The sequence below is a fragment of the Thermosporothrix sp. COM3 genome (assembly GCF_059696735.1).
The window spans coordinates 2,883,582-2,941,252 of the sequence record NZ_AP019376.1 but is presented as its reverse complement, the minus strand read 5'-3'; the positions used below and the strand labels follow the sequence as shown (position 1 = coordinate 2,941,252).

General features: G+C 52.6%; 57 protein-coding genes. 23 read left to right on the top strand and 34 right to left on the bottom strand.

The window, feature by feature from the left end; translation table 11 throughout:
• Positions 1-228 precede the first annotated feature (228 nt).
• The 3 genes from KTH_RS12700 to KTH_RS12690 form a co-directional block, all read right to left on the bottom strand.
• Positions 229-1,002 (bottom strand): SDR family NAD(P)-dependent oxidoreductase, encoded by a 774-nt coding sequence (locus KTH_RS12700; protein ID WP_111325029.1) that lies wholly within the window; start codon positions 1,000-1,002, stop codon positions 229-231.
• 384 nt (positions 1,003-1,386) lie between these two features.
• Positions 1,387-1,950: a protein-tyrosine phosphatase family protein gene (locus KTH_RS12695; RefSeq protein ID WP_111325028.1), complete on the bottom strand. Its 564-nt coding sequence runs from the start codon at positions 1,948-1,950 to the stop codon at positions 1,387-1,389.
• A gap of 4 nt (positions 1,951-1,954) precedes the next feature.
• The gene (locus KTH_RS12690) at positions 1,955-2,956 is read right to left on the bottom strand and encodes a phosphotransferase family protein (RefSeq protein WP_497619046.1); all 1,002 of its coding nucleotides are present in this window, start codon (positions 2,954-2,956) and stop codon (positions 1,955-1,957) included.
• Positions 2,957-3,360: 404 nt separating this feature from the next.
• Here KTH_RS12690 and KTH_RS12685 point away from each other — a divergent pair, with 404 nt between their 5' ends.
• On the top strand, positions 3,361-4,194 hold the full coding sequence (locus KTH_RS12685; RefSeq protein ID WP_111325026.1) for an alpha/beta fold hydrolase: 834 nt from the start codon (positions 3,361-3,363) through the stop codon (positions 4,192-4,194).
• Between the two features lie 71 nt (positions 4,195-4,265).
• On the opposite strand, the gene KTH_RS12680 is transcribed toward KTH_RS12685, so the two are convergent.
• The 3 genes from KTH_RS12680 to KTH_RS12670 form a co-directional block, all read right to left on the bottom strand.
• Positions 4,266-5,324 carry a LacI family DNA-binding transcriptional regulator gene (locus tag KTH_RS12680; protein WP_170142847.1) on the bottom strand — a complete coding sequence of 353 codons (1,059 nt, stop codon included), beginning with the start codon at positions 5,322-5,324 and terminating at the stop codon, positions 4,266-4,268.
• Positions 5,325-5,880: 556 nt separating this feature from the next.
• Entirely contained in the window at positions 5,881-6,462 is a 582-nt protein-coding gene (locus KTH_RS12675) for a hypothetical protein (RefSeq protein WP_497619042.1), read from the bottom strand.
• A 378-nt stretch (positions 6,463-6,840) separates the two neighbouring features.
• Positions 6,841-7,971, bottom strand: coding sequence for a hypothetical protein (locus tag KTH_RS12670; protein WP_111325023.1), 1,131 nt, complete (start codon positions 7,969-7,971; stop codon positions 6,841-6,843).
• 145 nt (positions 7,972-8,116) lie between these two features.
• Here KTH_RS12670 and chrA point away from each other — a divergent pair, with 145 nt between their 5' ends.
• A complete protein-coding gene (chrA, locus tag KTH_RS12665; protein WP_497619040.1) occupies positions 8,117-9,262 on the top strand; it encodes a chromate efflux transporter in 1,146 nt (381 codons plus the stop codon).
• On the opposite strand, the gene KTH_RS12660 is transcribed toward chrA, so the two are convergent.
• A complete protein-coding gene (locus KTH_RS12660; protein WP_497619038.1) occupies positions 9,247-10,011 on the bottom strand; it encodes a TetR/AcrR family transcriptional regulator in 765 nt (254 codons plus the stop codon). The genes chrA and KTH_RS12660 overlap by 16 nt on opposite strands.
• Positions 10,012-10,094: 83 nt before the next feature.
• Between KTH_RS12660 and KTH_RS12655 the strand changes: the two genes are divergently transcribed.
• A complete protein-coding gene (locus KTH_RS12655; RefSeq protein ID WP_497619036.1) occupies positions 10,095-11,222 on the top strand; it encodes an FAD-dependent oxidoreductase in 1,128 nt (375 codons plus the stop codon).
• Between the two features lie 121 nt (positions 11,223-11,343).
• Here KTH_RS12655 and KTH_RS12650 read toward each other — a convergent pair whose 3' ends face one another.
• On the bottom strand, positions 11,344-11,550 hold the full coding sequence (locus KTH_RS12650) for a hypothetical protein (RefSeq protein WP_497619034.1): 207 nt from the start codon (positions 11,548-11,550) through the stop codon (positions 11,344-11,346).
• Positions 11,551-12,060: 510 nt separating this feature from the next.
• Between KTH_RS12650 and KTH_RS12645 the strand changes: the two genes are divergently transcribed.
• Positions 12,061-12,537 (top strand): histidine phosphatase family protein, encoded by a 477-nt coding sequence (locus tag KTH_RS12645; protein ID WP_497619032.1) that lies wholly within the window; start codon positions 12,061-12,063, stop codon positions 12,535-12,537.
• On the opposite strand, the gene KTH_RS12640 is transcribed toward KTH_RS12645, so the two are convergent.
• Together KTH_RS12640 and KTH_RS12635 are read right to left on the bottom strand one after the other, a co-directional pair.
• The gene (locus tag KTH_RS12640; protein WP_497619030.1) at positions 12,500-13,069 is read right to left on the bottom strand and encodes a hypothetical protein; all 570 of its coding nucleotides are present in this window, start codon (positions 13,067-13,069) and stop codon (positions 12,500-12,502) included. The two genes, KTH_RS12645 and KTH_RS12640, sit on opposite strands and share 38 nt — an antisense overlap.
• Before the next feature lie 250 nt (positions 13,070-13,319).
• Positions 13,320-13,817 carry an NUDIX hydrolase gene (locus KTH_RS12635; RefSeq protein ID WP_497619028.1) on the bottom strand — a complete coding sequence of 166 codons (498 nt, stop codon included), beginning with the start codon at positions 13,815-13,817 and terminating at the stop codon, positions 13,320-13,322.
• Positions 13,818-14,367: 550 nt separating this feature from the next.
• On the opposite strand from KTH_RS12635, the gene KTH_RS12630 reads away from it, so the two are divergent.
• A complete protein-coding gene (locus KTH_RS12630; protein ID WP_497619026.1) occupies positions 14,368-14,856 on the top strand; it encodes an anthrone oxygenase family protein in 489 nt (162 codons plus the stop codon).
• A gap of 128 nt (positions 14,857-14,984) precedes the next feature.
• Here KTH_RS12630 and KTH_RS12625 read toward each other — a convergent pair whose 3' ends face one another.
• A complete protein-coding gene (locus KTH_RS12625) occupies positions 14,985-16,502 on the bottom strand; it encodes an MDR family MFS transporter (RefSeq protein ID WP_497619024.1) in 1,518 nt (505 codons plus the stop codon).
• Between the two features lie 500 nt (positions 16,503-17,002).
• On the opposite strand from KTH_RS12625, the gene KTH_RS12620 reads away from it, so the two are divergent.
• The gene (locus tag KTH_RS12620) at positions 17,003-17,596 is read left to right on the top strand and encodes an NUDIX hydrolase (protein WP_497619022.1); all 594 of its coding nucleotides are present in this window, start codon (positions 17,003-17,005) and stop codon (positions 17,594-17,596) included.
• A 140-nt stretch (positions 17,597-17,736) separates the two neighbouring features.
• On the opposite strand, the gene KTH_RS12615 is transcribed toward KTH_RS12620, so the two are convergent.
• Positions 17,737-18,153 carry a MerR family transcriptional regulator gene (locus tag KTH_RS12615; protein ID WP_497619020.1) on the bottom strand — a complete coding sequence of 139 codons (417 nt, stop codon included), beginning with the start codon at positions 18,151-18,153 and terminating at the stop codon, positions 17,737-17,739.
• 74 nt (positions 18,154-18,227) lie between these two features.
• Positions 18,228-19,316, bottom strand: a complete 1,089-nt coding sequence (locus KTH_RS12610) for a metallophosphoesterase (RefSeq protein WP_497619018.1) — start codon at positions 19,314-19,316, stop codon at positions 18,228-18,230.
• A 415-nt stretch (positions 19,317-19,731) separates the two neighbouring features.
• Here KTH_RS12610 and KTH_RS12605 point away from each other — a divergent pair, with 415 nt between their 5' ends.
• Entirely contained in the window at positions 19,732-20,541 is an 810-nt protein-coding gene (locus KTH_RS12605; protein ID WP_497619016.1) for a hypothetical protein, read from the top strand.
• A gap of 15 nt (positions 20,542-20,556) precedes the next feature.
• Positions 20,557-20,727 carry a hypothetical protein gene (locus KTH_RS12600; RefSeq protein ID WP_497619014.1) on the top strand — a complete coding sequence of 57 codons (171 nt, stop codon included), beginning with the start codon at positions 20,557-20,559 and terminating at the stop codon, positions 20,725-20,727.
• Positions 20,728-21,451: 724 nt separating this feature from the next.
• Here the strand turns inward: KTH_RS12600 and KTH_RS12595 are convergent.
• Complete coding sequence (locus KTH_RS12595; protein ID WP_497619012.1) at positions 21,452-21,784, bottom strand: hypothetical protein; 333 nt, start codon at positions 21,782-21,784, stop codon at positions 21,452-21,454.
• 511 nt (positions 21,785-22,295) lie between these two features.
• Between KTH_RS12595 and KTH_RS12590 the strand changes: the two genes are divergently transcribed.
• The 3 genes from KTH_RS12590 (at position 22,296) to KTH_RS12580 (ending at position 26,493) form a co-directional block, all read left to right on the top strand.
• Positions 22,296-22,808 carry a helix-turn-helix domain-containing protein gene (locus tag KTH_RS12590; RefSeq protein WP_170142934.1) on the top strand — a complete coding sequence of 171 codons (513 nt, stop codon included), beginning with the start codon at positions 22,296-22,298 and terminating at the stop codon, positions 22,806-22,808.
• Positions 22,809-23,319: 511 nt separating this feature from the next.
• A complete protein-coding gene (locus KTH_RS12585; RefSeq protein ID WP_497619010.1) occupies positions 23,320-24,972 on the top strand; it encodes an ArnT family glycosyltransferase in 1,653 nt (550 codons plus the stop codon).
• Between the two features lie 30 nt (positions 24,973-25,002).
• Complete coding sequence (locus tag KTH_RS12580; RefSeq protein WP_497619008.1) at positions 25,003-26,493, top strand: tetratricopeptide repeat protein; 1,491 nt, start codon at positions 25,003-25,005, stop codon at positions 26,491-26,493.
• A gap of 48 nt (positions 26,494-26,541) precedes the next feature.
• Here KTH_RS12580 and KTH_RS12575 read toward each other — a convergent pair whose 3' ends face one another.
• The 7 genes from KTH_RS12575 to KTH_RS12545 all read right to left on the bottom strand — a co-directional run bounded on the left by KTH_RS12575 (position 26,542) and on the right by KTH_RS12545 (position 36,114).
• Positions 26,542-26,946 (bottom strand): hypothetical protein, encoded by a 405-nt coding sequence (locus KTH_RS12575; RefSeq protein ID WP_497619007.1) that lies wholly within the window; start codon positions 26,944-26,946, stop codon positions 26,542-26,544.
• A 273-nt stretch (positions 26,947-27,219) separates the two neighbouring features.
• Positions 27,220-28,383: an MFS transporter gene (locus KTH_RS12570; RefSeq protein WP_497619005.1), complete on the bottom strand. Its 1,164-nt coding sequence runs from the start codon at positions 28,381-28,383 to the stop codon at positions 27,220-27,222.
• 504 nt (positions 28,384-28,887) lie between these two features.
• Positions 28,888-29,457, bottom strand: coding sequence for a prephenate dehydratase domain-containing protein (locus tag KTH_RS12565; RefSeq protein ID WP_497619003.1), 570 nt, complete (start codon positions 29,455-29,457; stop codon positions 28,888-28,890).
• 175 nt (positions 29,458-29,632) lie between these two features.
• Positions 29,633-30,631, bottom strand: coding sequence for a 3-oxoacyl-ACP synthase III family protein (locus KTH_RS12560; RefSeq protein ID WP_111325692.1), 999 nt, complete (start codon positions 30,629-30,631; stop codon positions 29,633-29,635).
• Positions 30,632-30,721: 90 nt separating this feature from the next.
• Positions 30,722-32,461, bottom strand: coding sequence for a thiamine pyrophosphate-binding protein (locus tag KTH_RS12555; RefSeq protein WP_497619001.1), 1,740 nt, complete (start codon positions 32,459-32,461; stop codon positions 30,722-30,724).
• Between the two features lie 51 nt (positions 32,462-32,512).
• Positions 32,513-33,625, bottom strand: coding sequence for a hypothetical protein (locus KTH_RS12550; RefSeq protein WP_497618999.1), 1,113 nt, complete (start codon positions 33,623-33,625; stop codon positions 32,513-32,515).
• A 1,136-nt stretch (positions 33,626-34,761) separates the two neighbouring features.
• The gene (locus KTH_RS12545; RefSeq protein ID WP_497618997.1) at positions 34,762-36,114 is read right to left on the bottom strand and encodes a GNAT family N-acetyltransferase; all 1,353 of its coding nucleotides are present in this window, start codon (positions 36,112-36,114) and stop codon (positions 34,762-34,764) included.
• A gap of 379 nt (positions 36,115-36,493) precedes the next feature.
• Here KTH_RS12545 and KTH_RS12540 point away from each other — a divergent pair, with 379 nt between their 5' ends.
• A complete protein-coding gene (locus KTH_RS12540; protein ID WP_111325688.1) occupies positions 36,494-37,039 on the top strand; it encodes a non-canonical purine NTP pyrophosphatase in 546 nt (181 codons plus the stop codon).
• A 104-nt stretch (positions 37,040-37,143) separates the two neighbouring features.
• On the opposite strand, the gene KTH_RS12535 is transcribed toward KTH_RS12540, so the two are convergent.
• From KTH_RS12535 to KTH_RS12525, 3 genes are all read right to left on the bottom strand, one after another.
• Positions 37,144-37,380: a glycine zipper domain-containing protein gene (locus KTH_RS12535; protein ID WP_497618995.1), complete on the bottom strand. Its 237-nt coding sequence runs from the start codon at positions 37,378-37,380 to the stop codon at positions 37,144-37,146.
• Between the two features lie 51 nt (positions 37,381-37,431).
• On the bottom strand, positions 37,432-37,650 hold the full coding sequence (locus KTH_RS12530; protein WP_497618993.1) for a hypothetical protein: 219 nt from the start codon (positions 37,648-37,650) through the stop codon (positions 37,432-37,434).
• A 290-nt stretch (positions 37,651-37,940) separates the two neighbouring features.
• On the bottom strand, positions 37,941-38,486 hold the full coding sequence (locus KTH_RS12525; protein ID WP_497618991.1) for a GNAT family N-acetyltransferase: 546 nt from the start codon (positions 38,484-38,486) through the stop codon (positions 37,941-37,943).
• Between the two features lie 160 nt (positions 38,487-38,646).
• Here KTH_RS12525 and KTH_RS12520 point away from each other — a divergent pair, with 160 nt between their 5' ends.
• Positions 38,647-38,889 (top strand): hypothetical protein, encoded by a 243-nt coding sequence (locus KTH_RS12520; RefSeq protein WP_497618989.1) that lies wholly within the window; start codon positions 38,647-38,649, stop codon positions 38,887-38,889.
• Positions 38,890-38,927: 38 nt separating this feature from the next.
• Here the strand turns inward: KTH_RS12520 and KTH_RS12515 are convergent, their stop codons facing one another.
• Complete coding sequence (locus KTH_RS12515) at positions 38,928-39,152, bottom strand: hypothetical protein (RefSeq protein WP_497618987.1); 225 nt, start codon at positions 39,150-39,152, stop codon at positions 38,928-38,930.
• Positions 39,153-39,920: 768 nt separating this feature from the next.
• Here KTH_RS12515 and KTH_RS12510 point away from each other — a divergent pair.
• Both KTH_RS12510 and KTH_RS12505 read left to right on the top strand, forming a co-directional pair.
• Positions 39,921-40,568: a TetR/AcrR family transcriptional regulator gene (locus tag KTH_RS12510; protein ID WP_497618985.1), complete on the top strand. Its 648-nt coding sequence runs from the start codon at positions 39,921-39,923 to the stop codon at positions 40,566-40,568.
• Between the two features lie 12 nt (positions 40,569-40,580).
• Positions 40,581-41,789: an FAD-dependent monooxygenase gene (locus KTH_RS12505; RefSeq protein ID WP_497618982.1), complete on the top strand. Its 1,209-nt coding sequence runs from the start codon at positions 40,581-40,583 to the stop codon at positions 41,787-41,789.
• 91 nt (positions 41,790-41,880) lie between these two features.
• Here KTH_RS12505 and KTH_RS12500 read toward each other — a convergent pair whose 3' ends face one another.
• Positions 41,881-42,096 carry an alpha/beta fold hydrolase gene (locus tag KTH_RS12500; RefSeq protein WP_497618980.1) on the bottom strand — a complete coding sequence of 72 codons (216 nt, stop codon included), beginning with the start codon at positions 42,094-42,096 and terminating at the stop codon, positions 41,881-41,883.
• Between the two features lie 326 nt (positions 42,097-42,422).
• Here KTH_RS12500 and KTH_RS12495 point away from each other — a divergent pair, with 326 nt between their 5' ends.
• Complete coding sequence (locus KTH_RS12495) at positions 42,423-42,896, top strand: MOSC domain-containing protein (RefSeq protein WP_211326355.1); 474 nt, start codon at positions 42,423-42,425, stop codon at positions 42,894-42,896.
• A gap of 108 nt (positions 42,897-43,004) precedes the next feature.
• Here KTH_RS12495 and KTH_RS12490 read toward each other — a convergent pair whose 3' ends face one another.
• The 5 genes from KTH_RS12490 to KTH_RS12470 all read right to left on the bottom strand — a co-directional run bounded on the left by KTH_RS12490 (position 43,005) and on the right by KTH_RS12470 (position 45,657).
• Positions 43,005-43,484, bottom strand: a complete 480-nt coding sequence (locus tag KTH_RS12490; RefSeq protein ID WP_497618978.1) for an SRPBCC family protein — start codon at positions 43,482-43,484, stop codon at positions 43,005-43,007.
• 143 nt (positions 43,485-43,627) lie between these two features.
• A complete protein-coding gene (locus tag KTH_RS12485) occupies positions 43,628-44,662 on the bottom strand; it encodes an ABC transporter substrate-binding protein (RefSeq protein WP_497618976.1) in 1,035 nt (344 codons plus the stop codon).
• A 108-nt stretch (positions 44,663-44,770) separates the two neighbouring features.
• A complete protein-coding gene (locus tag KTH_RS12480) occupies positions 44,771-44,995 on the bottom strand; it encodes a hypothetical protein (protein WP_497618974.1) in 225 nt (74 codons plus the stop codon).
• Positions 44,958-45,392 carry a hypothetical protein gene (locus KTH_RS12475; RefSeq protein WP_497618972.1) on the bottom strand — a complete coding sequence of 145 codons (435 nt, stop codon included), beginning with the start codon at positions 45,390-45,392 and terminating at the stop codon, positions 44,958-44,960. Before KTH_RS12475 ends, KTH_RS12480 begins: the two co-directional genes overlap by 38 nt.
• Before the next feature lies 1 nt (position 45,393).
• Positions 45,394-45,657 carry a hypothetical protein gene (locus KTH_RS12470; protein ID WP_111325681.1) on the bottom strand — a complete coding sequence of 88 codons (264 nt, stop codon included), beginning with the start codon at positions 45,655-45,657 and terminating at the stop codon, positions 45,394-45,396.
• A 204-nt stretch (positions 45,658-45,861) separates the two neighbouring features.
• On the opposite strand from KTH_RS12470, the gene KTH_RS12465 reads away from it, so the two are divergent.
• Positions 45,862-46,986 (top strand): helix-turn-helix domain-containing protein, encoded by a 1,125-nt coding sequence (locus KTH_RS12465; RefSeq protein WP_497618970.1) that lies wholly within the window; start codon positions 45,862-45,864, stop codon positions 46,984-46,986.
• A 62-nt stretch (positions 46,987-47,048) separates the two neighbouring features.
• A complete protein-coding gene (locus KTH_RS12460; RefSeq protein WP_211326354.1) occupies positions 47,049-48,170 on the top strand; it encodes a hypothetical protein in 1,122 nt (373 codons plus the stop codon).
• A gap of 103 nt (positions 48,171-48,273) precedes the next feature.
• On the opposite strand, the gene KTH_RS12455 is transcribed toward KTH_RS12460, so the two are convergent.
• The gene (locus KTH_RS12455; RefSeq protein ID WP_111325678.1) at positions 48,274-49,185 is read right to left on the bottom strand and encodes a peptidoglycan-binding domain-containing protein; all 912 of its coding nucleotides are present in this window, start codon (positions 49,183-49,185) and stop codon (positions 48,274-48,276) included.
• A 356-nt stretch (positions 49,186-49,541) separates the two neighbouring features.
• On the bottom strand, positions 49,542-50,666 hold the full coding sequence (locus KTH_RS12450) for a DUF262 domain-containing protein (protein WP_111325677.1): 1,125 nt from the start codon (positions 50,664-50,666) through the stop codon (positions 49,542-49,544).
• A gap of 431 nt (positions 50,667-51,097) precedes the next feature.
• Between KTH_RS12450 and KTH_RS12445 the strand changes: the two genes are divergently transcribed.
• A complete protein-coding gene (locus KTH_RS12445) occupies positions 51,098-51,922 on the top strand; it encodes an alpha/beta fold hydrolase (RefSeq protein ID WP_111325676.1) in 825 nt (274 codons plus the stop codon).
• A gap of 160 nt (positions 51,923-52,082) precedes the next feature.
• Entirely contained in the window at positions 52,083-52,808 is a 726-nt protein-coding gene (locus KTH_RS12440) for an SDR family oxidoreductase (RefSeq protein ID WP_111325675.1), read from the top strand.
• 125 nt (positions 52,809-52,933) lie between these two features.
• Here the strand turns inward: KTH_RS12440 and KTH_RS12435 are convergent, their stop codons facing one another.
• Complete coding sequence (locus tag KTH_RS12435) at positions 52,934-53,983, bottom strand: LLM class flavin-dependent oxidoreductase (protein ID WP_111325674.1); 1,050 nt, start codon at positions 53,981-53,983, stop codon at positions 52,934-52,936.
• Positions 53,984-54,399: 416 nt separating this feature from the next.
• Between KTH_RS12435 and KTH_RS12430 the strand changes: the two genes are divergently transcribed.
• The 3 genes from KTH_RS12430 (at position 54,400) to KTH_RS12420 (ending at position 57,306) form a co-directional block, all read left to right on the top strand.
• Positions 54,400-54,828, top strand: coding sequence for a response regulator (locus KTH_RS12430; RefSeq protein ID WP_497618966.1), 429 nt, complete (start codon positions 54,400-54,402; stop codon positions 54,826-54,828).
• Between the two features lie 122 nt (positions 54,829-54,950).
• Positions 54,951-55,820, top strand: a complete 870-nt coding sequence (locus tag KTH_RS12425) for a helix-turn-helix transcriptional regulator (protein WP_497618964.1) — start codon at positions 54,951-54,953, stop codon at positions 55,818-55,820.
• A 169-nt stretch (positions 55,821-55,989) separates the two neighbouring features.
• Positions 55,990-57,306, top strand: a complete 1,317-nt coding sequence (locus KTH_RS12420; protein ID WP_497618962.1) for a hypothetical protein — start codon at positions 55,990-55,992, stop codon at positions 57,304-57,306.
• Positions 57,307-57,671: the final 365 nt, after the last annotated feature.

Below are 57,671 nucleotides of genomic sequence, written 5' to 3'. Positions count from 1 at the left end.
AGACAAAGAGAAACCATAATGTCAAGAGGTCACGCTTCAAAATTACCCTCTCACTTCGCATAGTGGCGCGTACGCGCCATAGCAGGCAGCCAGACCTATTCAAGTTTGAGAACTCTCTTTAAGCTTACCCATTACGACTGCAAGCCGAGGGCACTTTCATTGTGAATAGGCAGACATTGAAGAAGGTTGCTGTTCTCGCTTTGGCACACTTGAGCAGCCCGGGCCGCTTTAATTGTGAACGCCCCCGTCAATTTTCACTACTTCGCCGGTCATAAAGCCGCCATCCGCTGAGGCAAGCATAGCAACAACATCGGCTACTTGCTCAGGCTGTCCGAAGAGCTGATCAGGCCGCGTCATGTGCATGAACAGGGATTGATCCAGCCCATCCATGCGCTGATTCTGGGCAGCAGCCAGCGGAGTGGCGATACCGCCGGGGGCAATTGCGTTCACCCGCACCCCCTGCCGAATATACTCCCACGCCAGCGAACGCGTCATTGACATAATGCCTCCCTTGCTCGCAGAGTACGCCGCCATGTAGGGATGACCGAAATAGACGGACGTGGATGCCGCGTTGACAATATTGCCCTTCGTTTTGACCAGGTGTGGCAGCGCCTCCCGACAGCACAGGAAGGTACCGACCAGGTTGGTATTGATGACCTCCATAAATTGCGCCAGCGACGTTTCTGTTGTCTGAGACGAGCGCAGAATACCCGCCATATTCACCAGCACATCAAGGCGTCCTTCCTTTTCTACCACCTGCTGGAAGAAACGCTTCACCTCTTGCTCATCCGAAATAGAGGCTGCGATAAAGCTGGCACGTCCTCCAGCAGCCGCCTGTTTCTCCGCCAGCTCAACCGTTTCCTTCAAGCCAGCCTCATTGACATCAATCCCATAGGCAATAGCGCCTTCCGAAACCAGACGCACCAGAACAGCCCGGCCAATACCGGAAGCCGCTCCCGTCACAATGACAACTTTGTCAGCAAAACGAGCAAGCTGAGACATAGTCTTTCTCCTTTGTTCCATGTCCATTGGAACATGTTCATCTTCCCGACCGCTCTCTGTCGGGGAATACACATACCATCATCGAAAAGAGTAGATGACGCGTGCCGCTCTTCCTGATAGAGAGTTCGATCACCACCGCAGCATGAACGCTCGTGATGGTCGGTCACCATCATAAATCGATACATCTCAATAGAACGGGCAAGTTCTCCGAGTAAGCCAGGTAAACCTCAGGGATTCGATCGGCTTTACAGACGAGGTTGAAGCGATACAGGAGACTCGCTATAAATCGATTTATGTTCCTGACAGAGTATACCCCGCACTGTTCTGCTTGTCAACGGAGCTTGTTAGCAGGCGGGTTGCTGAGGCGCGTCAGCCTCGCATTCTTTAACCAGGAATATTGGCGCTCCGACAGCGATCGAGCAGCGTATCAAGGCGCGGATCTCGGGACTCGCGTGCGTTCCGCCCCTGCTTTTTCACGGCAGCAATGGCCTCCTCATTCGACATCCCGCGATAACTGACCAGCCAGGCAGCAAGCACGTGGCCCGTTCGCCCGACTCCACCAGAACAATGCACCACGGCTTTTGTCTGCTGGCGGTCCGCTTCAGCAAGGAAGGGCAAAATCTGATCTATAAGCTGCGTTTCCTCCGCAAGATGAAAATCGTCAATGGGAACCCAGAGCACGTTCTGGTCTCCGAAGGCGCGGCGATAGGCTCCAGGCAGATCATCGTAGGCTGCAAGCTGCTTCTCAGGCAACAGGCAGACAACGCGTGCGATTCCCTGCCCGCGCATAAAGGAAATCCAGGTATCGACGAGCGTGGCGGAAACACGCTTGAACGGGAAACCCGGGCGACGCGCACCAAAGATAAACGGTTCCTCTTCAGAGGCGGCACTAAAGCCATGCTCCGGACGGCTCATCCATTGCACCAGATTCTGAAAGATATGCTGCATCGATCTATCCTTTCTGCATAACCTTTTTGCTCATATGACCAAAGGAGGAGAGGGCTCTTTCCATATTGATGATGAACCCATGAATCCCGTTCGGATTCTCGCGCTGCGCGTTCACCATCAGCATGATGAGCGACTCGCGAAGCAGAGCCAGTTGAAACAGTGTGTCAAAGTTCTCTTGAAAGAGACGTGGATTTCCATAGGAGGCACGAACCCTGCTCAGCGGAATCTGTTCGCTATAGTATGCATCCCAGTTGACGAGATCAATAATCGGATGATTCCCTGAGCAATCCTGCATGTCGACGAGACCACTGATATGATCACCATCCACCAGGATATGCTGTGGCCCAAAATCGCCATGAATGAGCGCCGCTGGCGAGAAGGCGTAGAGATCAGAATGCGCATTCAGGATATCAAGGCTGGTTGCAACCGTTGAGGCCGGAACGCCCCACTTCTTCGCTGCCACCTCCAATTCAGGCACCCTGCCATTCAGTTCCAGCATGACATCTGCAAAGGAGGCCAGTGAGCCGGTTCCATCAGGCCGAAGAAAGCCGAAACCCTCCACTTTCACGCTATGCAATCTACCGAGCACCTCCCCAATCTGGTCAATTGCATGGTTGGGTGCTGCGCCTTCCTGAAGCAGCATATCGAGCGACTTGCCCGGCAACTTCTCTTCGATACAGAACATCACCGTTGTATCATCATAGCTGGCCTGCTCAACAAGGAACACACGCGGCGTTGGAACTCCGGCCTGATGGGCGGCATGCAACGCCCATCGCTCAGCCTCAAAGCGATGATTCTCCTTGTGGGAGATCCGCACAATCAGCCGCTCGTCCCCGGTTGTGACCACATCATGCACCTCGTTATCCTGACCGAGAATCAGGCGGCTTGCATGGGCGATGCTCTGCCCGGTCGCTTTCCGCACATATTCCTGTATCACGCTGGTTGGCGTATTCCATGCGCAGTGTCGCGTCTGAAGCCACTGCGTCAGGGAAGAAGTATCCGTCATATTGCTATCCTGTCATCTGTTTACAGCGCAGATTCCCGACTCTCTCTGCTCTAAAGAAGTATACCCGAGAACCAGAAGAAGAGACAAGAAACTGTTACACCGCTCAAGCCTCTTCTACATAAGTGCTGTAGGCTATTTTCTGCATGCTGTATTTACGCCATTTGTCAGCGAGAAATCTCATACGTGCTTACATCAGCCAGTATGTCTTGACCATCTCCCTCCGAAGCACGATAATCTCATCTGTGATAGGAAGCTGGCAAGTTCCCTTTCTCTCATCGTGCACCACGATCCGGGATAAACCACCTTGCGGACCCGCCGGGAGAAGTCATATACTGGGCTTCGACATGATGACGAAGCGCTCACAAGAGGCGCACAGGGAAGCCACCGGAGAAAGGAAACACATTATGCAGTGCGTCGTTCGAGATCTACCCCTCTTTTATGAGGTGCGCGGGACAGGGATGCCGATTCTCTGTCTTCATGGCTTTGGATGCGATCATCAGCAGATGACAGGCTGCCTGGAACCACTCTTCAGCCAACAGGCAGGATGGCAACGAATCTATCTGGATCTCCCGGGGATGGGCCGGACACCAGGAAGAGATGATATTACCAGTTCTGATGACATTCTGGCCCTCGTGCTTGATTTTATTGATGCCGTGATCGGAGACCAGCCATTCCTGCTCATCGGCGCATCCTATGGCGGCTATCTGTGTCAGGCTATCCTGCATCAGAGGTTCGCCCGGGTTGTGGGAATGGCCCTTCTCTGTCCGGGAGTGCTGATGGAGCGTGCGCAACGGGATCTCCCGGCTCAAACGGTACTGGTCGAGAACCCCGCACTCCTGGCCGAACTCGATGCAGCCGACGCCGAGGAATTCGCCTCGATTGCGGTAGTACAGGACAGAGCCGTCTGGGAACGCTTTCAACGTGAGATTCTCAGCGGGGCAAAACTGGCGGACGAGGCATTTCTACAGAAGATCAGCCAACGCTATAGCTGCTCCTTCGATGTGCGCAAGCTTCCCCAGCCGTTTTTGCGTCCGGTGCTTCTACTCACGGGTCGACAAGATCACGTTACGGGCTATCGCGATGTCTGGCAGATTCTGGAAAATTACCCGCGTGGGACCTTCGCGGTGCTGGATCGCGCCGGGCACAATCTGCCTGCAGAGCAGCCGCACCTGTTCACTGCCCTGATGCATGAATGGCTGGAACGAGTACAGGAAGCGCTGCAAAAGAGAGATGCATAACGGGCACAGCACATGAGATCAGGCAACAAGAGGAGGAAGAAACGCAGCAGACTAAAGCGGATGGCATGGGCTCAGGTCGAATGGCGCTGAATCAGGTGCGGCTTCAATGGGCTTGTCAGCTTCTCCGGGATCGCTTCCCCTTGATGTAACGCGTGGAGCAGCTCAGCAATCTGTTTGCCCATGTTTGCCTCGTCCAGATTGATCGAGGTGAGCGGCGGCCATGTCCCCTCAGCGAACGAGAGATCATCGGTCCCTACAACGCCCACCTCTTGTGGCACACGGATGCCTCGCTGCGCCAGCGCTCCAAGCAGAAACAGGGCATACTCGTCGTTGAACGCGTAGACCCCGACCCGGGAAGCTCGCCCGACAAGCTGCTTCTCGACAAAAGCCAGGGCAGCCTGTGCCGAGAGCTGAAGCGGCACAATATCCAGCGTAATCTGCTCGGCCTCGGGATGCTCCGCGATAGCCTCACGCATACCCTCAAGCCGCTGCTGAAACGGGTAATCCTGACCGATGTGCGCCTGATCTTCGGGACGAACCAGCACCAGATGGCGATAGTCCCGCTCCAGAAGATGACGCGCTGCCAGATACCCCGGCTCTCTCATTGGAAGGACCAGCGTGCAGGTGTGCGCAATCGGGACAGGATAAAAGCTGTAGAAAATGATATACTCGATACCATTGGCTCGCGCCTGCTCGACATCGGCTTCAGAGAAATGGAATGGGGTAGTAACGATTGCCAGCGGTCGACGTGCGAAAATACGCTGATATAGCTCCTGCCTCTGTTCATCAGTGAGCCCCTGACAATAATACGTGGTTGGAATATACCCATAGCGCAGGGCTGCATTCTGGAAGGCTCCGGTCAGCTCTACTCCCAGAGGCGTTATCATGACATCGAGAATCCCGGCAACTTCTGGACTCTGCCCGGTCCGAAGCGTGCGAGCAAGCAGGTGAGGCTGATAGTGGAGTTCCTCAACAGCCTTCCAAACTTTCGCACGGGTTTCCTCGCTCACGTACTTGTTACGCTCCCCATCACGCTCATTGAGGACAAAAGAGACCGCGGTTCGCGACACTCCGGCTCTTTGAGCAACATCGCTGATTGTCACAGAGGAACGGCGCTTTTTTTCGCTCATGTTTTCCCCCTTCCACAGCATTGATACAGAAAAATAAATCGATTTAACCTGCAAAGTATTGCACGCCCGGGTATACTCTGTCAACAGACAACTCGATGTATATCCAGCATCTACAGCACTTCACGCGGAGAGAAACCAAACAGGAAAGCATGCTGCCGACCGCCTGGGAGGCTCAATACCTATTGCGATACCTGCGTTTTTTGCCCTAAGATATGAGCGAGGAACGAGCGAACAGCAATATATGCCAGTCCTTCAGGCTGGTGAAGAGGAGAAAAATGTATGGCCGATCCAGCACAGACCCGTCATGAAAGCACGATCCCGGAATATCAAAACAGCCAGCCAGATTATATTGACACAGAGGCTCATCAGCACGCTTCAGATATGCATCTCTGGCATTGATACCCCGCGAACTGGAAACGCATTCATGTGACGCCCGCGGAGCGCCGCCTTGTGATGAATGAGTTCAAGCATACATCGAGCGCATGACAAGAAAGCGTCAGGGAACTTCCCCGGCGCTTTCGTGCAATGTTTAACAACCAGCCGTAAAGAGAGCAATCTAGAGGGTGGCTTCAAAAGTCCCGAAAGTCGCTTCAAAGGCTGCAACCTCGATGGCTGGCACCAGTTCGCAGGTCATGCCCGCAGCCTCGGCGGCCTCTCGCTCTTTCTCTCCGACTCCAAGATACAGACATTCAGAAGGCGCTACCTGTAAATGTTGCGCGATCGTAAGGAATAAGGCCGGAGCGGGCCCGATCACCTGACTCACAAATAGAGCACCCTCCGGGAAAAACGATCCCAGTTCAAACGCTATCTGCTCGATCAGCCCCTGATATTGCGCGTCAGACATTCGCCTTCGGGCATTGGCGTCACCAAGCGAGATAAACCAGGGAACCCCGTAAAGCCCTAACTCCTGTGTTATCTCCTTGATGTTCGCTGCAACACGTGCTGGCACAGAGACACCGTCCGGCGAAAACGCCCTCTGCTCCGCTGTGCGCTCGATCAGCGTGTTCTGATTGGAGATAATCGCAAGGGGAATCCGCTGAGCAGAAAAAGAGGCAAGTCGCTCAGGGATGCCTGGTAACGGAATTGCACTTCCTTTCTGTACGAGGGCATCAAGATCAAGTATAGCTGCTTTTATCATATGTTGGTTCCTTTCGCTTCGACCTAATCCCCAAAACTCAGCGATGGGCGCTGATTTCCTCCTGTAGAGGTGACACGATTCAGGCCATATTGAAGTGGTAGTCCTACCTGTTAGTAATAATACGACAGAGGGAGGGAAAAAGAAGCAAGCAGTTTTTCCTCTACAGTATTGATTATTAAACGCCCTCCGCCCGATCATCATGCAATGCATGCCAGAAACAAACACCGAATCAGAATGGGAGCAATTTCCAGATATTTTCAGTCTGGCTAACAAGCGCTTCCCTTCTCTATACGGTATTTCACCCTCAGCCACTTCTTGTAATAGAAAACTCTTTTTACTTCTCTCTCATCAAATCATTTTTATTTTCTCTCATATCTATCATAGTCGGTTCATGCCCCTCGCCTGCGTTTTCAGCTCATTCAGTGGAACAACGACAATGAAAGAGATCTGGCGGGAGCGTTCAGCTTTCTCCCTGACCTGTTGCCACGCCTCTATCATCGCCTCAAAGGCATCCTGAAGCACGCGCCCAATAATTGCAGCGGCGTTCTGGTCAATGCCCGCACTCATCTTGATAAGCTCATAATCAAGCGCTTGCCAGCACTTGCGTAATGCACTGATAGATTCTATTGCCTCAATAACTTCAGTACGTAGCTCGTTCAGGCTCAGCGTGGCCTGTTCCAGACATTCAATAAAGCGCTCGGCCTGTTGCTCGCTCTCAGAAGCCCCCGTTATCTGCTTCTGGATCTTCTGCATGCATGCCTTCCATTCTGCGGCGAGGTCGTCATAGGTAGCGAGCATGCCCTGCGAAACCGAGGCCCCGATGAGCTGTATCCAGGCGTAATGCTCAATATCAGCAAACTGTTTGTAATACATCCGCTCATACTTCTTTGTGCCCTGAAGTAGCTCCTTGCGCACCTTCTCCACTTCCTGACGCATCGGGACCAGCGCTTTCACAATTCGGATCATACGCCTGTGATACTTGCTATAGAGCGGAATAAATGCACGTTTCTCCGTTTCAAGATCATCAAGTAACTGGGTATAGTGATCGATAACCTCTATAGTACGAGCCTCGTAGCGCTGGATATCTCCTCGAAGGCTGTCCAGCAGCGCCTGAAACTCACGGGCCAGCGCTTGCTTCTGTTCCTCGGCAGCAAGCAGATAGTCTTGCGCCAATGTGTAGAGCGCCCTATAGGAAATGGCAGTACTGCGGGCATAGGTGATGACATCGGTTGCGAGCGTAATATTCAACGGGAGGACATCCTTGAAGAAATGAGCGCAACATTCCTTGATCGAGCCATACACGCGTAACAGGTCATTGAACTCGATCGCCTTCTGCTCTGGAATGCCGGTCAGCGTTTCCAGCTCTTTCGGCGTAGCAGGAAGCCGTCTCGCCCCATCGATATAGCGCTGAAGGGCGTAGAACTCGGGCTGTTGAAGCACAAATGGGTCATCTGGCCTTTCCATCCCTTTGATATGTGGGCCAAGCTGAAAGGGGTTTCCATAGCGCACAGGCAGATTCCTTTCTAGAAACGAAGCGCAAGGTACATCTCCATTACAGTATACAAAGCCATCAAATCGATATGCCTCAATACGGCAGAGGTTCGGGCTGCTGTGCTATGATGATAGGGGAATATGATGCAGGAAAGGAATGCCTATGAGCGAAAGCAAGCAGTTGAACCATAGAGGGCGTCTGGCTGAGGTTGCCGGGGTCTTTTTGCGACTTGGCTGCACGGCTTTTGGAGGACCGGCGGCCCATATCGCCATGATGCGTGAGGAGGTCGTCAGGCGGCGTCGGTGGGTGGATGATCAGACTTTCCTTGACCTGCTCGGTGTCGTGAACCTGATTCCTGGTCCGAACTCGACCGAGCTGGCGATTCACCTGGGCTATGTACGGGCTGGCTGGCCCGGGCTGATCGTAGCGGGAGTCTGTTTTATCGTTCCGGCAATGCTCATCGTACTGGCGTTTGCCTGGGCTTATGTGACTTTTGGCTCACTCCCACAGGTAGGCTGGCTGCTCTATGGCATTAAACCGGTCATCATCGCGATTGTCGCCATATCGCTATGGGGACTGGGGAAAACGGTTCTGCGCGGCTGGTTTGCTGTGGTGATGGCGGCGCTTCTGATGGGACTCTACCTGCTCAATGTCAACGAAGTACTTGTGCTTTTCGGCGGAGGAATCGCCTATGCACTGTTGCGGACGCTTGGCAGAAAACTGCACCTGTTCTCATGCTCACTACCATCGCTGCTGCTGTTCGCACCCATGCACGCCACCCCTGAAGGCTTGCTTACGCTTTTCCTCACCTTTCTGAAAATTGGCGCGATCCTGTATGGAAGCGGCTATGTACTGCTGGCCTTTCTGCGCGACGATTTCGTGCTGTCGCTTCACTGGCTCACAGATCAGCAGCTCCTGGACGCGATCACGGTCGGACAGTTCACGCCCGGCCCTGTGTTCACCACCTCGACCTTTGTTGGCTATCTCATCGCGGGCTGGCAGGGCGCATTGCTGGCAACACTCGGCATCTTTCTCCCATCGTTCATCTTTGTGGGGCTGATACATCGGCTGGCAAGCACGCTTCGGCGCTTTGTATGGACCTCGCTGTTACTGGATGGGGTAAATACCGCGGCCTTTGCGTTGATGGGAGGCGTGCTTTTACAACTGGGGCAACAGGCGCTTCCTGATCCATTGACCTGGGGAATCGCGCTCGGTGCGCTGCTCATCCTGTTGCGCTGGAACGTCAATTCGGCCTGGCTGATTCTTGCGGGAGCTGCGATCGGACTGCTACGCTACTGGTGGTTCTGAGCACGTTGCGCGTCGGCATAAGAAGCAATGCCCTCCAGCAACCGTGTCAGTCCAAAGCGGAACGTCTCATCTGGTGAGCGCTCCTGAGCTTCAAGAATCGCTTTTGCCAGAAATGGATAGCGTCCGCTTTCAATCACCTGCTTTTGGATATAGGGATACATGCTATGCTGCCACTCTTCCTCACTCAAGCCGCTCCGCCGCTGCTCTTCCGCCTCCCCTATCTCATTCTGCACAAAGCCGAAAATGTAGGCATTGAACAGCTCCAGAATGTTCATGTTGGTGGTCATGTCAAGGCCAAGCTGACTGACCACTCCAAGCAGATAATCGGTCTTTTGCAGGGTATTTGGCCCGAAGGCAGGGCGATGACCGGCCAGTGAGGCAAACCACGGGTGCCGATGAATCATCTCGCGCATCTGGATAGCGAATGCTTCCAGCGAGGAACGCCAATCATCTGCGGGCTTCAGCAAAACCTCGCCATACACTGCATCAATCATCAGATCCAACACATCTTCTTTCCGCTCGATATACCAGTAGAGCGCCATCGCACTGACACCGAGAGCCGTCGCGATACGCCGAATGGAAATCGCGTTAATGCCCTCAGCGTCCGCCAGTGCCAGCGCGGTACTGACGATCTGCTCTCGACTCAAAGCAGGCCGCTCACGTCGAGGACGCTCAGGCCGTGCCCAGACAGGGACAGCAGCGCGTTCCGAGGCCGCTTCTTCCGCATGATGGTTGACTTTTTTTCTCATGGATGCTAGTATAACTACTATACAGTGTACAATTCAATATACGTCGTATAATAACTCCGTTTTAAGGAGAAGGAGAAAAGAGTATGACCCGGATCGCGATTATTGGGGCTGGCCCCGGAGGCTTAACCCTTGCTCGCCTGCTACAACAGCAGGGCTTCACACCAACCATCTTCGAGCGGGATACATCGCCACATGCACGTACGCAGGGAGGCAGCCTTGACCTTCACGCCGGCTCCGGCCTGGATGCCATCCAGAAGGCCAGACTTGAAGCCGAGTTTCGAGCACTGGCACGCCCTCAGGATCAGGCGCTACGCATTATTGATAAGACGGGCAAGTTGCTATTGGAAGATCACCAGGACACCACAGCGTTCATTCAGCCAGAGATCGACCGAGCCGAGTTGCGCTCATTGCTGGTCGCGTCGGTTGTTCCCGAAAGCATTCGATGGGGCTGGAAACTGCATAGCATTCATGCTGACGACAACCGGACGTATACTCTGCACTTCGAGAACGGACAGATCGAGACATTTGATCTGGTCATCGGCGCTGATGGCACATGGTCACGCGTGCGGCCCCTGTTGACAGACGCGACGCCTATCTATTGCGGTGTGACCTACATCGAACTGGGCATCGACGATATTGACAACCGCTACCCCGAGCTTGCTCGCTTTGTCGGGCGTGGCTCTCTGGTTGCTGTCGACAACAACAGAAACCTTACCACGCAGCGCAACGCGCACGGTCATATTCGCATCTATACCGCGTTCCGGGCGCTCATAGAAGATATCCACATCGATGATACGCACCCGGCACGAGCACGAGAGCAACTGCTTGCGCTCTTTGAGGGCTGGAATCCCGCACTACAGGAATTGATCCGTGTCAGTAATGATAAGATTACAACCAGACCGCTCTACATGCTTCCAACTGGGCTAACTTGGCCAGGCCGTCCAGGTGTCACCTTGCTCGGAGACGCGGCCCACCTGATGCCGCCGTTCGCGGGTCAGGGCGTTAATGGAGCGATGAAGGATGCACTTGAGCTGACAGAGGCGCTCGTTCAGCACACCACACTCGACAAGGCGCTTCATGCTTACGAGCAAGCAATGTTTGAACGCGCCAGAAAAGCGGCTCTCCTGACCGCCGAGGGGCTTGAGATGCTGCATGGTGACGACGCCGTTTCCACTACGGTCGCTTACTTTCGCCAGTTTATTGCAGAATAGGTGAGACTGGAGCTGTCTGGCGAAGGGTGCATCCTTTAGCGAAACGGCTCCGCTTCCTTATATATCAACCAGCACAACGCGCTTGCCCCTCGCTTTACTCTCTTCCATATAGCGATGTGCCTCAACAACGCGCGAACGTGGAACACCTGAGCAAGATTGACTGGATAGCGACCCGGCAGCCACGCAAGGAGACCGTCCCGATCAACTTCAGTACCGCATTGACGCCGCCATCGGTGCGCTTCTCGACCTCATTGGCGATATGCCCCGTATCGGTCACAACCTGATCTGCTTTGTTCTTATACAACTCCTCGTCTTCATGGGATTGCACATGGTCGAAAGGACATGCACCCCCCGATCTTTTGTCAGCGCTTCTGCATTAAAGAGGGCCTCTATCAGGAACGTTTCTCCTCCCCCTCGTCCCATGCATTACAGACGTTTCCCTTCTTCAAATAAATATTAAGGAACACACAGCTCCCTATTATGAATGCTCTCGAAGGGATTCTATCTTCCCGATTCTCGGCAACCTGGCAGCCAGTCCTAACAAGTGCGATAGCTCTTGTATTGAGCAGCGGTACAATACCCTTCAGTACTTTTTCCATGCTTCTTTGTAATTTTTAAGCGCTCAGACATCGTATACTACGAGGATGGAATTTAGGTAGTCTCGCTATTTTCTTCACCGGAAACAAGCAAGCACCCATGATCAACCAAATTCCACCAGTCGCTTCTTCTTGCATTATCGCGGGCTTGGACCCTTCAGCGAGAAGATGCACCTTTCATAGAGTATACTATAACAGCATAAAATTTCATAAAAAGAAGCAAAAAGCAAAGGAATACTTACATGCAATTATGGATCATTCGGCATGGTCATTGTGGGGACACCTCTCCAGACAGTGACCTTACCCCGCAAGGAAGGCAACAGGCCCACAGGACAGCGCAACGGCTCACACACGCAGACATTACCACGCTCTTGAGCAGTCCGCTTGTACGCGCACTGGAAACCGCAAGCATTATCGCGGAAACGCTTGATACTACCGTTGAAGTTTGGCCAGATCTACGCGAAGGGTTCAGCGGGCAGCATCAGGCATACAGCCGGGAGATCCTTCTTCAGCGATTCCCCCGAGCGAATTTGCCCACGGATTTCGCTGATCAGTCCACCGACCGAGAGAGGAGCCCACCCTGTGGACTGATCAAAATAGAAAGTGATATCAGATCAATGATACGCCATCACCTCTTGCAGGAGTTGCTGAGGTGGGTAGCAAGGCGTAGTAGTTCTGGCTTTACATGCGCTGCGAGGGCGGTTGAGCATCGAAGATGAAGCGCTTCGTTTGCCCGGCAGGCGCGTATTCACCGGTCTCAGGCACAAAGACGATATGATGACGTCGACAGTAGTACAGCGATTCCCAGACATAACGGGCACGAGCCCAGTGCGGTTGCCACTTTTGCAGGTATTGTCTCTTCTTCTTTTCTAGCATAACAATTGCCAGGATCACTCCCCCTAAAAGGAGTAGCATGAAAAGCATCACTGCACCATTCCCCGACGAGCATGCACAGGGTCCCCCAAATACCAGTAAGGGGATGCCTGCTCCCCAACTGAGGAAGAGAAAAAGATTATACATGGTCACATCAAGCGGAGGGAACGAGAGCATCTGTGCCAACGAACTCTGACTGGTGCTGGAAGAAAAGCCTGTCATTGATATATCGCTTTTGGTTCGATTGTCGTGGTAGGCCCTGCCAGCGTAGAAGGTGGAACCGCTGGTATTCACGGTCTCCTGATCTATGATTCCCGAAACTTTCTGGATCATATCATCATGACCATCAACAGGACAGCTACAGGAACTGCGATACATTGCTTCATCCTTTCGTACCAATATTTGCCTATACAAGAGATTCAGGCGCAGCTACTATAACATAGGTGACAGAAAAGAAATAGTGAAATGTTCACAGTTTGTACAATTGCGTCGTTCGTATTCTCCTGAGGCACCTCATGTGGATAATGAAGCCGTCACGGTACTGAACTATTGGGGCGCTCTTACGAGTCAAGTCCGTCGGAGAGCGGCTTTGCTCAACTTCACGCGCACCCCCCACACCAGCGAGCCTTTAGCCGCTGATACAGGGAGCAGGTAGAGGCAGGCACTCCATACTCCCCTTATCGGGAAAGAAGTATTCCTGTGGCTTCGCTTCAACAAGCATACGAGGCAAAAAACAGGGGATATTCTCTACGATGAGCGTGTTGTGCGGATCATAGAGCCATTGCAGCGGTTTCCATGCGAGAAGCCCTTCCACAACCACACGATCCTCATGCCATAGGGTATCGGGAGCGACCCATGCAAGAAAGACATACATCCCTGATCGGGATGCTGAATCGTTGGCACACGGCCAGGTGACGAGACCGGTAAAGCGCACCTTTGCCTGATGCAGATCAATCTCGGCTTCCTCCATTATTTCGCGATAGATATTGCATCTCGGCGTCTCGCCTCTCTCAATCTTGCCTCCAAGACCATTCCAGCGGTTCTGATTTGGCGGCTTATTCCTATACAACATGAGCACCCTATCACCACACAGACAGAAACCAAGCGTATATGGTAGCACTAACACATACCCCTCCCAGAGCTCTTTTTAACTTCTACACACCTCTTAACCGTTAAGTGCAGCTTTCCATAAGAAGAACGCTCAATAGGACTCCATATTGAAATCTGACCCCATATCATCTGAAGCATACAGCAAAGTGTGAGGCCGATGATAGGTTCTAGAGCGATACTGAGCGTACATTTTTGCATTTCGTACCCAGTATAATATACTGAGAAAATAAGAGCAAGTTTCTCAATATCTATTTTGAGAGGAACGATAATACACGAACAGCCAGCCACATAGACACCCTCAAAAGAGCGAGACATTGATGTCTTCTGAAGGAACGCACACCCGATATCATGCCGCTCTACGCCTTGTTTTGATCAATTGACTTCTGTTATACTCATTCTGTGAAGAAAAGGTATATTCTCACATCGTTCGCAAGGGAAAGGATATCCACCTCTGGTAGAAGCCGCCTACACCCTTAACCAGCCTGCTAAGACCCACCACCACCTTTTCTTATCGACTCCATCAGGACATGGAGCCAGAACGGCTATCGAGAGGAGCTATTCAAAACATGATGCTACTGTCAACGCTGCTGATTATTCTCGGAGGAATATGCACCGGCCTGTGTGCGGGCGTCTTCTTTGCCTTCCCGGTTGCCATTGTACCGGCACTGCGAGCAATGGAAGCGACACAGCATATCAAAATGATGATCGCGATCAACAAGAAAATAGAGAACCCGATCTTCCTTTTCTGCTTCTTCAGTCCGGCAATCATCCTGCCGATAGCAGCGTTTCTGCTTCGGGAAGATCCAGCCTTCTGGCTGCTGGTGATTGCGGCGATCCTGCATATCGTCGGATCTATCGGCATCACGGCACTGGGGAACATCCCTATCAATAAGCAAGTGGAGACCATTGACCTGACCACCACACCCGCCGCTGAGATCGAGCAACAGCGCACGCGCTATCAGGGACCGAACTCGCGCTGGATGCAGCTTCACGCGCTACGAACGCTTGCCGCAATCGTCGCGACCGGGCTGGTTGTCGCGGTCGGCCTGATCTAACCAAATCGAAATACAGGAATATTCTACGTTATCTGCATAGGCTCATGCACTGGTTTCTCTCCCAAAAAAAAGAGAAGGGCTGACGACAACAGAGTGCATCTCTGTGTCTGTCAGCCTTCTTTGGAAGCTTAATGAGATGGCACGAAGCCTTTTTGTTCCTGCGCAGCCACCTCTTCACTCTCCGCCGAGGAGCTCTCAAGCTCTTTGCGTCGATAGCCAAAGGTTAGCAGGAAGCTCACCAGAGCCAGCACGGCCATCAGCAGGAAGACCCAGAACAGGCTCTGCGCGAATGTGCTCCGAAGCTGATCGAGCACGTCCGACGAGAACGAAGCGTTCAGCTCAGGAGTCAGCAGAACCGTCACGGGTGAGTTCCCTTTCTGCATCTGCTCCGCCAGCGCCGGGACATGCGCCGCTATCTCTGTAAAGCGCTGCCCGATCTGCCCGTTCAGCACGCTTCCCATCGCCGCGACACCAACCGTTCCACCAAGCAACCGCACAAACTGCGTGGACGCGCTCGCCACACCAACCAGGTGCTTCGGCGCCGAATGCTGCACAATGATCGTATAGACGATATTGGCAAGGCCAAAGCCCACACCGATAACCGCCATCGCTACCAGCAGGTAGATCAGGCTTGTTTGCTTCTGCAAGAACAGGATCATTACAGCCGCAAGCAGCGTAACAAACGTTCCAGCCTGCGCCATTATGCGGAAGCCCAGGCGCTTGAGCACAAATGCCGCGCTCATCGAGAGAATAGACCAGCTCAAAGAATACGGGATGAGTACAACGCCAGCGCCCGTCGCGCTATCACCCTGTACTCCTTGCACAAACAGCGGAATATATGTCGTCAGCCCATAGAGAATCGCGCCGAGCAAGAAGCCGCCTGCCGTTGCCAGTGCAATCGGGCGAATGCGGAAGAGACTGAACGGAAGAATGGGCTCAGCGGCCTTCCGCTCAACAAGCCAGAACGCAACCCCACCAATCAACGCAACCAGGAACAGGCTCAGGCTTGGCAGTGATGTCCACGCCCAGGCACTTCCACCCTGAATTAACGCGAACAACAACACCAGTATAGTTCCCGTCAGCAGGATCGTGCCCGCATAATCCAACTGGTGCTTCTGACGCACAAATTGTTCTTTATAGAAGATGAACAGAAGAATCAGCGCGAAAATGCCCAATGGGATATTCAGGTAAAAGACCCAATGCCACGACGCATAGTCGACAAGCAAGCCTCCAAGCATCGGGCCGGTAACGCTTGAGACTCCCCACAGAGCACCCATCACACCCTGCATCTTCGCTAGCTCCTCCGGAGTAGAGGAGAGATCAGCAACGATGGTCAGCACCAGTGGCATAATTGCCCCGGCTCCAATACCCTGTATCGCACGAAACACAATCAATTGCTCCATTGATTGCGAAAGGGCACAAGCCAGTGAACCAAGTAAGAAAATGCCGGATCCAATAAAGAGTATTATTTTACGACCATACAGGTCAGCAAACTTTCCATATAAAGGAACGGTCGTTGTCGAGGTCAGAAGATAGGCCGAGAATGCCCAGGAATACAGCGTAATCCCGCCAAGTTGAGCAACAATGCTGGGCATAGCCGTCGCGATAACCGTTGATTCGAGCGTTGCCAGTGACATAACCAGCATGAGAGCGAAAAGAACAAGACCTTTTGTGTTCTTTGACATCGGAAGATCCTACCTGTTTCTATTCTGTCGTTTGCTATTCTACAGCGTCATTCAAGCAGCTTGATATATACCAACGTACATATCAACGTATAGAAACATAGAGTCTTGCCCTGATTCCTTGTATAGCTCTCATAACCTCAAAAACATCAATGTGTTCCAGGAATGCAAGGCAGACTCAGAACACGAAAGGCGGGCAACGCAGGCAGCGTATATAACGGCAAAAGTCGATTCGCATTGCTTTTTTCTCATTCCTCTCATCAAAGTGTATCCATAGAATACCCCAAATACAGAGCGCTGTGTCCTGTCCATTCTCTCTAATATTCCCTGCCCAAAAGGACAGCTCTCCCCCTCTCTCATCTCCTTCTTTCCAGGAAATGGGCTGGAACAGAGGAATCAGAGAGCACTTTCCTTGTTTTCAGGAAAGCCAATAAAGCGTATACTGAACAAAAAAGGAGCCGAGCATGACTATCAATCAGCAGCAGGAAATGGAGGAACTTGTGCAGCGCTTCGGCACACCGCTCGTTCACCGTACCGTTCCATTTGGAACCTCCACTTACTGGACACAGCAGGCATGGAACCGCACGCGCGAAGTCTGCATGGTGATACGCCGCCCACATGATCGCCTGCTAACCTTCACAAAAACCTTCTATCCACAAGGAGTATATCGGCTTCTGACCGGGGGCGTTGAGTTCCATGAAACGGTGCTGGAAGCGCTACACCGGGAAGTATATGAGGAAACAGGGCTACAGGCCAGCGTTGAACGTTTCCTTGCTTGCATCTCATATCATGCAGAAGAGGACAAAGATTCGGCCATTCGCTTTACCACTTTTGCCTTTCTGCTAGACGGACGCGAGGGAACTCCACAGGTTATAGATCCGCAGGAGCAGCTTGCCTCCTATCAAGAAGTACCTATTGACGAAATCGGGCATATCGCTCAGCAACTGGAATGCCTGCCTGATACGCACTCCAGCATGCTCAAGGAAAGCTGGAAGCATTGGGGGCGCTTTCGGGCGGTGATTCATCGGGCGGTAGCGGAGAGCCTCCAAATGCTCTAAATCACCCGAGCCAGTTAAGAGCCATCGAGGATACTCAGGCCAAAGACACGAAAAAGCGGCCCTGTACCTCCACAGGGTCGCTTCACCAACACGATACGGAAGAGATAACGAAGGGCGAGAGAGTTGATAACACAGCCCCTCTAGCGGGATAAGGGTACCTGCTGCTGTACCGGATCGGCTTCAGGCTCTCCACCGGCCAACTGCACCCGATGACGCCGAATCTTGCGCCTGATAACAACCAGGCTTTGTTCTAATTCATCGATACTTGCTTGAACGTTTCGCTCATGTTCCTCAAGGAATTCCAGGCGCTCCTGAAGCGCAGCATCACCCTGGCGCCGCAGTTTCGCGAAAGCCTGCATCTGCCGAATAGACATGTTTGTTCTGCGCAAACACTGAAGGAACGCGATCCACGCCAGGTCGTCTTCTGTGAAGCGCCGATGCCCATTCGGCAAACGATGGACAGGATCGAGCAAGCCCAGGCGCTCATAATAGCGCAAAGCATGGATACTCAAGCCAGTTCGTTCCGCAACTTCTTGAATGCTGAGTTCTTTTTGCATGCTTACAGTATACTTGCTAGAGTGCACTCCAGGTCAAGAGGAGTTGCCAACTTCCACCACAAATGTTCCCACTTCTAGAAGGCGCTTTCCGGCGTTTTATGAGAGAACAGCATTTCTGTTGGACTTTTGATGTATACATCCAGTTCGGGATCAAAGTGCCGCTCCTCGGTGGAGGCTGGCACATAAGCGTAAACATGTTGCTTCGGGTTATTCAGGCGCACAAGCAGGCCATCCAGATCCGCTTCATATCTGCCACCATTGACATAAGGAAACACATGGCTGTGCCCGTAAAACCAGCGCTCAACCTGATCCATCATGCCAAGATTTGTCAGCGTGCGCACAATGGCCTCCGGGTTGATGCCCCGACGTGAAGTCAGTTCAAAAGCGACCTCACGCAGTTTCGCGGGGTTCTCAAGGTCAGCTCGATTCAATGGAGCAAGTGGCAAGGTATGGCTGACAACAAAGTAGGAAGCACGGGCAAAGAGAGGCAGTTCGTGTTCAAAACGCGCCCACTTTTCCAGAAATGGTTGTCCCCATCCCTCACGAGCAAGCACCCAATCTCGGATAAGCTGCGACTCCCCTTTCTTGCCGGTCACGACAGGGCGTCCATCGACAAACACCAGTTCGCTATTTCGATACCTCAAACCGACAAATTTTCGGAAATCACCGGTCAGTTCCCCTGCAATGTCATCATGGTTGCCACGCAAGCAGTAAAAGTGATCGGGATAGTGGATCTTGAGGTACATGACCATCAGCGCCGTCCCCAGAGAGCGCACCATTTCCTTATCAAGCAGCTCCTCGCTCCATTCGCCATCATCGTTGATGACCCAGTACGCGCGCTCTTCGGAATGCATGATATCGCCCACACAGACCACATTGATACGCCCCTGCTGTAATAGCTCGAACACCTGCTGTCCAGCCAGGGGCCCCGTTTCAAGCCGGGTTTCGAGGATAGCAAGCAGCAGTTCCCGCCGCGCATGCAGATCCGGGATCACAATCGTTGGCACATCCTGCAAGTCAATCAGACTACCTCTGGCAAGCATCAGCACCTGCTCAAGCGCTTCTGTATAGGTTTCAAGTGCTTCAAGCTGCTCCCGTTTGGCCAGATGACGGAATAATTCGAGCGACAGTACAACATCCTCTTTTCTCCCTGAATGTAGCACGATATAATACCTCAATCTTCTCTTTTTATTGAATTGCCCATAGTTTTTCATACTAGTATAAAGTGTCTTTCAGACACAGTCAATTCTCTCACACCACTTCAATTTCAATAGTATTGGATATGTATGCTTTTTTCATCTTTTCAGGATGCCTGCTTTCTTGCTTCTGTGAGGAAATAGATGAGCTTCTGCCCCATTTTCATCTATACATCTCCTTCTTTCTATTACCAATAGACGTTTTTCTCCTCTTTTTCATGCAGAAGAGAATAGTGTGAACAAGTTCATACCATCGCAACAAAAGAACTGGTATACTTCTGGAAGAAGAGGTTTCCTGTGAGGTAGCATCGTACAAATGTGATCCTATGTGTCGCTATGCAGATGGAATAGCCCGTATGAGAGAACCAGAGGGAGAAATGCTATGTTTCCGGGCAACCAGAGGCCTCTATTGTTGCTCCTTCCCTATCGAAATGTCGAGATCATCTACGATAGATTTGGTCAACCACACGAGGTCACCAAAGGCTGGACCATCCCCTGTGGCTGTAGTTCATTGTTGATTGCCATTCCGCTGATCCTTCTGGTCAAGTGGCTCTGGCCGAGCGTGATTCCCTTTGATCTGTTCGCTTTCTGGACCATACACGGAGACCTGGCGGCGCTTCCCGGCGACATCTGGCCCTTTATCGTGGGCGGCATCCTGGTAACGCAGTACGAGCTGCTCTTCAGGATGACAGAAGAGGACCGCCTGAACTTCTTTTTCCACTGGGCTTATGAAGGGGGATTCTTCCACAAATCATTCATCTTCTACACAATCTATGGCTTTCTGGAAGAGGTCTGTTTCCGCTGGGTGCTCTTCTATAGCTATATCGTCGGGCTCACGGTGGCAAACGTTCTCTTCTTTGGCTTTGCTGGCTTCGGGCTCGTTCAGTGGCTGTTCCTCCATGTTTTTGGCCCGGCAGCGGATTTCGTCACGCTCCACAAGCTGCATGACATCCTCTTCGGCTCGTCCTGGGTAATTGGTGCTGCAATCCTGAGTGCGAACGGGAAATTCCGTCAGGGGCATGCCTATCAGGGTTGGATCGGGTGGCTCTGGGCGTGGTTTGGGGGCATGTTCCTCTTCCTGGTTATGTTTCACTACGGCTTGCCAATCGCAATCGGCGTGCATATCCTGTATAACCTGCTGCTGAACTGGGGGATCTACTTTCTCACCTGGATCGATTATGGCGGCATATAGTGTTACATGCATTTCATGCAAAACTACATCGGACAGGCAAAAGATCCACTCCTTTTGCCAGATCAGTGGGAAAGGATCGCAGAGAAAAAGGCGCTGACCGTTCGCCAGTTCGAGCGAGCGCCAACGTTGCTCTGGACCGGGAAGCGCCGGCCGCCATACATCCTCTTCTGCATAGGGGCGGTGTAAACAGGCCCAGGGAGCCAGATTGAAGCTTGATGTCTCCCAATAGATCTCCATGTTATCTGGCGTCGAGACCTCTATCAACTTGATGAAACACTGGAAGACATGCTGCATAAGCGCAACAGCCTCCTCTTGTTTCGTGCAATCCTTGAAGTTCGCCCGAGATGATTGACCCGATACATGCGACCGCTCGGGCAAGACAGCCGGGGATTGTGTGCCTCAGGAAACAGTACTACCGCTTTCACCTATTCTGAGTTTTGCAACGGGCAGATTTCTTAATATCTTTTTAATACATAAAACAATTCAGTCTGCTATAATAAGCATATGGTCCTTTCTGTATAAAGAAGGGTCAGAAAGAACCCCGTCCTTGCAGGCGGGGATGATCGAGCCTTCTGAGATGGTACCGTCAGAGAGAGACGGGAACCGACGAGGGAGCCTCGTCAAACGCTTCTGAACGCGTGCCGCTATGGGTCGTCTATGCGGCGGCTTACAAGGCATGCCGGATGCAAGAAGCGTCCCCGGGCTTCAGCTCCCGGGGAGTGTCAAAACGCTTCCTGACTGGTGGCCGCTGCTCGTTGTCATGAGACCGGCAAACGAGTTCGCCACATGGATAAAGGAAGAATCCCCCGGAAATCGGGTGGAGTGTCAAACATGTAGCACTACTATTACTCCTTCTGCGAAGCCGCTCAATCGCTCCTTGAGCGGCTTTTTTCTTTCCTGGCAGGCGCTCCTATGGCAGGCTGCGCCTGAATCGCTGCTGCACCCGCTGAATATAAGTCCGCGTCACCTCAGGTAGAATCGTCTCAAGTTCCACCTCTTCCCAGAGTTCCTCTTCCTGACCGAGAGTGTAATGTCCATCCACCCAATCAAGCCAGAAAGAGTAGATCTTCTCAGCCGTGACAATAAACCCCTCAAAAGAGCTGATCTCGCCACTATAGCTACTTTCTGGGAGATCATAGCCAGAATTAGCGTAGACCACAACGTCGTACTCGGTGATACCCAGTGGAGCGAGCAATGAACGGATAATCTCCTGCTCTCGCTCCGTCATAACAAAACCCTTCATAGTGCTTTGTCGCTCCCCGTTGTTCACAAATACAAGCAAGCGAGGGAAATAGCCCGCTTACTATGCTTCCTTTTCAGGTTGCATATTCTGATATTACCACAGGGGCCGCTTTCGGGCATCTATTCTCGTCGCGCCTGCCTTCTCTACCGCGCGTCCTGACTCAAGAGAAGCCTTCCCTCCTCTATACCTCTGTCATTCGCTAAAAGAGCGAGCGGTACAGAGATATATTTCAATACAGTCAGGGAAGAAATAGGGAAAAATGGTGATTCTCCTGTTCAAAGGATTGTACAAAAGCTGTGTAATTGAATACAATATCAGTATACAGAAACTCTGTCTGGATCAAGAAAGCTCAAAACGCAACACAACAGCATCCAGCCCGCTTGTGTTGCACTCGCTGGAGCTTCAAAGATCTTTTCTTCCATTTTGGCGGTTCAGGCGGAAGTGTCGCGTTCCGTTTGGGCCCGATAGAAATAGACTCTCCGTTCAAGGCGGAAGATGTGGAGGTAGCAACGTGGTAGTTTCTCCTGAAGATGGCTTTCAATGTCAGATTCGTGCAGGGAACGAAATTGAAGACTTTAAACGCAAATTCGAGGAGTTATATGAGACGGGCTTTCTTCTGGAAGGCTTCACCTCGGTTCCGATTCTGGCACAACGCTGGTATCGGTATGTGCCTGGAAAACCACTGTACGACCGGGAGGGAAATCGGCTGAGTGAGGAATCCTTCCTGACGCCGACAGAGTTTGCGCTTCTGCTCACGCTCTACTCCTATCTTGAAGAGGAACAGATACAGCCGTCGGTTTCCACGCTTGCCATGCACCTGGGAAAAAGCAACCGACAAGTTCGCCGCTATATTGCTCGCATGAGCCAGAAAGGATTCTTACATGTCACCCCACAGTACGGCCCCGATCAGCAGCAACTCGCCAATTACTACGACCTATCACCCTTTTTCCAGAGACTGTATGCTTTTCTGGAATCATTCGGACACAAGAAACCACGCAAGCAACGCAAGAAGAAGCAAAAGTAGCGTTTATGCTTTTTCATAGATAACCCCGTCAGGCCTGTCGCGCACGCTGACGGCTCGAACCCTCTGTTGCACAGCCTGTTGCAGCGCTGCTGTTCTCATGCCGCTCTCCACGTGCTTCGACAGGCCCGCCTCCTTCTCCGCTCTCATCACTTCTAACGCTATGGCATTTTCAACCTCTACGGATACTCTGTCATATAGATGTCATTATTGCATTACCATTAGAAAATTTTATAGCGCTACAACTTTAACATCTTTGTACCGTATACAATGTCAGGTATGTTCTACATATATATACCATGTACCTTCTATTTCACTTTTTCTACTATGGTTCCATCATATTTCTATTTACACCTTAAAATAATTTACAAAGGAAAAGAAGTATATGCGTGCATTCTTTAGAATTTTTTCTCCGTATACCCTCATTTCCTCCGGACTTATTCTTGTCGCAATGTTGCTTCGTCTTCTGTTGGTTATCTATGGATGGCAAAGTATTGACAGTGATGAGGGAACAATGGGTATTATGGCTCTCCATGTTGCCTATAAGGGGGCCCATCCCCTGCTTTTTTACGGACAAGATTATATGGGAACCCTACAAGCGTATCTGGCAGCAGGCCTTTTTCGACTCTTTGGACCCTCCGTCATCACGTTACGCTTTACCACCATTCTTCTTTATGGCATATTCCTCCTTGCACTTTATGCGCTTCTCTGCTTGCTCTACACAAATACATTTGCATTCTTCTCCTTACTTTTCTTCATCGGAGGAAGTGAGGAACTACTTTTCCGCCAGCTAGACACAGCAGGCGGAGCTCCGGATGTTGCCCTTTTTGCAGTTCTGGTTTTCTTATACACTATCTGGTTGATACGATTAGAGAAGCGGCGCTCTTCGCTGCTTTATGCACTCTGGGGCTTTCTCACGGGGCTTGCCATCTGGGCAGATCCGCTTGTGCTTCCATTTGTTGGCATGGCGACTCTTCTTCTCTTCTTCTTTTGTAGAAAAGAGATCAAGGGAGCAGCATTGTTCTGGTTGTTTGTTGGTCTGCTCATTGGATTAGCACCACAGATCTACGATAAAGTGATGATTCCACCTTCTTCAGAAAGGCTGACCCTGATAGGGCCGGGCTATCGAGAACCGGTCTATAACATCCATCCCTCAACAGCCCATAGACCGCCATCAGGAGCGGCACCCACGACGCTCAATCTACCCATGCCATTGGCTCAGATCGCAGGCAGTGTCCTGGTCAGCTTACCCATAGCAACAGGAGCAAATGCTCTATGTCCTCTCACACCCCGACTTGCCTGGCCGATTCACCTTGATTCATATACGCTTACCTGTACTGGCCTTCACGGACTCTGGGGTGCAGGATATATCTTTCTGCTTGGAATAGCGCTCTATCAGAGCGGTCGAGCCTTCTTCACAGGCTGGCGAAAACAGCCGAATGCATCAAAAGAGCGAAACTTCTTGCTCAGGCAAGCAGGCCGTTTTGCATTTCTGGGAAGTATAGGCGGCACTATTGTCCTCTACACCCTCTTTCCACAGGCAGCACAGACACCCTGGCCTTCTTCACGCTATCTGGTAGGTGCTTTCGTTGGCATGACAGCAGTGCTCTTTCCCCTCTGGAAGCAAATCAGGCGCCCACAAAACATCCAGGCTTTCTGTTTCACTGCCTTGCTGCTTCTTCCTCTCACGGCCCCTGCCATTGGATACGTCAACACACTTCAACAGCTTCCCGCCAAACAACAGCAAGCAGCAAATCAGCATATGTTGATAGAAACACTGCTGAAGATGCAGGTTACCCGCTTTTATACCGACTATTGGACCTGTAACAGCCTCATCTTTCTCAGTACTGAACGTCTTATATGCACCGTGCTTGATAATGGGCTGAATCTCGGGCTCAACCGCTATCCGCCCTATAAAGAGGAGGTCGCCAGAGCACAAACAGTCGGCTATGTCTTCCCGGAGAACTCCATGCAGGACCAGTTGCTTCGCACAAAACTTGAGCAGCAACATGTCCCTTACAGCCGCGTATCCGCTTCTGGTTTCGCGATCTATCGTCTCGAATATGGCACTCGGCTCACCGGCCTTCACAGGCTGCCCGAATACCTGACACAACTCATAACATATGAGTTGCCAGTTTCAGCAGGCCGGGATCGAATTCGAGGGTAAAGAGTTTCTGAAGAGAAAGAAGAAAACGACATGCTGAAAAATGGCTGGATCTCCTTTGACCTGGGAGAAGTTCGCCCCTGTAAGGGCACCTATTCCCTGTATTCCTACATAGATCTGCCACCGCTACCCGAGACACTCTTTCGCGGCGAATTTCAATGGCTCACTCCGATCGATGTTCATACGTTCATCGATCTGCCCATACTCCCGGAGGAGGAGGCAGAGCTTCAAAGGACCGAGGCCGAGTGGATGACACAGCTTCAGCGCCTCGTGGCTTCAGCGAAACAGTTCGGGTTGACACTGCCTCCCGACTTCCTCCGGTTTATGTCCTCACCGACCCTCATCCGACGCATTCCATCCTGTACCGATTGTTATTTTGATCTGCCGGAGCAACTGGTGCGCCTTCCGGGCAGCAAGGGGAGCTTCCTTTTTCGCTTTCTGAACGATCAGCAGAGCATCATCACCTGGTACCTCTTGCTCACTCCACATAAGCCTTGTTCTGTCGTCTGTTCACCCTACAGGCTTGATGCTTTCGCAACGTCGGATCATACGCAGAAAGAGATACGCGAGGTACTGGCCAGTACCTATATTTGCGCCCCCTCTTTTGAGGCTTTCCTGTACCGCTTCTGGTTGGAAAATGTGATCTGGTATAAGCTTCATCTGGGGACACCCACAATGCTGAGTCAGATCGAGCAGCGCTACATCGAGCATTATGCTGCATTGCAGGCTGACCCGACAAAGAAACAGCACCGCGAGGTACTTGCACACGCGCTACAGGCAGCAGGCTGGACACCCGCCAGCGGTGATACGCTGGATTATCATAAGGAAGGGATACAGCTTGTCATCACCATTCCAGCAGAAGAGCAGCCACATCTTTACCTATCCATCAAGCTTCCAAAGCAGCAGCGTCTTCACCTGCGCATTGACTACCGGGAAGAGGGACAGGAATCGCTGTTCAACGAGCTTCTCGCGCTTCAGGCACAGATTACCCCTCGGAATATCGAGACGCGTGTGCAGGAACTCATCTCTACCCATTCCGAAGAGATCGTGCTTGAGACACCCGACGAATGGCGCGTCCTGAATGCCATCGATCAGCTTGAGCGGCAGGAGCAAGCAGAAGAACATTCCTGGTATCAGCAGGGGCTGGCATATAAGGCGCAAGGCAGGTATCGAGAGGCTGCCGCGGCGTTCCAGAAGCAGACACGGGAAACACCCGATATGGCAGAGATCTGGCACAATCTCGGCGCTACATGGCTGCTCCTGGGAGCCCCTCAGCAGGCAAGAGAGGCGCTTTTGATCGCGAGTCAGGCCTATCAAGACCGCCTTGAACGCTATCCCTACAATGCATATAACTGCTTCTGGCTGGCCTGCGTGTTCTCGCTGTTAAAGGAGAAGGGGGACGCACTGGACTATCTGGCCCGCGCCATTGAGGTCGAACCAAGCTATCAGTATCTGGCGCAAACAGAAACCGATTTGCATTGGCTCCGGCAGGACGCGAACTTTCTGCACCTGGTCAATGATTGAGCGAAGAGCGCTGCCGGGAGAGACGAGGTACCCGGCAGCCCGAGTCACTTAACGCTCACAGCGAAATCCCTGTTCTCTGCACTTTTCCAGCCCTGCAATAACCGTCCCCTGAGGAACCGTAATGGTGATCTCAAATTCCTTGCTTGCGCCCAGGACATCAGTATCATGTGAGGCTTGAACGGTCACGATATCACCGCTCTGGACAGCATCGAGCTTGAACGAGCTGAGATCGAGATTCGAGCCAAGATCCAGCCCGCTTGCATGTGCTTCTCCCTCGACCTGGATCACGCCCGCCGGACCGACCCGAACGGTCACCTCAGCATTGCGAGCATGGAGAACAAGCCGGGGATGCGCTCCCACAGCGAATTGATGGGGAGGGAAAGAACGTGTGACATCCCTCATGGCGGAACAGGATGGGAGCACGACAAGCAGAAGTATCATAAAGAGTGTCATTATACATGAGCGGAATATCATTTGTTTGTGCTTTTTCTGCCAGAGATGCATACTGATTATTCCTCTTCTTAACCCATTTTGACTATAGACCAATTTGAGAGCTGCTGCTGTTCTCTCTACCAGATTCGTACACTCTCTTCTGTCCAGCAGCAGCCATCATTTTCAGTATGCCCGGATATCGCGGAAGAAACCAGAACAAACCCTGTCCTTCTCCTGTACAATCACTGAACACGCAGGAAGAGCCCACCCGAAAGCAGGCCCTCCCACAAAACGTCAGCGCTTTTCGGTCCCAGAAGCACAGAGCGCGGCCAGCGTGCACAGGCACACGACCAGCACCAGCGCAACACGCAACCCGGCCCAATCCGCAAGGAAGCCGATGACAGGCGGGCCCGCAATCATCCCGAAGTACCCCCATGTGGAAATGGCCGACAGCAGAGCCCCGGTATTCGCGCCCGCAAGCCGCCCGACAGCACTGACTACAAGCGGGAACGGCACAGAAAGGCCTATGCCTACCAGACCCAATCCCACCAGCGCCACAGGCACCCAGGGGAACAACAGCGCCATCAGCAGCCCGATTGCAGCAAGCGCACAGGAGATACGCACCAGCACAGGCGCGCCAAATCGAGTCGCCAGCTTATCGCCAACGCTGCGCCCGAGCGTCTGGCAAACCAGGAAAATGGTAAAGCCCGAAGCCGCAAGACCGGCGTCCGCGTGCAGCGTTCCGGAGAGATAGACCGCACTCCAATCATAGATTGCACCAATGCTGAGCAAAGAGCAGAACGCGATTGTCCCCAGGAGGATGATCGTACGTGAGCCGCGCAGCGAGAAGCCCTTGCGAGCAGGCCGTTCCTGTTGCGTCGGCTTCTCAGGCACCAGGAAGCGCGAACACCATGCCAGATTGAGTAGAGCACAGATCGCGATCATGCAGAAATGCAGTTCAGGGCTTAGCCGCATGGCAGCCAGCAAGCTCCCAAAGGTAGCACCGACAAGGCTTCCCACGCTAAAACAGGCATGGAACGAGTTCATAATGGGCCGCTCGTAGGCGCGCTCGACAGCCGCACCCTGCGTGTTCATCGTTACATCCATCGCGCCATTGCCGATCCCGAAGAGGAACAGCGCAAGCACAAGCAAGGGCAACATGGGCGCATAGGCGATCAGAGGCAGGGAACATCCCATAATCAGCGTCGCAAGCACAGTAATGAATGCACTACCGACGCGACCAGATAGACGCCCGGCAACGTTCATCGCAAGCAATCCGCCAACCGTACAGCCCAGTAACGCAAGTCCGAGCAGCCCTGGTTGCAGAGAGAGCTTCGTTTGAATAGCTGGAAGCCGCACGGAAAAAGTGGCACCCAGAAATCCGTTCAAAAAGAAAATCACACTGACCGCGATACGGGCCAGCAAGAAACGTCGTCCAACTCCAGACCTTGAAAGCATGTGATAGTATCCTTCGATTCGTTGGAAAGGGATTACCTTTCGGCAGGAATATCAAGGGAAAATGAGTGGAGTGGGGACATTCGCGTGTCTATGGGAGTTCGCAGGACCATCCCAAAAACGCGAGATGTCCAGCGACGCACGCCGAGAGGACATGAAGCAACAGAGCCACAGGCACATTACATGCCATTCTATGTTCTCTATGCTTTTTCAATGCAGAGTCAGAAAAGGGGAAAAAAGGGAGAGAAATGTGTAGAGAATCTCTATCAACAGTGAAACGCCCGCTCTTTTTCCCGCATAAGCCCGGCGTGATCGCTTATGCGGGGAATCTGGCTGCACAGGGAAGTGTGCCCGAAGCATTCATCGTCTGCTTTTCCTTTCTCGCTTTTGGAACGAACTCTATCAGAGAAATGCCACCCCTGTCAAGCAGCACTTTGTTCACCAGGCCACAGAGGCAGAGTCAGGCCCTCGAGAGAGGGTCACTCTGTCCCTGCCGACCGGACCATGTCATCCAGGAATAGCCAGCGGATTCTTTTGAATAATGCTAAAACGCGTAGTATTGTCCGGCGTATTCTGGATATCAGTTGCCAGAATCTGAAGGCGATAGATCTCTGCGGCGCGTGCGCTGGCGATGGCAGCAAAGCCTCTTAATTGCTTGGTTGCAATCATCTTTGCGCCTTCTGCCGTGTTTTCCATTGGCACAACCTGCACCCCGAGCGATTCCAGATACACGCTGCATTGTTCCAGTGCCTGCGGATGCGAGACGACCATGACCAGATCATGAAGCTGTTGTCCCGGTAAGCAGAGCAGGCAATGGCGCACAGGAAAATCAATCGACCTGACAACAGTGAGCGGATAGCGTTGCAGGAGCTGTTCCATTTCGGCGATCGGGCCTGTCTGCGAATTAGCAACAGGCAGAATTCCGTACACCGTCTCCCCACGCGCTACCGCATCACACACATCAGTAAAACGTGGATACGGGCATAGCTCTATCTCTGTTCCCGCAAAGCATGAGCGGGCCGCCTCAGCGCTATATGCTCCATCCACACCCTGGAAGGCCACGCGTAAGCGGGCCACAGAACTCTTCTTCTGTTCATTTTTGCTCTTTTTACTCCTCTCTTCAGGAAAGAGTAATCTTCTTAGCATGCTCTCCAATGGTCTCTTACTATTCTCCTGATCGTTGTAATATGCACTATCGAGAGAAAGGTTGACTTCAGGGATACGCCTTTTAGATGATGGGATTGGGTAGTTTTTACCGTTTCAACAGAACGGTTGTTTGATGAAAACCGACACCAACGGCGGCAAGCACCACATACTCGGCGGTAATTTGATGGAAGAAGTAAGCCAGATTGACAGGATAGGTCGCCATCGTCATATTGCCGAAGCGTTCCAGCGTTTCCAGATACTCTTTCGGACGAATGCGCTGGGCCCAGTAATCGAGCATCAGCCGCGAGGCCTGGTGGGTCAGCAGAGCGACGTTCTCACCGGTCAGGCCGTGTTTTTGCAGGAGTTGCTGAATCAGGAATGGAGGCCCCTCCATGCCAGCCGTCTGAAAGGAGTGAATACCGCTTTCCAGCAGAATTTCATAGGTTGGTAGAGGGACATTCTGCTCATCAACGGGGAGGTAGCGGCGACCATTCAACAGAAGCGGGCGCGTCTGCATGACCATTGCCCCGTACTGTTCACTCAGAGTTTGTGTGGCATAATCCACCAGGGTAAAAGAAGTGCTCGGCCCAAGCACGACCGCACCCGCACCATCACCCACGCTGAGCGCATGTCCCTGGGTGTAGTCCATATAGCGGGTCCAGTTCGTACCACAGACAATCAGCGCGTAACGGCAATGGCCCGCAAGAATAGCCTCCCACGCCTGAATCAAGCTGAGCAAGAAGTTACTGAACTCGCTATTGATCGGAACGACCAGCGTGTGCTGAGGCAGCCCCAGATCTCGGTGAATGGCATACAAGGCGTTCGGCGTCAGATAGGGAGAGACAGAGGCGTACCCGTAAATACGGTCAATCTCTGCCGGGCTGACCCGCGCCTGTGACAGCGCCTTCTGAGCCGCATCGAGCATCAGTGACTCAAGCTGCTCGCCATCTTTAAGATAGCGACGTTCGCGTAAGCCGGTGAACAGATCTTTTTCGGCAATCCCTTTTGAATTGACAACCCGTTTCACCTGATCAAAAAGGGGATCATCATTTGTCCGGATATGCGGGGGAACACTATAGCCAGTACCAAGAATACCAACTGTCATGCTATCGTTTCCTCATTCTAGAAAAGGTTTTTTTCAGCAAGGAGCAGCAGGGAAGGTGGGTTCCCGGCTGCTCGTGTTGTTGTTCGGCGCTTAATGGGCCGGTTGCAATTCGCTTTTGCCGAAGAAAGCCTGCAAGGTGTTGACACGCCGCTGGAGGGCGTAGGGCACCTCATTGATATCAACCATCGCATCGATGAGGCAGGGTACCTGAGCCTCTAATGCATCCTGTAGGCTCTCGGAGAGCTCATCGAGCGTCGTAGCCTTGTAGGAACGAAGGCCAAGCCCACGCGCGATGGTCGCAATGTCCATCTGGTGATGGAAGACGGTCGCGAAGGATTCACCACAGAGCATCTTTTCGCCGTTGTAGACCATGCCATGACCGCCATTGTTGAGCACCACCCAGACCACCGGTACCCCGTAATCGACCGCCGTATGCATCTCCAGGCCGTTCATGGCGAAGGCACCGTCACCCACCAGCGCCACAACCGGACGATCAGGCGCGGCAATCTTGCCCCCGATAGGAGCCGCCATCGCGTAGCCCATCGAGGCCACATTGAGCGCCATGAACATCGTTCCCGGCTGGCGTGCCACATAGTATTGACCGATCCAACTCAGGCAGTTGCCATTATCCACGAAGAGCAAGGTGTCAGATGGCAACAGCTCGCTCATACGGGACACGACAGCTTGCGGCTTGAGCAATGCGGCGTCTCCCTGCAATTCCTCAGAGTTGTAGTAGCGCGGGTACTCCTGCTTGATGCGATCCAGCAGTGCATTCGAGTGGCGGGCCTCTACACCGGCCGAGCACAAGTGCTCGTAGAGCTTCTGAAGCACAGCGCGGGCGTCGCCCACCACGCTCTCATCAACCGGGTAGTTCTTGCCGATTTCCAGCGGATCGAGGTCAATCTGAATCACGGTGCGGTTGCGGGCAAGCCGTGCATCCCATCCATGTGTCTGGAACTCACCGAGGCTGGTTCCCACAATCACCAGCACATCGACCTCCTCAGAAAGCATATAGGCGTCGGAATACTCGCTGCCGCCCAGGCCAAAGACGCCCAGTGAGAGCGGGTGATCCTCCGGGAAGGCGCTCTTGCCTTTGATCGTCGTCGCTACCGGGATCTGGAGCAGCTCGGCAATCTGGCGCAGCGGCTCCCAGGCACCTGACAGATTGACACCATGCCCGACAAAGAACGCAGGCATACGAGCAGACTGCAAGATCTGGCTGATGCGGGCGATGGCCTCGGGATCGCCAACCGCAGTGGTATGGGTGCGATGATGCGCGGTGTCAATCTGCTCAATCGTCACCGGCTGCTTGACCAGATCAGCGGGCAGATTCAGGTGTACCGCACCTTGACGCCCGGTGAGGGCCGTACGGATCGCGCGTCGGATCACATGCGGCATGTGCTGGGCGTTGGAAAGCATCGTTGAGAGTTTGGTGGCCGAACGGAAAATATCCACAATATCGAGATTCCAGTTGCCGCCGCTGCTATCCTGTAACGCGCCTTTGCCAAAGGTCGTGGTGGAAACCTGGGCGCTTAAAAAGAGCACCGGAATCGAGTCGCTATAGGCACTTGCCACACCGGTGAGGGCATTGGTCGCGCCGGGGCCACTGGTGCCACAGCACACGCCCAGTCCTCGGCGCACGCGTGCATATCCTTCAGCCATAAAGGCCGCCCCCTCTTCATGTTTGGCAAGCACCGGGCGGATCTTCTTACGCCGGGCCAGCGTCTCATACAGCGGGACCAGCGGGCCGCCGGGCACCCCGAAGAGATGGGTTACTCCTTCCTCTTCCAGAGCACGAAGCAGGACTTCTATAGCTGAATATGTCGACATAGCATACGTTTCCTTTCCCGTGATACAAAATAGGGAGCAAGCCACCCCACTTTATCGATAAAAGGGAGGATGACTACTCTCGTCCTGGCGCTGTGCTCCCTTGAAATGCTCGCGTAATGCGGTCAGGAGCAAGTCCAGGTTCGTTTTTGTCTGTAGTGGTTGCAGCGGGGAGTATTTCCCCGACGAGATCAATTCCGCGCACTGTGAGATCGCCTGATTCAACTGCTTCAAGGATTGCTCCACCTGCTGCGTATGCTGCAAGCGGTTCTGAAGCGAGTTAAAGACGTTAATGAGCGGCCAGAGGACCGGTTCATACTCTTGCAGCGGAATCTTGGTAATCAGACGCCGGTTCATTGCGGTCGCATGATTGTGGACCACGCGCTCGATGTCCGTTTGCAGACGCAGGCGATCCTGCTCAGCAATCTCTCGCTGTTTCTCCGCCGTTTGCTGAGCAGCCGTGGCGATTTTTTCGGCGCGATACGCCCGAGAGAGATAGTTACTGGCACTCGACACCCATAGATAGGTGACACCAGCGACCAGCAACTGCACCCCAACCGGACGAAGCAACATCGGCCAGAACTGGGTTTGCAGGTCAGCCGCCAGAGTTGGCGTTTGCGGCTGATAGAGCAGGCTCAGACAGATGAAGACAGAATTGAACAGGGCGACGAAAAAGACACTCCGAGCGCTCAGCAGCGAGACCGCCAGCAATTCGCCAAAGACAAAGAGCTCATATTGCTGGATGCTTGGCTCGTCCAGCGGCTGCGTTGTCAGAACGACCATCATCAGGGCAGCCTCAAAGGAGAGTACCAGCAGCACACCCGCAACCATCGGCTTGTGAGCGCGATTCAGGAAAAGCGCCAGCACACAGATCACCATCATGCCCAGGTCCGCGACCAGCACATAGCGGTTCGGAAGTGCAAGACATCCCGGAATAAACAGAACGAAGATAACCAGCAGGAAAAAGACGATCACACTGAGTAGGCGGGATTTCCGAATAATTTCGCGTTCCAAAGGATCTGGCACATCTTCAGTCTCAGAAATAGCTGTTAAAGCATACCACCAGCGAAAAAAAGACTGAAAGGTGCTTCGATCTTGCCCCGGCTCAAGCTCCTCCGGCTCGGGCGCTTGTTGTACGTCAGTCTGATGAGTCGTTGGATCTTGCATTCTATACCATCCATTACGTGATTTTTGCGTTGGCACATGCTATGCCATACCGCTTTCTAAGCTCGACCGATAATATCATGCTTCCCTATAAAGCAAGGCGACGCCTGGCAAGCGTCGAGTAAAGAAGCAGTGATATCCCCTGAAGTATCGGTATTGAAGTGTTTCTACTATTGCCTGTCTGAGAGAGACGGAATGGTGGGTGCCTCTTTTTGCGCCTCTCATCAGGACAGGCCAGAGAGAATCAGGCAATCACGGCTGACATTGTGAAAGGAGAAGGGGGTAAAAGCATTGTTCCCCAGGGAAACCGGTTCGTCTCTCAACCATGTTCTACGCATCCTTGCATCCATTTTTGTAGTCAGCTTGCTCCTGTGTTAGCGCCTGTAGAGCGCCATTTCCAGACAAGGAATATCCTTACTCCATTTCTAGATCAGGAGGCAAACACAGCTTGATGTGAGAATAGGGAAAAGAGAGCTGTTTTGCGCATTCATTCGCAGCTCTCCACCGCAAAAAGCAGCAGTAATATGCATGACTGGTGTATACTGGCATGCAAAATTGTTACTACATCTTTTTTATACCAGTTTGCATCTTGTTTGTCCAGTAATCTCCATAAAATTGAGGGTTTATAGCTATTCTTTCTCTATTATTATTGATGAGCTTATCCCGCCTCACATATATTATTCATACCACTCATATCGGGAGTAGATTCTTCTATAGTACAACACCTCTAGCAGAGCGACCCCTTTTCCCGAGGAGCAAGGGATATGCTATGTGGGAAAAGGGAGAGGCAAGGGCCTGTATAAAGATGTACATCAACCAGCATTTCAGACGAGGAGTCGCCGTCCATCGTTCCCTCAACTCCCTTGCTCTTGCCCCAACCTCTGACAGCCTCGTGAGAAGCCGCGTATGACGCTCAGGAGAAGAGACTGCTCCATCCTCATCAATGGCTGCTTGATACGATCTGCCACATAGCCAGTATGAGCTTCTACACGATGGCAATACAAGCTGCTCTACCATATTATATCCTACTTTCTACTCAGTTGCATAGTAAACGGTCCGGTAGCCAGAAAGGGCAATGGATGAGTGGCAGGCCGGCGAATATGCTTTTATCAACCGGCCTGCTTTTTCTGGATACACCATTAGTTCCAGCATAACATAAACGAGGGGCGCGTAGGGAAGAGCACCCTGAGCAATGGCGCGGCTTCGGCGCTGGCCCAAACATCAGGGAAAACCTGGCGTAAGAAGTCAACGCTCCGATGTCCGAAGAGCACTTGAAGGAAGAGCAGAGGTGGAAAAGAGGCATCTTCACTCTCTCCATACACGGGCTTGCGCCAGTCCTCTACCACCTTCAGGCGCCCGCGTTCAAGGTGCATACGAAGCCCACCGCGATAGAAATTCACCTTGATATCGCCGCTGTAGCCCGCAAGAGACGATGCTGCCAGCCGCTGTTCAAGTGCCGGAGCGATATGAAGCAGAAACCCGGGCAGATCCTTCACCCGCAGATACCAGGCATAGGGTGCCTCCACAGGCTGACGGAGCGTAATGTCTGCGAACTCAAACACCGGATGTGTGGTTCCAAGCGCAAAGCAGATCTCCTGAAACGGCTCGCCATCGGGCAAGGCCGGCTCAATACCAGCACCATACGCCCGCAGCGCCTGCAAGAGTGAGGGCAGGATAGCCTGCATGTTCGTCCCCTCAATCAGCTCCAGCAGCCAGACATAGAGCGCTTTTCCCCGGCGGTATGCATCGGTGATAAGGGCGCCGACCGTCTCGCCAGCCGCGTTTACAAGCATGTAGCAGGCCAGAAAATGCCGCAACTCGGGATGTCGTTTCCAGGTCTCAATATCATAGAGCCACATGGCCCACGTTGGCAGCTCAGAGAGAATCCCACTGGCCTGACGCCGCCGGTAGAGCTCCTCCAACAGAGGAATATCATCAACGGTGGCTTCACGAAGCGTCAAAGCTCCCCTGCCTTCGGGAATCAGGGCAATGGGCATCATGCGCCGATCATCCAGCTCAAGCGCATATTCATAGCCAAACTGTCGGTAGAAGTAGGAAATACCGGTAATGGCCTGTACAAGATCTCCCCGGGCCTCACTGCGTGCGTGAAAGAGCTCAAACAGCGCCCGAATCAGCCCGCGATTGCGGTAAGCGGGATCGGTGGCGACCATTTCCGGACGGCCCACACGAAAGGGAATCCCTTCGTAGGCCCAGGTGTGCCGCCAGACAGCAGTTGTGGCGATAATGGGATTGCCAGCCTTGCTGGTATCCTCAACAACGCCGAAATCCCGCGGCCCCATCAGAGGAAAATCATCAGACATCATCCGCCGAATCTGCCGGATGTACTCCTCGTTGGGAGGTGCGTCGGCCGCGTCACGATGGACCAGACTGTGTAGAGTTGCGATACGCTCGATATCATCGGCAGTAGACCAGCGCAATACAAGGCCATCGCCCAGATCACGCCGAAATGCAGGGTCCAAAACAGAGTGCATATACATCTCCTGAGCAGGATACACTAAAAAGGGCGAAAGAACACAAAAAGAGCCATAGAGGTGGATATGTTGATGAGCCTGTTAAAACGAAGGGAAGGTATTCACAGGATATGCCTGTCAATGGGCATACTTCACCCCTGGGCGAGATGAGAAGCAGGTCTATGGTGATAATGGAAAGTGATGAAAAACAGAACAAGAGAGAGGATAGGGGACATTGGGACTTCTCCTTTCTCAGTTCTGTCACGATGTTTCAACGTTCCCATTGTACCGGGCGGCAATCGGGATTGTCAAGCGGCGGTGGCACATCCCCATCCAGGAGCATATAATGCAGCGTGATCATTGCTTTTTTCTATAAAAGTAGAGAAGAGAGAGGAGAGAGATGAAGCCATTATTTTTTCTGACTGGCAACAAGCATAAACTCGCAGAAGTACGCGCCTTGATCCCCCATGTAGAGGGCATAGATATGGATCTTCCAGAGCTTCAGGAGATAGACCCCCATACCATCATTGCCGCCAAGCTGAGAGAGGCACAGAAGCATCATCCTGGCTCATTCATTGTAGAAGATACGTCGCTCTTCCTTGAGGGCATGAACGGGCTGCCCGGGCCGCTGGTCAAGTGGTTTTTGAAAACGGTTGGCGTCGAGGGGATCTACAAGCTGACCGAAACGTTTGAGAACGCAAAAGCGACTGCTCGCACGCTCATCGGGTACGCGGATGAGGCAGGAACGCTACACTTCTTTGAGGGGGTTATCTCGGGAACCGTGGTTTCACCGCGCGGCTCCAATGGCTTTGGTTGGGATGCGCTTTTTCAGCCCGATGGCTCAACGAAGACATTCGCCGAGATGTCGCCCGAGGAGAAGACGCACTATAGCATGCGCCGAATCGCTCTTGAAGCACTCCAACGCTACCTTGAAACCGTCGATTAACAATGGAGAGCAGCAGAACAAATACCAGAAGGGCCAGCAAGCTCCTGGCCCTCCTTCGAGATATGCATACACAATATTATGTCGCGACAATGGATAAGCCAGCCTTACCGCTCCGGCCCATCTGTTTCTTTCTTCTTTGACTGTGCCGCTGTCAGACCGCTACCGATTGCAATACCGAGGGACAGGCCAATACCAACACCCAGAGCCAGGTTATGGAAGAGCAAGCCAAAAACAACACCAAACGCGATACCAATACTAATCCATGCCGGAAACATCGACGCCTTTGTAGTAGTGCGGGTCCCTCTGCTTGTATAATCATTCTGTGGTGGGTTCGTGTTCATAGATCAGTTCTCTTTCCTCTCTTCAGTTCATTCTCTCTTTTATCATCACTCTCACAGTAGCAAACGCAGTATTGCAGGCATTCTCAAATCAAGCTCCCTCTTTCGTCTTCTATCTATTCCATCGACCTCTCTCGTCAAGCTTTCTCTCTTTTGTCTTCCAGCCATTCCACCAACTTCTCTCGTCAAGCTTCTCTCTTTCGTCTTCCAGCCATTCCACCAACTTCTCTCGTCAAGCTTCTCTCTTTCGTCTTCGTCTTCCAGCCATTCCACCAACTTCTCTCGTCAAGCTTCTCTCTTTCGTCTTCGTCTTCCAGCCATTCCACTGACTTCTATCATGAGGATCCCCCCCCAGAAGCGCAGCAACCCTACAGGTAACACGTTTCTTCAGTTCATTGAGTTGTATATCAGCGAGTATCTCGCGCCAGACGATCAAGCATCCGATGATATATCACCCCGAACCCACGGCTTGCCTCAAATCGTGATGATTGGCGCGTACGCGCCATTATAGATGTATAAATGAACGCTTCGGGATCACGAGCAGATCGTGATCCCTGCCCCTCTCAGGAGATAATGGGTAATTGAAAAACGTTCACGCTTTCTCTGCTCTGCTCGCTGTCGGTAAAGAGCTCTAACCCCACAACACGCCCCTCCACCACAACCATATCACATACTATATGAAATCCTGCCTTGATAATTCCTCGTTCAGAGGCCATATTACCTGGCCCATATCCGATCCAGAAATGTTCAATGTCCGGCTCCTGCCGCACGATCTCGCGGAGCAGGCGAGGATAAATACCGTGCCCGCGCCAGTCTGGAAGCGTCTGGAAATCCCACAAATACCCGCTCTTCTCCGGGATCGCAAAGGAGACATTCAATACAGAAACCCCGCCTGTTCGCGTTGCAAGCCACCCGTAGGCCGTTGGCACATCATCCATAAACGCTACATACGCCCGATTCCCTTCCCGCATACGGCGCTCCATTTCCGCTTCAGAGGAAGCGTGCAACCGAGCAAGCAATGGGATATCCTGGATGTGCTGAACCCGAAAGCCTGCAAGCGGCGCAAATTCAGGAGTGAAGTCAATGCGCCACCACGTCGCAAAAGGCATATCTCGTTATTCCTTTCTCACGTTCTGCTCCTTAACATATCTCAAAAGAAACCGCCTATCAAGTGCAGGCAAAGCATTCTTGCCCTCATGACACCGAGCAGGCGTACAAGACGTGAGTACTGAGAGATGCTCTATGAGCGAAGTGAAAGGAGACTGAGCAATGCAATTTGTCCCGTTAGAACTTGCACAGGAGCTCTGGAAAGCAACGCCCGAACTCAATTGGTCCGCCTTCTATGATCGAGTTCAGGAGCGGCTTGAGAAAGGACCAGCTATCGAAGGCGTGAACCCGACAACTCTGCTTCAGAGCGTGAAATATCTGTCTCAGATTGGTACCCCTTTTCCTCTCTCAGCACAGGATCTCTATAAGGTACTCAATGAGCAGATTCAGAACAGAACGCTCTAAGCACTCAAATAGCAGGCAAGGAAAATGAGATCCTTGTTCTAGATCTCCTTTTCCTGCCACCCCTGGCTTTCGCACTTGAGTTGTCCCTTGAGCATCCGCCAGGTACGCAGAGCCTGAGAGCCGTCATTCAGCCTCCCGGCGTAGGGCCCCTGTTTCGCCACACCTCTCGGAATAGCCGTACCCAGGAGTGTAGACATAACCAGAATGGTAGAACAATACGCCAGGTCGTACCAGAAGATTGGCGCATTATTGACCCAGAGCACAAACAGCACCAGTGAAGCAAGCGGCCCGGCAAGGCAGAACTATCGCATGGGTGGCATGCGTTCATCAAAGCTTGTCCAACCAGCAGAACTCAGCCCAAACCGAATATGCATCTCAATCCCCGCAACTGTCCAGCGAATATGATCTCGGGGATTATCCTCCTCTTTCGGAACATATCCAAGCTAGATCGCGACACGCTTGCTCGTCAGTCGACGTGCAACAATGGCATGTCCCAGTTCATGCGGCAACAATTGCAGGGGCTGACAACTATGCAGGTAACAAGGATTGCAAGAAGAATACCTGACGTGACCAGTTGAGCATCAGTCATACAGCTTTTCCCTTTTTCATCAGAAGAGCGTGTCTCTCTTTTAACGCTCTCGTCCCTGCCTTTGTCAGAAGATGTCCTTAGAAGCGGCACTCCTCTCCCATTTTCTCTCTCACTTGTCTCTCAGAAGTGTCATTATATCTTTGAGAATACATAAGAATATGCTATCTCTTCAAGAGTTATCTTTACCTGATACTACGCTTTTTTCTTCTACATCTCAAATATCCTGAGCGCACGAGGAGCATGATTTCTCTGTGTTTCTCCGATCTGAAATGCGTGCTTCAGGCAGAGAAGTGCAAAGAAGGGAATGACACAGGGCGTCCGTATTCCCGGTACCTCACTTCAGTTCTCCTCAAGCATCCCTTGACATCCATATTCTTTTCTGATAAGATCCTTGTAAGTAAATTATTACTTACACAAGAAAGGATCGAAGATGTCGCAAGGAATGAGAAGAGAACGGAATGCAGCCCGCACACAGGAGATTATCCTGCAAGCCGCAGCGGAAACCTTCGCAGAGAATGGCTTTGATGGGGCTCGCATGGACGTGATCGCCAGGCGAGCAGGGTATAATATCGCGCTGCTGTTTCGCTACTTTGAGAGCAAAGAAGGAATATACCGGGCCGTCATAGAGCGCCTGCGCAATCAGGAAAATGATTCCCTCGGGGAGCTGATCGCCCCTTTTATCAATGACGAGGCCGCCCACCGCGATCCCGAAAAAGTGCGCCGCTTCCTTGAAATTTGTGCGTCCTGGTACTTCCATCTCGCACATCGACATCCCTATCTCCTTCGATTGCTTAACTGGCGTATTGGAGCACCTGGAAGCCTGTTCCCGAATATTCCCGCGGCAAACCTGGAGGTTGAATGGGGCGAGGCCGCAGTGGCTTTTCTTCGGAAGGCGCAGGAAGCTGGATTGATCCGCCCGAACCTCGACGCACACCTGATTATCATGAATATGTTCTCGTTAAGCATGCTGGCGATTCAGTCTTACACACAGCAACAATTGACCACACAAAAGTCTCTCGAAGAGCTGTGTGACTGCGTTGTAGAAATGGCGCTTGATGGCGTATTCCCACATGCAGATAAAGCAGAATAGGAGCAGAAAAATATGCATATACCCGCAAACCGACGCATTCTCATCTCAGGGGCAAGTATTACCGGCCCCACCCTCGCCTACTGGCTCTCTCGCTACGGCTTCCAACCAACCATTGTGGAGCAAGCACCCACCCTTCGTGAAGGAGGATACAAAGTCGATATTCGTGGAGTCGCTATCGATGTGATCGAATGGATGGGGCTTTTGCCCGCCATTCGACAGGCCAGCACGCAGATGAAAGGCGGAACCTATGTTGACAGCAGAAAGCGGCCCGTTGCCTCTATTCCCGCTGATATCCTCAATTATCGCGAGGGACGAGATGACGAGGTCGTACGCGGAGACCTCTCACGCATTCTCTACGAGCACACGCGCGACGATGTTGAATACCTGTTTGGCGACTCCATCACAGCTATCGAGCAGCATGAAGATGGCGTGCAGGTCAGCTTCAGACACGCGGCACCACGAACGTTTGACCTCGTAATCGGCGCGGACGGGCTTCACTCCAATGTACGAACGCTTGCTTTTGGAGACGAAGCGCAGTTCATCCGCCACCTTGGAGCCTATGTCTCCATTTTCAGTACGCCGAACTTCTTTCAGCTCGATCACCACGAACTCTACTATCCATTGCCCGGAAAGATCGTCGGCAGCTATAGCGCACACGATACGGAGGATGCGAAGGCATTCTTCTACTTTATGTCACCCCAACTCACCTATGACTATCGGGACTATCAGCAACAAAAGCAGTTGCTGGTCGAGCAGTTTGCAGGTGAAGGTGGCATTGTTCCACAACTGCTTGAGGTGGTATGGGATGCCCCTGACTTCTACTTCGATTCACTGAGCCAGATATATATGGACTACTGGTCGGCAGGTCGAGTGGTGCTTGCAGGGGATGCCGGTTATTGCGCATCGCCAGCCTCTGGTCAGGGAACCAGTTTGGCCCTGGTAGGAGCCTACGTCCTGGCGGGTGAGCTGGCCGAGGCTCATGGAGATTATCGAACAGCGTTTGCTCGCTATGAAGACGTGCTGCGCGGTTATGTTACAGCGAACCAAAATCTGGGCGCGCAAGGTGTCGGGGATAGCATCCCACGCACGCGTATAGAGATCGGACTGCGTACCTTGATGCTTCGGTTGCTCTCGCTCCTGCCTCGTCAGCGCTCCCTTGTCGGAAAAATGTCGCAAGCCACACAACAGGCAGCGAACGCCATCAAGCTCAAGCACTATTAGAATTACATCAGCATGTACTTATATATGTATGTCTTTTTGACAGGATGATGCATATGGAACAGATCGTTAGATGTGTCTGTTCCGTCGCCCATCAGTCGCGAAAGAATGCGGTCAACACGGGGGCCAGCGCCTCCGCCGAAACCGTGTGTGTCTGCCCTTCAAGTGAGCGGTATTGCCCATGAGGCAACGCCTTCGCGACGGTCCGCACCGCGTCACGCATGGAGGCCGGGCTAGCGCTTCCGTCCAGCACAAGCGTGGGAATCGTCACCCCTGCAAGACGCTCAACAGGGATTGCGCCATCTCCCAAAACAGTAAAGAAGCTTCTCAGATCTTGCTTTTCCCGTCTCTTCCCATACAGTGCCCGCCTTGACGAACAGGCAGAAAAGGCTGTATACTCCCTCCCAGGAGCATTATATGCACGTCAAGGAGGATTATCATGCCGGTTGAAACGGCGGGAGGCTGTCCCGTGGTTCTTTTGCCCACGGGTGAACTCTGCCCTTTTTACGTGCATTTTCTCTGAGAAGAGATACGAAGAGCAACAGAAAAGACCGTGGGTATCAAGAACCTGCGGTCGCTTGCTTTTTGGGCTGTCCTTTCGGGTTCTGATGCCCGCAGAATCAGGAAGGAGACCACATGATGTGGAAAGGTACACTTGTCTCAATCCATATTGCCGATACAGCGGGGGCGCCCATGAAGCCGCTTCGCTCGGTCCGTGCCGTCGCGGGTAAAGGGCTGGAAGGGGACCGTTACTGCAAAGAGGAAGGCTTCTACTCATGGTTTCGCGGCCCTTTACGCGAGATCTCGCTGATCGAGGCCGAGGTCCTGGAGCGACTGGCGCAGGATCATCACATCCAGCTTGAGCCCGGCGAGACCCGGCGCAATCTGGTGACGCAAGGTGTTCCGCTCGGGCATCTGATAGGGCGGACCTTTCGCGTTGGCGAGGTGTTGCTGCGTGGCGTCGAGATCTGTGAGCCATGTCAGCATCTTGTCGAGGTCACAGGGAAGAAAGCGCTGCTCTCATCGCTGATTCATCGTGGCGGCCTGCATGCTCAAATTCTCACTGATGGCCTGCTCACTATTGGAGATGAGATCGCGCCAGAAGCCTGACGATACCACCCATAGCACACATCAGACAGGGAGAGATAGTGACTCACAATAATCTCTCCCGTCTCTTCCCACAAGCGAGATGCTGATAAGCCAGCGCCAGAGGCCAGGCTATGCCGTCACACCGCCTTCCAGATGCGCCTTAACGCGCCGAAGATACTCGTCATGCACATCACTCTTTTGAAAACTGGATAGGCGCTCTGGTTTCAGTTTCGCCTTTGCATCGGGTTGGAGCACCGTGACCATGTGTCGGCTAAAGCGCGTCTCCTCCCCCTGCTGTACGAGAGTGTAGGTAATCACACACTGCTGAACCAGTTCGGACCCGCCCGACAGGCTGATTTCCCAGAGATGAGGACGCTCCGATTTCGTGACCTCCCAGAGCACAGGAGTGCCCGAGGAGTGCCGCCCGGGATGCCGAACCACCTCGACAAAGCGAGAGCCAATCGTTTCTGAATGGTTGGTATCACCTCCAACAGCGATCGTGTCAGGATGCAGGCCCGGCCAGTTCGCAGGCGTCGAGACAAAGTCGTAAATCTCTGCGGCTGGACGCTTGATCTGAATAACCGAATCGACAGTGTATACCTCTGGCATACGTTCTCCTCCTCTCACATACCTGAACGCCTTTTTCAATCAATGACGGAAAGCATTACACTATAACTAAAGCAGTATATCATAGCAAAGCGGGGGAAGCAATCAGAAGGGGAGAACAAGCAGGTATATTCAGGGGGAAGGCTTCACCTGAAGGAATAAAGCGGACGTTCCGCCTGCTCCAGAGGCCAGACGACGCGCCTCTGTCCCTGCTGCCACTGCACAAGGACAATCTGATGACCAACCTGTTTCCCTTGCTCAAGGCGAAAGGCGCCGAAAAGCGTTCGACAGGTCAGCCTCTGAGCAGCAGCTTGAATCAGCTTCTCATCGGGATTGCCGGTCTCACGCAGACAACGAGCATACACGATACCCGCGGCAAACGCCTGGGCGGCTGCATAGGGCGGATCGCTTCCCACCTCCTGCCGATACCGCGTAACAAACCATCTCGCGTCGGGCCCCTCATCAGGCTCAAGGGCAGTCCTCGCGACCCATTGCGCAGGCCCGAGCAGCCCTTCACGCTGTTCTGGCGTTAACACCTCCTCGACCCCCGCTCCGACGCATCCCACAAAGCGCCACGCTCGCTCACGCACCTGAGAAATGATAGCCTGCTCATCGGCGAAATTCCCGACCACAAGCAGGCACTCGGCAGGTGGGATCAGCCCAATATGCGCGCTTGCCTGTCCGGAAGGAAAAGCGACACTTTGCACGCTCATCTGTAGGCGCTGTGCCTCTTCTTGAGCACCTGCCGCGACATCGCGTCCGAAGCCTGTTGCGCTATGAAACAGCGATACCGTTCGGAGCGCCGGGTACATGGTATGGAGCGCCCGCAGCCCGCTTGCAAAGTACATGGAGGCCGGCGATAGCACATTGATGACATGAGGGAACTGAGCCAGCCGCGAGTTCGCCCCACCATGATTCCAGATCAGCCGCGTGCAGGAGCGAGCAACCCGCAGCATCGGGCCACTTCCGTAGGGACCAAACACGACATCGGGAGAGTTGCTGAGCAGCGCCTGTAGCGCGTCCGCTTCACTATCATAGACATCAAGTGTGACTCCGGTATAACCTGCCGGAAGCTGCGCGGCTTGCTTCGCCCACAAACACAGGGCGGCTGCACTGGCCCTTCCATAGAGCGCCAGCGGCCCGCTCAACGGTGTCACAAGTGCAGCACGTAATACGGGCATATGCCCCTCCTTTCGTGCTATATCCTGCGCCAGTACTCATATTCTCTATACGCAAAAGAGTCCCGGTCGGACTGCCGGGACTCCCCAGAATAAGGGTAGCGATGGGGGTTATCTCTTATCAGAGGGGCGATATCCTACCCGCTCCAAAAACGAACACACCACCTTCTCACCGTGCAGGAAATGGATTTTGTATGCATAGTATTTCTCTTCCAGCGCTGCACGTACATAGGCCTCCCGCGCCTCCTCAAGCTCGTTGCCCTCGAATATGATGATGTCGCCAGCTTTGATAGTGTATTCAGGCTTCTTGCTCGTCTGCTCTGGTTGCTGTTTCATGGCCCTCTCCCTCTGTCCTCACTGACGTATGGGTACAACACAACGAGAGATACAGATGTTTCTGTTGCTGTCTGGCAAATTGCTTGAGCATACTCATCAACTGCTCGAGCGCCAGCGGCTCAAGCGGCTCGCTCTGCTTTTCAAACTCAACCCAGACCTCCGGGCTGCGCGGCTGTATCCAGGGATAGGCCGCGTAGAGGGCTTTCGGAACTCGATATTCCTTCAGCCAGCGCAGCCGATCCCGCACCATTGCGCCCCACGCCTTGCGCCGTTCCGGGTTCTCTTCCTGTCGATAGGCTGAAATCAGGGCGTGAAACTCCTGGATCAAGCCCTGAACAGCATCCCTCGCGATCTCAAGCAGAGCGTGCAATGGCATCTTCCACAAATACTGAAGCATCTCACACCTCTCCATCTGTCGGCACATACGAGACCAGCGTCTCCCCGTCCTCCTGCCGTAGCGTCTTCGGGATGACCCCCACTTTGAGGCACGCCCGCGCCAGCATCCGGTTCGTCGCTTCCTCCCCAATTCGCGCATCGAGCAGACGCACACATTCACGCAACAACGCCTGTGACTGCTCAATCTGCTTGAGATTCTCCCGAATGCAGGTGAAGATTCGGTAACATTGTGCCCTCAACGCCTCAACTTCGATTTCTGTACTCACGGTCTATGAACCTCCTCATCAGCTACACAGAACCCACGAACCAAACGTCCAGGTAGCAAAAGATGTTTTCACCGTAATGGTCAAATTATAAGAGAAATATGTACATAAGATGGTTATATATGGTAAAATGTTATTAATTTAATAAGATGCTTATTACATCCTTGCAAAACGAGATATCTCGTTTTATGATGAAAGGGAGCTTGTATGAGTCGTTATGAGGAATTAGGCAGGATTATTAAGAAAAGGCGACTTGAATTGAAATATACTCAAGGAGAAGTCGCACATATGTTAGGCGTCTCGCGGCCTTATGTCGCCCGTATGGAAACGGAGGGTTACGGTTTGGACTCTGTTTATACCCGAAGACAGCTTATCACGATTCTTGGATTAAGCCCGGTTCTCCTGGGGCTCGCACCAGACGATAAGCCGACTGCTCGCTATATTGACGTAGAAGTGGCCCGCCATACGCTCCACGTGCATCGGGAGGCCTACTTTTCCGGCGGAAATGTGGGGGGAGTTGAGGGAGTGCGCTTAATGATAGGACACCTACAAGAGTTTCAGCAAAACAAGGAAATACAGGAGGTTCTCGCACAATATGGCATGCTCGGGCTCGATATCGCACGCGAGGCATATGACTGGCAAGCGATACGCGAATTTTCCGATCTCTCACTTACAATAATAAAGGATCTTCATAATCCTTTGTTAGAAGCAACCTGTCGTATACGTCTGGCAGATGCTTACTATGAACACTACAAGTTTCAAGAAGCGAACCAAATAATTAGTCAGGTAAAGCTACCTGATACATTGCCCCGGGCTGCACTCAGTTCTGTCTATCTATGTATAGCAAGAACTGCCGCCGCGGAAAAGAAAAATTACTGGAATGCTCTGGACAAAGGCCTTACGATTGCACGAAAAGCAAACGACAAAGATGACACCGGCTGGATCAAGCCCACAGTGGAGTTCGCACACTTGCAGGCAGCTCAAGCCCATGCACATGCCCGTGATCCCGAACTACATGACGCGCTGGATATCGCTATGCATACTGATGCACGCTATACCCGCCGCCTGGCTATTCTCGATACCCTTGCCGCTCGCGCTGCTCTGCTTGACAAACAACCTGAACTGGCTGCCGGAGCGCTTGAAGCCGCCTTGCAAAAAGCCGTAAGCATCCGATCTATGCCCACCCTTGTCTTCATTGCTGAAATCGTCCATGCGCTTTCCCTCACCTCCTATGGCCGAACCATCGAGGCAAAGAAGCTTAAGTTGCAATGTGACGCAGCACTCGAACAGTTTCACCTGACGCTTCCCGCAGGAGTGTTCAAGCAACCGTAGAGGCAGAAGCGCTTCCCATCATCGGCTAGCGCTTCTTTCACCGCGAACCAGACATAGTTTGCATGCAGTCAATAGGAGAGCAACCAGTGCATAAACGTTGGTGGGAACGTCTTGAGCAGTTTAACAGGGTTCCCGTAGATGAAAAAAGACGTTGGCTTATTCATACGCTTCTCAATATTCCGCCTGCTTACCTGGGTCTGCAATCACTGTCCAACCTCAATGAGCTACAAACAATCTTCCAGCCAACGCCGGGAAAACTTCCCCCAGTGAATCTGAACCTCTATAAAGAGCGACTCCTGTCTTTCTGGCAAAATCCCTATGTCCCTTTTGATGAGCCTCTTTCGCTCATCTATGCCTTGCAGGATTATGCACTCTATCATGATGCAAGTGACTCGACGATGAGGCTCCTCTGCGAATACCTGATCGCCGTTGCCAATATGCAGCGGGCGCAGGGCTACCTCACATCAGCAGAAGCCTCCACACAGAAAGCGATCCAGCTTGCAGAAAGGCGTGACTACCCTTCATTGCTGGCAAAGGCGTTCTATATGCAATCCTACATCCTTTGCGAGATGCACAGAGCAAGCTTTGACAGCAACCCAACACAGATGGCTCAGGCGCTGGAATATGCAGAAAAAGCGCTGCACATTACCGAGCACTATGCAGTCCCGCCCCTGGTAGAAAGTGCCATTCGGGAGCGCTTTGCAACTGCCTTAAGCCTCTCTCCGCGTTCTCATCGTGATCTCTCTGTAGCCAGACAACAAAACGATCTGGCACGACTGATAACAGAGCGGTATCAGAGCCAGCACGACGAATACCCGCTTTTCCATAGAATCGACCAGAGCTGGCATATCATTGGAATTGCCCATATGCACCTTGCGATGAAAGAGCCAAAGACAGCGCTTACCATCCTTAAAGCAATGCCACCTGCACAGCCCGGGATGCGGCGCTTTCTGACAGCAAAGATCAAGGAAGCAGAGGCAACCATTCAAGCAGGATATCTCGATGAAGGGCTGACTATTGCTGAATCAACGCTCTCAACCGTGAAGAACTCACCATTGCACCTGATTCGGCTGCACAATCTTTATCAAGACTTGCGCAATGATGACCGCTATACCCGCGAACCAAGCGTGATTCAGTTTGGTTTCCGACTGGTCAAAACCCATCGCCCTGACCTGTTTCAGTGAGCCATATCAGATGTTCTCAGTGTCAGGCAGGCAGAGCTGCATCATCAAGGCAGGCGAGGAAGCAGCCCATAGAGCCGCTTCCCGCATTGCAGCCTGCTCAAGACTACTTATATGTAATATCCCAATGGTTGGATTCACGGGCATAAATGCGGTCAGCGCCATCGGTATAGAGCTTTGCGCCATCGCCCCGGGTGCCCGCCGCCTTGAAATGGCCGGTAATATAGTTACTCACACAGGAAGTCGGCTGAATATCAAGCTTATAGCCGTTCCAATGCGAATAGGTGCCGCTTGCGTGTCCTGTCTCGGTGCCGCCAGTAATCGTAATCGCGCAGCCGCTCTTCTGCTTGAATGCTATAATCTGCTCGATCGTATTGCGGCGTACCTGTTCCAGAGATGTACAATTTGAGCGATTGCGGTCGCTGCAATTGCCCGAAGACACAACAGAGATTCCGTTTGCCCGCAACATAGACATCGCCTCACTGTGGGTCAGCTTCGTCGAACCGTCGCTCCCGCCACCGGCAATCAGCCTGTTCCACGTGTCGGGGCCGGCAATCCCATCAGCGCTCAGGCCGCTCTTGCTCTGGAAGCTCTTGACTGCTGCTTCGGTCGCCGCGCCGAACGCACCATCAACGGTCAGGCTTGCACCATGTGCATTCAGTTGACGCTGCAAGGCCGTGACCGCAGCACCGCTACTGCCGCTTCTGAGAGTCACAATGAGCTTGCTCCACGTGTCGGGGCCGACGATGCCATCAGCGCTCAGGCCATTCTTGCTCTGGAAGTCCTTGACTGCTGCTTCGGTCGCCGCGCCGTAGATCCCATCTACATCCAGCGAATAGCCGCGCTGGCGCAACAAATACTGGATGCTCCGTATGTTTTCGCCGCTGCTTCCTTGCCCGTAGGTCGGCCAGCTTGCCGCCCTGGCGATATCAGTCTGTGTCGATATCAGGAGCGTGACCGCCAGAAGCCCCACGCAAAGAAACCCAGCCCAACCCCAATGTTTCAGCAGTTTCTTCATTCCGGTTCCTTTCCGTCTGATTGCTTGAACGACACATTCACCGTTCATTTCATACAGAAATGACAGGTCTACCCATTTGATTCCTCATAACCTCTCTTCCCTCACTACATTCTTTCAATAGAAGAAAACGACATGCACCCGTAGTGCACCCATCCAGTATAAAACATCTTTCCCAATTTCTCACGTAAAAGGCCAGAAGGTACCAGCCCACCACTCCGCCCGAATGGAAATAATGGTCTGTGTCTCTGAGCAGCAAGCAAGCAGATGAGTACACGGCATATTCTCATCCTGAAAGGAGTACGTCCGGTTGTCGCCTCTTCACCTGCGACAAAGCAAAGAGGCGAAACCTCTGAACCTCAAGCCGGAATATGTTCCTTCCGAGGAGGCGTCGCGGAGGTATGAACGCACTGCTGACGTGCAAAGCCGTGATGCCAGATGCTTCGGGGATACTCCACCTGCTGGTGACATTGTGGGCACTGGCGATTCTCAAGGAACCAGTGTTGCAGTTGCATGACCTTCATCCGCTTCTCTTCTGACAACGAGAGCACCGAGATCAGTTCGGGAAGGTGGCTTCCCCAGAAGGCCCGCTGATAGGCATACTTGGTAAAGTTCACCAGCACGCTTCCCGTGCGGTTGACAAGCATTTGTTCTCGTTCGGTGAACCAGGCCGTTAGCGCACCGGCAGGCAGAGCAAAGGGGTCAATATCCAGGATTTCCAGCAAACAGACGAGCTGATACATCATCACGGTTGCAACCTTTGAACGCGTGCGCACGTTGGCAAAGAGGTGTAAGCAGGCCTCAAGCTTCTCTTCAATCCGCTGCACCAGCGCATCGACGTCAACGATAAACTCGTCAAGACTTCCCTCCGCCAGCCGATTCAGACGATAGGATTCCAGTTGTGTGAAGTAGGGAGGCGTTGAGAGCTCCATTGTCACCGGATACATGCCCGCCTGCACAGGCTCCTTACGCTCTCGCTTGCCCCCATAGACTTCAGCGAAAAAGGGATGCTCGCTGATCTGTCGAGCGACGGCAAGCGCCTTACTTTGATAGCTAAAGAGCTTCTCGGCATAGGTCAGAATCACCTGGTTTTGCAGGTTGCGATAGGTATTGCGCAACAGGGCGTCGGTGTAGTTCTGAAGCACCGCGAAACGAAGTTGATAGGAGAGAAAGCGGTCTTGTTCCTCCGCAGAGAGAGACGAAAAGGCGCGATTGCGATAGAGCAGCCGATTATCCAGAAAGTCATAGATGGTCGTCAGGCGCTGGCGTCCATCCAGCACATACAAGTGGTTGTCAGCGCGAAAGGCGACCAGTTCGGGAAGGTAGAGCCCGCGCAAGATCGTCTCGATCAGGGCGTTTTTCAGCGGACGTGACCATACTCCTCCCCGTTGAAAATCCGGGAAGTTAAAATAGTAGTCTCGATCAGCCAGGAGAGCGCGAATACTGACCGTTTCTGGTATGTGTCTGATTTGATCTTGGCTCATAAAGCCTCCTTCTATGTTTATTGTCTATCGTACTCGGTAAGAGGGCAACTGTCAATAAAAAGGAAGAAGGTACGTATTCTCCAAGAAGAGACACAAAGAGGAGAGAAAGTATATAGAAATATGCACAAAAAGCAATATAACGTATTTCCCTGAACCGAGCAGCAGCCGAAGCACTCGTCCAATTCAGCCCAAAGTGCCCTCTTGTTCTGCTTCCCTTTTCTCCTCTCCAGTATAACGAGGACTCACACGGCATAGATCTAAACAGCTCGATCAAAGCCAGCAAGAACTTCAAGGTAAAACCCTCATTTGCTTCTAGAGACTTCCCCCCCTGGTAGAGCTGAAAGAGCGTCACAAGCCCGGGAAAACCCTCAAGGTGGGCATCGGTGTTGTATAGTAGGACCAAATCACTAAAATAAAGGAGAACAGGATACATGCCTCAAGCCCAATTGCATGATGGAAACCTGATCGAGTTTGAGCTTCATGGAGAAGGGCCAATGCTCCTCTTGCCTCTCAATCCAACCCCCATCGAGGGAGCGCAAGCCGAACAGATGCGCCAGTATGGCACAGATCCGGCTCTGGGACAATCCTTCATTCGGGGCCTGCGAGACCTCTTTCGCCTGGTTGTCTTCGATTATGAGGGACATGTGTTGAGCACGCCAAAACCGGATACACTGACGCCTGACAATATCGCCGCTGATTTTCTGGCCGTGGCCGACGCAGCGGGGGCCGATCGGTTCGCGTACTACGGGTACTCGTGGCTTGCGGTCGCCGGACTACAGCTTGCGATCCGTACCGATCGGCTCTCAGCGCTCATTCTGGGTGGTTATCCGCCACTGGATGGACCATACAAGGAGATGATGGCCGTCACAACGGCAAGTTATGATATCGCACGTGGCGTTCGCCCTTCACCTGATGATGAGTGGTCATCTGGCTCTCTTTCTGAAGAGCAGACGCGTCAGTTTGTCACCCTCTATAAAGAGCTACAAAGCTTTGATGATCGGGCCATTCAAGCGCGGTTAACCTGCCCACGGCTCAGTTTTGTGGGATCAGCAGACACCATTTCCTATAACGAGAACTGGGGAAATGTCGTTGTGGACATCGCGGGACCGGTACTCCGCGAGAGAACAACCCTTCAGGCGCTCGGTTGGGACGTAGAGGTGCTGGAAGGCCTGAACCATATGCAGGCGATGCAGGCAGAACATGTGGTGTCGGTCATTCGTTGCTGGTGGCAAGCAAAGCAACTACACAGGCAATAGCTTGCTGGCGCTCATCCAGTTTGAGGGATGGGCGCTTGCTTTTTCTCTTCTATAAAGAAAAGCCGACTTTTCGTGGCATTTTCCTCTTGACCTGGTGCGCGCTCTAGCTTTTATACTACCAGGGTAATCAATCTCAGTACAGCAAAGGAGAGACATAGATATGGAAATCACAGGTCAAAAAGTCATTGTTGTCGGAGGCAGCTCAGGAATGGGGCTTGCCGTTGTACGAGCTGCGCAAGCCCGAGGAGCGCACGTGATGATGGTTGGTCGTACGGAAGAGAAGCTCAAACAGGCACTTGAAACGCTGGAAACCCCGGAACGTGTCACCCCTATCACAGCAGATATCACACGCGAGGAGGATGTGCGAGCCCTCTTTGAGGCGGTCGGCCCCTTCGATCACCTGGTTGTGACAGCGGCAGGCGACCTGAGCTACCAGCCCATCAAGGAGGTAGACCCCGATAAAGCGCGCCGCATCGTCGATTCCAAGCTGATCGGAGCGCTACTTCTTGCCAAACATGGAAGCACCTCTATCAACTCGAAGGGCTCCATCACGCTGACGGCCGGGATTGCCGCACAGCGCCCGCTGCCAACTGGCCTGGTTGTAGCGGCAGTGAATGGGGCGCTCTTCTCACTCACCTATGGTCTGGCGATTGCGCTGGCTCCGGTCAGGGTGAATGTGCTTTCGCCAGGTTGGGTGGATACTCCTGTCTGGGACGTGATCGCAGGTGCCAATACACCGACGATGTTCGCACAGATGGCGCAGCGCCTGCCGGTTGGGCGTGTGGGCCGTCCGGAAGATATTGCACATGCAGCCCTCTTCCTGATGGAGAACGAGTTCACCACCGGGACCATTTTGCCGGTCGATGGAGGACATCGGCTCGTCTAGCACGCTTGCGGCGCATGAAGAAGGCTTCTGTCGCGGGGCCTTCTCTTCCCTGTGCCAGACGAGCGACTTTCCCACGTCCTGCCAGGCACGCAGGAATAGAGACGATATTCTATGGTCTGCTACTTCTAGAGCCGCCGGAGAGATGCCCCTTCCCTTTGAGCAAGTCCTGTGATCTCGTTCTCTATTGCTCCCTTGCGGAATGCTGGAAGGACCTCCTCAGTCAGACGTTGCAATTGAAGTGGCTCTTCAGGCCCGATGATGCGGAGCACAAACCATGTGACACCCGCGTCTACATAGCGTTGCAGGCGCTCAATGCAGACCTGTGGCGGGCCAAAGATCGTACGTCTCTCGACCTCTGCCCGTGAGAAGTTGTACATATAATAGTCGTCAAGAAATTCCTTGCTCTCACGAAATGCAACCTGCTCATCATCACGCAGGTTGACATCAAGGTAGAGCGAGGCGACAAAATCAGGTCCCGGTTCGCGTCCCATCTCGCGAGCATATCGCCGAATGTCTGCCAGGTTGTCAGCAAAAAGCTCGGGCGGTCGATTCAGCGTCATCCAGCCGTCGGCATACCGTGCAACCCGCTGCAAAGCTCGGGCGGTCATCTTCGGCTTACGCGGATCGGTTGCCGTCGAGATCCAGATGGGCAGAGAGCGCTGAACAGGACGAGGCAACACAGTGACATCTTGAAACGAGGTATACTCGCCCTCATAGCTGGCCCGCTCCTGGGAGGCGGTCAGGCGCATAATGTCAATTGCCTCTTCCATTCGGCGCATACGTGTGGCCGGGTCAATCTGGAATGTCGCGAACTCTTCGGCAAACGCGCCACCGCCAGCGCCACCCGCTCCCTGACTGGCGTTGAAAATGGTGCGTCCTCCCGAGAGCACATCCAGACTGAACCATTGATATGCAAGCTGCAATGGGTTTCGTAGCGGCGTACTGGTAAAGCTGGCCGGACCGAGCTTCACACGCTGTGTTGAGACAGCCAGCGCACTCAAAAGCATCAGAGCATCCAGGCGGGGCTTGGCAAAGATCGAATCTCCAACCCAGATAGATCCCCATCCAGCCGCTTCAGCCTTCTGAGCAAGTTGTATCAGCTCGCTGACGGTTGAATTGCCAGTCACGATATTTCGATTGGAAAGCACTAATCCAAATTGAGGAGAATCTGACACGGTTCTCTACCTCTTTCATCTTTTGCTCACACCATAGCAGCAAATAAGTAGAAGAAACAGAGTTCTCTGTTACTGGTAGTCTGAGTACCAGGCAATAGAAAAGAAAGAGAGTATAAAATAATAAAGTATTCATGATATCTTTTTCTGTTACAACAGCTACAGAGGGGAGCAGATACGTCTTTTGCTGTAACACATCCTTTATCCATAGAGCGATTTCACCTATCAGATTCCTCATCTTCTCAAGCTTTAAAAATAATCTTTCGCGTTAAAATCATAGAAGAAACGATAGCAGGGTAAGGGAGATGAAAAATAGTACTGTCATGCTATCACTTCTGAAGGCACGTTGCTTTATGCTACAATAATGGAAGTGAAAAACAAACTTTACTCAGAAAAAGAGGTAGCATGTGCGGTTGGTTATGGTAATAGATCACTCTCTAATAACACGTAAAATCGTCAAAGTCAGTTTATCTCGGGCAGGATATGAGGTTGTCACGTTTGCAAACTGCATTCAGGCATACAAACCCATCAATGAATCACCCCCGGATCTCCTCCTGATCGACACCGAGCTTGAAGAGATGAATGGATACGAGTTTGCCCGCCATCTCAAGGCACAACCCGAATTCGCGAATCTACCGCTGCTCTTCCTCGCTCGACGTGGAGGCATGGTCGAGCGCTTCAAGGCTCGTGTGGCGGGCGGAGTCGGAATTGTGACAAAGCCACTGATTGTACGCGAGCTTGTCGCGCAAGTTCAAAAAGTGCTCGATGAGAAAGCAGAGCACCCGTTAGCAGATCTTCCGACGACGCATCTTCCATCGATTCCTGATAATACAGAGAACACACAATAAGCCGCGTCTTTCTCTTCTCATAGAACACGGATTCTATTCAGAAATTGATTGCTTGATTTGATTGCTTGATAGAGTACAATTGAGCTATGGTCGCTAGCAGAGTACGAAAAAGGATGCAAAGTATGCAGCAAAGCAAGAACATACAACGCCGAAAAGAACTGGGTCAGTTTCTCCGCACCCGTCGCGCACGCCTGTCGGCTGAGCAGCTTGGCCTTCCGAGAGCGCCCCGCAAGCGAACGCCCGGATTGAGACGCGAGGAAGTGGCTGTTGCAGCAGGGGTCAGTACAAGCTGGTATACCTATCTTGAGCAGGGACGTGACATTCACGCCTCTCCAGTGGTCCTGAGCAGCCTGGCAGACGTCCTTCGGCTTACCGAGGATGAGCGTGAGTATCTTTTCACCCTTGCGGATCAGCCCCAGGAGCCCGGATACAGGCAATCCTCCCTATCCACCTATCAACGTGTGCTGGATAGCCTCGGAGATATTCCCGCAATGCTGACCAATCCTGTCTATGATGTGGTTGGCTGGAATCGCGCGGCACGGCTGGTCTTCGGTGATTTTGAGTTGCTTCCCCCCGAAGAACGAAATATTCTCAAGCTGCTCTTTCTCACTTCTCCAGCAAGCAAGCGTATCACCTTGTTCGAGGAACAGGATACATACGCGAGAGAAGTTGTAGAAACTTTTCGGAAGCGTATCATGACCGTGCAGGATAAACCTGAGATCCAAAATTTTATAGCGCAGCTTCAGCAGGAGAGTCCCCGTTTTCAACATTACTGGGCACAGCACAACGTTCGCTCAAGTTGTGACAACACAAAACAGCTCTCTCATCCTCGGGCAGGCACCCTGACGCTTGAATATGCGAAGTTTCAGCTTGTGGAACAGCCCGAAATTCGCTGTCATATGTACCTTGCAGCCGATCCCGAAACGGCACACAGGTTACGCCAGCTCCTGCATACAAGCGCTCAAGAGGAAGCTCTGCTCATTTCTGGCTAAGCTCTCCCTTCCCTATGCTCCACCCTTTTAAGCGGCTCAAAAACTTTACAATGAAGCGGAAATTCGGTAGCATAAAAGAAGAGAGCGTTTTTGTAGAATGTGCCTTATTGTTATTTAGCGGGGGTGTATTATGAAGGAGAATGAAGAGCCCATTTCTTCCCAGGACGAAATGGATGACGAAAATTCAATGTATCTGGCCCTTATTAACCATAAAGGTGATATTCGGAATGTTACACCTATTTCGCCTGGAACTCTTTCTACCGTGCAGGAGACGCTGAGACATTTGAAAGCAGTTCCTGTTACACCTGCCAAAAGAGCACGCCGGGTTCCTCCATTCCCAAGCGTCACCTCCAAACATACAACGCCACTTCCAGGAACCGAGCCATTCCTGATGATCACAACCAGTTTTGGCCCGAGCGTTACCAAGCAGCCAACACTCTGGAACGAAGGGGAAGGCTTCGACCTGCTCACACCGACCGGCAAATTGCGCATTGAGGGAAATACGGTCGGCGAGAACATTTCCTTACAGCATTATGTTGCGAGTGAGCTTGGCCCGGAAGGGTTGAAGGAGCTTGTCGGGCTGATCGATGTCTATCTGTCGCTAACGCAGGGGCAGGATCAAACCCAGAATGTTGAAGTAACAGCCAAGCAGGTGCTTCAGCGTATCGGGAAGGGCCGTCACGCCGATGATGATGACGAGCAGGCCCACCTGCTGAATACCGCCCTCTATCTGGCACGGACCTTTGTGATCGGGCGCACCTCCGCACAAACCCGCATTTCACCGCTGCTCATTCTAGAAAGCGCGACCGCTGATGAGTTTGGGACTGTGCGGCTACGTTATCACCTCGGTGTGGAGTTTTACGATGCATTATGTGGGCCGAAACCGAGCCTGTATCCGTTGCCAACACCACGCGTCATCGGCTATCATGGCGCAAAATCGCATCATGAGCTGATGCTGACATTCTTCCTGGGAAATCGGCTCGCGCAGGGCTCCTATTCTCTCTATTTCACCACCCTGTGTCTGCATAGCGGCCTGCTTTCGCATGACAAGCTGCTTTCGAGCAATAAAAACAGGATGCGCGACGCACAGCAGGTCATCTTCGCGATTATGCAGTTGGAGCGTGATGGCTTCCTGATCTGTGAACCGCATCCAGATGTCGATCTCATTCTTGCTGTTAATATCTTGCTTGGTACGGCTAAGGTTGGCGATCTGGCTCCCGCGCGTCAGGAGCTGCTTCAGGGTCAGCTCTCGGCTCTTCAGGGTTACACGAAGACAGAGCAGAAGACCAGGCGTCGTAAAGCGCTGCAACGCCTGCTGAACGTTGATGCCTCACGGGAGGAGCTGCGGCGCGAAAACCCTGAGTTTTGTACTCGCCTGGTCTTTCATCCCGGTCCCCAGTTCCTGGCGAAACAGAAAGAGATTCTAGAGAATCAGTCAGGGCTGATCGTTGTCGACGAAAAAGCGCCAAAGCGAGAGGGCAAGTAAGCTGCTTCCCTCTCTGCTTGCCCTGCCTTGAGAGAGCAGAAGGGCAGGTATCGAGCGCTGCGAGACCCACTTTTTCACCAGCCACATGAAGAGTTAGCACCCCTCGCTGAAGAATTTCCTGCATCTTTTGATGATATTAATCCCCTTCGCTGAGGAATTAATCCCCCTCGCTGAGGAAAATGGCCCCGGTTAGCACCCTTCGCTGAGGAATTTACACCCCTCGCTGAGGAATTTCTGATTCTTACATCCCTGGCTTAATCCCCCTCGCTGAGGAATTAATCCCCTTCGTTGAGGAATTTCTGATTCTCACATCTCTGACTTAATCCCCCTCGCTGAGGAATTTACACCCCTCGCTGAGGAATTTC

Coding starts and splice junctions, on each gene's coding strand:
- KTH_RS12700 (WP_111325029.1), bottom strand. CDS start 1,002: ATGTCTCAGCTTGCTCGTTTTGCTGACAAAGTTGTCATTGTGACGGGA.
- KTH_RS12695 (WP_111325028.1), bottom strand. CDS start 1,950: ATGCAGCATATCTTTCAGAATCTGGTGCAATGGATGAGCCGTCCGGAG.
- KTH_RS12690 (WP_497619046.1), bottom strand. CDS start 2,956: ATGACGGATACTTCTTCCCTGACGCAGTGGCTTCAGACGCGACACTGC.
- KTH_RS12685 (WP_111325026.1), top strand. CDS start 3,361: ATGCAGTGCGTCGTTCGAGATCTACCCCTCTTTTATGAGGTGCGCGGG.
- KTH_RS12680 (WP_170142847.1), bottom strand. CDS start 5,324: ATGAGCGAAAAAAAGCGCCGTTCCTCTGTGACAATCAGCGATGTTGCT.
- KTH_RS12675 (WP_497619042.1), bottom strand. CDS start 6,462: ATGATAAAAGCAGCTATACTTGATCTTGATGCCCTCGTACAGAAAGGA.
- chrA (WP_497619040.1), top strand. CDS start 8,117: ATGAGCGAAAGCAAGCAGTTGAACCATAGAGGGCGTCTGGCTGAGGTT.
- KTH_RS12660 (WP_497619038.1), bottom strand. CDS start 10,011: ATGAGAAAAAAAGTCAACCATCATGCGGAAGAAGCGGCCTCGGAACGC.
- KTH_RS12655 (WP_497619036.1), top strand. CDS start 10,095: ATGACCCGGATCGCGATTATTGGGGCTGGCCCCGGAGGCTTAACCCTT.
- KTH_RS12645 (WP_497619032.1), top strand. CDS start 12,061: ATGCAATTATGGATCATTCGGCATGGTCATTGTGGGGACACCTCTCCA.
- KTH_RS12640 (WP_497619030.1), bottom strand. CDS start 13,069: ATGTATCGCAGTTCCTGTAGCTGTCCTGTTGATGGTCATGATGATATG.
- KTH_RS12630 (WP_497619026.1), top strand. CDS start 14,368: ATGATGCTACTGTCAACGCTGCTGATTATTCTCGGAGGAATATGCACC.
- KTH_RS12625 (WP_497619024.1), bottom strand. CDS start 16,502: ATGCTGGTTATGTCACTGGCAACGCTCGAATCAACGGTTATCGCGACG.
- KTH_RS12620 (WP_497619022.1), top strand. CDS start 17,003: ATGACTATCAATCAGCAGCAGGAAATGGAGGAACTTGTGCAGCGCTTC.
- KTH_RS12615 (WP_497619020.1), bottom strand. CDS start 18,153: ATGCAAAAAGAACTCAGCATTCAAGAAGTTGCGGAACGAACTGGCTTG.
- KTH_RS12605 (WP_497619016.1), top strand. CDS start 19,732: ATGTTTCCGGGCAACCAGAGGCCTCTATTGTTGCTCCTTCCCTATCGA.
- KTH_RS12600 (WP_497619014.1), top strand. CDS start 20,557: ATGCAAAACTACATCGGACAGGCAAAAGATCCACTCCTTTTGCCAGAT.
- KTH_RS12595 (WP_497619012.1), bottom strand. CDS start 21,784: ATGAAGGGTTTTGTTATGACGGAGCGAGAGCAGGAGATTATCCGTTCA.
- KTH_RS12585 (WP_497619010.1), top strand. CDS start 23,320: ATGGGTATTATGGCTCTCCATGTTGCCTATAAGGGGGCCCATCCCCTG.
- KTH_RS12580 (WP_497619008.1), top strand. CDS start 25,003: ATGCTGAAAAATGGCTGGATCTCCTTTGACCTGGGAGAAGTTCGCCCC.
- KTH_RS12575 (WP_497619007.1), bottom strand. CDS start 26,946: ATGACACTCTTTATGATACTTCTGCTTGTCGTGCTCCCATCCTGTTCC.
- KTH_RS12570 (WP_497619005.1), bottom strand. CDS start 28,383: ATGCTTTCAAGGTCTGGAGTTGGACGACGTTTCTTGCTGGCCCGTATC.
- KTH_RS12560 (WP_111325692.1), bottom strand. CDS start 30,631: ATGACAGTTGGTATTCTTGGTACTGGCTATAGTGTTCCCCCGCATATC.
- KTH_RS12555 (WP_497619001.1), bottom strand. CDS start 32,461: ATGTCGACATATTCAGCTATAGAAGTCCTGCTTCGTGCTCTGGAAGAG.
- KTH_RS12550 (WP_497618999.1), bottom strand. CDS start 33,625: ATGCAAGATCCAACGACTCATCAGACTGACGTACAACAAGCGCCCGAG.
- KTH_RS12545 (WP_497618997.1), bottom strand. CDS start 36,114: ATGCACTCTGTTTTGGACCCTGCATTTCGGCGTGATCTGGGCGATGGC.
- KTH_RS12540 (WP_111325688.1), top strand. CDS start 36,494: ATGAAGCCATTATTTTTTCTGACTGGCAACAAGCATAAACTCGCAGAA.
- KTH_RS12535 (WP_497618995.1), bottom strand. CDS start 37,380: ATGAACACGAACCCACCACAGAATGATTATACAAGCAGAGGGACCCGC.
- KTH_RS12525 (WP_497618991.1), bottom strand. CDS start 38,486: ATGCCTTTTGCGACGTGGTGGCGCATTGACTTCACTCCTGAATTTGCG.
- KTH_RS12520 (WP_497618989.1), top strand. CDS start 38,647: ATGCAATTTGTCCCGTTAGAACTTGCACAGGAGCTCTGGAAAGCAACG.
- KTH_RS12510 (WP_497618985.1), top strand. CDS start 39,921: ATGAGAAGAGAACGGAATGCAGCCCGCACACAGGAGATTATCCTGCAA.
- KTH_RS12505 (WP_497618982.1), top strand. CDS start 40,581: ATGCATATACCCGCAAACCGACGCATTCTCATCTCAGGGGCAAGTATT.
- KTH_RS12495 (WP_211326355.1), top strand. CDS start 42,423: ATGATGTGGAAAGGTACACTTGTCTCAATCCATATTGCCGATACAGCG.
- KTH_RS12490 (WP_497618978.1), bottom strand. CDS start 43,484: ATGCCAGAGGTATACACTGTCGATTCGGTTATTCAGATCAAGCGTCCA.
- KTH_RS12485 (WP_497618976.1), bottom strand. CDS start 44,662: ATGCCCGTATTACGTGCTGCACTTGTGACACCGTTGAGCGGGCCGCTG.
- KTH_RS12480 (WP_497618974.1), bottom strand. CDS start 44,995: ATGAAACAGCAACCAGAGCAGACGAGCAAGAAGCCTGAATACACTATC.
- KTH_RS12475 (WP_497618972.1), bottom strand. CDS start 45,392: ATGCTTCAGTATTTGTGGAAGATGCCATTGCACGCTCTGCTTGAGATC.
- KTH_RS12465 (WP_497618970.1), top strand. CDS start 45,862: ATGAGTCGTTATGAGGAATTAGGCAGGATTATTAAGAAAAGGCGACTT.
- KTH_RS12460 (WP_211326354.1), top strand. CDS start 47,049: ATGCAGTCAATAGGAGAGCAACCAGTGCATAAACGTTGGTGGGAACGT.
- KTH_RS12455 (WP_111325678.1), bottom strand. CDS start 49,185: ATGAAGAAACTGCTGAAACATTGGGGTTGGGCTGGGTTTCTTTGCGTG.
- KTH_RS12450 (WP_111325677.1), bottom strand. CDS start 50,666: ATGAGCCAAGATCAAATCAGACACATACCAGAAACGGTCAGTATTCGC.
- KTH_RS12445 (WP_111325676.1), top strand. CDS start 51,098: ATGCCTCAAGCCCAATTGCATGATGGAAACCTGATCGAGTTTGAGCTT.
- KTH_RS12440 (WP_111325675.1), top strand. CDS start 52,083: ATGGAAATCACAGGTCAAAAAGTCATTGTTGTCGGAGGCAGCTCAGGA.
- KTH_RS12430 (WP_497618966.1), top strand. CDS start 54,400: ATGGTAATAGATCACTCTCTAATAACACGTAAAATCGTCAAAGTCAGT.
- KTH_RS12425 (WP_497618964.1), top strand. CDS start 54,951: ATGCAGCAAAGCAAGAACATACAACGCCGAAAAGAACTGGGTCAGTTT.
- KTH_RS12420 (WP_497618962.1), top strand. CDS start 55,990: ATGGATGACGAAAATTCAATGTATCTGGCCCTTATTAACCATAAAGGT.